The organism is Lysobacter sp. HA18 (assembly GCF_054057595.1).
In genome coordinates this window covers 3,188,379-3,230,596 of sequence record NZ_JBSRZL010000001.1, presented here as the reverse complement: position 1 = coordinate 3,230,596, position 42,218 = coordinate 3,188,379, and the positions used below count along the sequence as shown (strand labels likewise).

The window sequence follows — 42,218 nt, the reverse complement described above, 5'->3', positions numbered from 1 at the left end:
CGCGCTGGGTGACGACGCGTCGTGGAAGGATTTCATCGCGACGATCCGTGCGAAGGGGCGCGGGCGCATCGACCTCGTCGCACGCGTCGACCTGCCCGACGGCCGACCCGCGACCACGTTCGATGCGCGCTTTGCCGCCATCGTGCGCGCGCCGGGCGGCTGAACCGGCGCCCACGCCACCGCCGTTGCGCGACCCCGTCCGCTGTCCCGGCGGGCCGATGAGCCCTAGGATCGGCGCATCCGGGGAGACCACCATGCGCCGACTGCTTCGCTACCTGCCGCTCCTGCTGCTGCTCGTCGTCGGCCTCGCGTCCGCCGGCCCCGCCCAGCGCGCGCTTCCACCGGCGCAGGACGCCTGGGCCGCCGCCATCCGCTGGGGTGATTTCGAGGGCGCGGTGAACCTCATCGACCCTACGTTGCGCGCCACGCAGGCGCCGAGTTCGATCGAAGCCGCGCGCTACCGCCAGGTGCAGATCTCCAGCTACCACGACGCCGGCGCCAGCGTGGACTTCCAGGCAGGCCGTGCGGTGCGCGACGTGCAGATCGGCGTGATCAACCGCAACACGCTCGCTGAGCGCACGGTCCGCTACCGCGAAACCTGGCGCTGGGACCCGCAGGCCAAGGCGTGGTGGATCACCAGCGGCCTGCCGAATCTCTGGACCGGCGACTGAGGCCCTCGCGCCGGCCGGAGCGCTGCCCGCGCATGCGACAATCCGCGCCCGTTTCCGTGGGCCGCACGTCGTGAACTTTCAGGAAGTCCTCGATTTCGCAGGCCGCCACTCGTTCTACGCGATTGCGTTCGTCGTTCTGACGGTCGCCATCATCGCCACCGAGCTCGCGCGGCTGTTCCGTCCGTACAAGGCACTCACCCCCGCGCAGCTGACCGCACTGGTCAACCGCGAGGACGCGCTGGTCGTCGACCTCTCGGCGAGCGGCGATTTCGAGAAGGGCCACATCGCCGGCAGCCGCAATGTGCAGGCCAGTTCGTTCGGCCCCGACCACAAGGTGCTGGGCACCGCGAAGGAGCGTCCGGTGGTCGTTGTCTGCCGTACCGGGCAGGGTTCGGCGGACGTCGCCGGGAAGCTCAAGAAGGGCGGATTCGCGCACGTGCACTGGCTCGACGGCGGCATCGCGGCGTGGCAGCAGGCGGGTCTTCCGCTGGTGAAAGGCCGCGCCTGACCGGGAGGTGCGGCGCATGCGTCGTGCCATAATCCCGCTCCTTTCGCTTTCGAAATTCGTGCCGGAGCACGCGCCATGACCGAAGAGATCCAGAACGACGCCGAGTTCGGCGCCACCGACGCCGCAGAGGCCACCGGTCCGTCCTTCACCGTCGAGAAGATCTACGTCAAGGACGTGTCCTTCGAAGTTCCGGGCGCGCCGGCGGTGTTCAACGACCAGACGCAGCCGCAGCTGCAGATGAACCTCAACCAGCAGGTCACGCGCCTCAACGACGCGGCCTTCGAGGTCGTGCTCGGCATCACCCTGACCTGCCTGGCCGACGACAAGCCGCTCTACCTCGCCGAAGTGAAGCAGGCCGGTGTGTTCGGTCTCGCCGGTTTCGACGCGCAGACGCTCGACGCCATGCTCGGCACGCACTGCCCGAACGCGCTGTATCCGTACGCGCGCCAGCTGATCTCCGACCTCATCCAGGCCGGTGGCTTCCCGCCGTTCCTGCTGCAGCCGCTGAACTTCGAAGGCCTGTACGCCGAGGGTCTCCGCCAGCGCATGACGCAGGGCCTCGAGTCGTCCGAGGCGGTCGGCAACGCCTGATCCGGGATGGCCGGATCCGAAACGGAACACGCTGATCAACCGCACGCGCCCCGGCGCGTCGCGGTGCTCGGCGCAGGCTCCTGGGGCACCGCGCTCGGCGCCCTGATGGCCCGCAACGACGAGGTCGTGACCCTCTGGGGTCGCGACGTCGATGTGCTGCAGGCGATCGATACCACGCACGAGAACCCGCGCTACCTGCCGGGCGTCGTGCTTCCCGACGCGCTGCGCGCGACCACCGACCTCGCCACCGCACTGCGTGACGCCGACCTCGTGCTCGTCGTCGTGCCGTCGCATGCATTCGCCGAAACCCTGCGCGCGCTCGCGCCGCATCGCCCGGCGCATGCGGGCGTGGCATGGGCGACGAAGGGCTTCGAGCCGGGAAGTGGTCGGTTCCTGCACGAGGTCGCGGCCGACGTGCTCGGTTCCGACGTGCCGCTGGCGGTGGTCACCGGCCCGTCGTTCGCGAAAGAAGTCGCGCAAGGTCTGCCGACCGCGCTGACCGTGCATTCGGACGACGCCGACTTCGCGCAGGTCGTCGCCGAAGCGCTGCACGGCCCGGCGTTCCGCGCCTACACCGGCGACGACATGCTCGGTGCCGAACTCGGTGGCGCGATGAAGAACGTGCTCGCGGTGGCCACCGGCGTCGCCGACGGCATGCAGCTCGGGCTCAACGCACGCGCCGGCCTGATCACGCGCGGGCTCAACGAGATGCTGCGCCTCAACCAGGCGCTGGGCGGCAAGGCCGAAACGCTGATGGGCCTCGCCGGCCTCGGCGATCTGGTGCTCACGTGCACCGGCGACCTGTCGCGCAATCGCCGGCTCGGCCTCGCGCTCGGTCGTGGGCAGTCGATCGAGGCCGCTGTGCGCGAGATCGGGCAGGTGGTGGAATCGGTGCAGACCGCCGACGAGGTCATGCGCCAAGCGGAACGTGCGGGCGTTGAGCTGCCGATCTCCAGCGCAGTGCGCGCCGTGCTGCACGGCCAGCTGACGCCCGCCGACGGCCTGCGCCAGTTGCTGTCGCGGGAGCAGAAACCCGAGTACCCGACAGGCTTGTTCGGCTGATCGACGGATTCGTCGTACGCATAAAAAAAGCCCGGCCGAAGCCGGGCTTTTTCGTTCGCGACGTCGCTGCGATCAGAAGCTGGCGCGCACGCCGATCTGGTAGCGCGTGGTCGCCGATTCATTGATCAGGTCGCCGTGCTCGATTTCAGCGGTGATGCCCCACATCGGCGTGATGTGGAACTGCGCGCCGACCGTGCCGGTCCACGTGCCCTGGAAGTCGCCGCCGTCGTAGTAGTTGGCCTTGAGCAGGCCTTCGACGACGTCGTTGAACTGCCCGCGCACGCCGGCCGAGGCGCGACCGCCGTGGGCGTCGGCGTTGTACGGGTACTGGGTGCCCGCGTAGCTTTCGGTCGCGGTCACGACCTCACGCAGCCACGCGGCTTCGGCGATGAAATCGACGCGCTCGCCCATCGGCTGGTGATAGCCGACGCCCAGCTCGTCCTGCCGCAGATCGGTGTCGATGCGCTCGTCGGCGCTGAACTTCTCGGTGTCGGACACCTTCGAAACGCCACCGAACACGTTGATGCCCGAGGTACCGAAGTCATAGGAGCCGTGCAGGTAGGCGCCGTCTGCCGTGGTGTCTTCGTACGGGTGGTTGTCGACGTGAAGCTTGTTGTAGCCACCCTCGACGTAGGTGTACGACAGCGGAGCTGCCGAGGCCGCGAACGGAGCAGCGGCAAGCGCGAGGGCGAGAAGCGGGGTCTTCATGTAAGTCCTTGTTGTTGTTGATCTCTTCCGCAGCGTTGTTGCACTGCAGCAGGAAACATTAACAAAGGTTTCACGCGATTGAAAAGAAAAGCCCGGCCGAAGCCGGGCTTTGCACTCACGAGTCGGGGGAGAGAGGACTCGAGTCGTGAATCAGAACGAGATGCGCGGGCCCACGAACCACTGGGTGTCGCCGCCGTCGGCGAACTTCACGTCGGCGTTGATGCCCCAGGTCGGGTTGAACTTCACCAGCGCGCCGACGCGGCCGTAGAAGTCGCCGTCGAAGTCCTGGTAGTCCTCGTAGCCGGCCATCGCGTAGGCCTCGAAGTTCGGGTTGACCGCGCCGCGGACGCCGGCTTCGACGCTGTAGCCGTTGCCGTCCACGCCCTGGCCGGCGTCGAACTTCTCGTAGGCGACGCGGGTGACGAGGTCGAGCTTCGGGTTGATCTCGCGGTTGTAGCCCAAGCCCAGGCGCCACTGGTCGAGGCTGACGTCGGTGTCGCTGATGTCGACCTTCGAGTAGCCGCCGAACACGCTGAAGTTCGGGTTGATCGCGCCGGAGCCGTTGAGCGCCCAGCCGTCGGCATCGTTGTTGGTGCCGGTGTGGCCGGCGTCGACGCGGGTGTAGCCGCCTTCGACGTAGTTGTACGAAACGCCTTCGGCCGCGGAGGCGGCGAACGGAAGGGCGGCGAGCAGGGTCAGAGCGAGGAGAGTGCGCTTCATGAGGGGTCGATCCTTTGAAATTGTTCTTGTTGGTCGGACGTCCGGCTCGATCGGCCGGTGCGGGGGAGTATCCGGAGCCCGTTCGAACGGATCCTTAATCCTGAACCAGCCGGTTTAGGAACTTCTCAGATAGACGATGGTCGGCCGGCGCATTCCATGCGGTGGCGTATGACGCGGCGCGTCAAATTCCGTCGCAGCCGACCAGACGGTGGTGACCCGCTTGGGTCACGCCGGTCGATCTAGAGGGACGCCGATGCGTATGCCGGCGAGCTGCCAGCACCGCGGGAAAATGTAAAAGCCACGTGAAAAACATGGCTCGGCGGCCGCGGGAAGACCGCGCGACGCTGCTCTATCGGCCAAACCGTGACGCGTTTGGCACGAGATGTGCAAATCGCGTGAAGGCGCCGCAGGACGGCGTCGCGATTCGGCTCGCCGGGTCGTGGATGCGACGGGGCACTCCCGCCGCTTCCGGCCGCGTGGGTCGTCGACCCGGGGAAGCGCGGTTTCCGAGATCCGGCAGCTCCCATTGCCTCGCCGACCGGCCGAAAGCCGGTTCGTTCCGACGAGCGAAACCCGATGACCCTTTCGAATGCACCGCGTCGCCCGGCGCCCATGACCTGCGTCGATGACCGCGGTTGGCTGGCGCGGATGTCGCGCGCGGCAGTGTCGGCCCGTCTGCTGGCGATCACGTTGATCATCGGCACCGCGACGCTTGCGACCATGCCGGACGCGCACGCGCAGCGCGCGTTCGCACGGCGCTTCCCGGTGGGCGGCGCACAGCCGTTCACGGTGAAGGGCGACATCCGCCTCATCGGCAACCACACGCTGACCTGCGACCCGGCCAGTGCGACGACGGGCGCGGCATGCGCAACCGCGCTGACCAGCCCGACTACGGGCCGCAACAATGACTTCGCGGCAGTCGCAGTCAACGTCGATGCCGACGGCGGGAACAACGTCAATTCGAGTTCGGCGACGCTGACGCTGCCCGCAGGCGCAGTTGTGCGGTTCGCCGGCCTGTACTGGGGCGCGGACAACACCGACGCCGTCGCGCGCACCACCGTGCGCCTGCGTGCGCCGGGGCTCGGCTACACCACGCGTACGGCGAGCCTCGTCGACACCGTGGCCGGGACCAACGGCTACCAGTCGTTCGCCGACATCACGTCTGTCGTCGCCGCGCAGGGAAGTGGTGTCTACACCGTCGCCAACGTCGCGCAGACGGTGGGCGGCACCGGTCACTGGGGCGGCTGGACGATCGTCGTCGCCTACGAAGACCCGAACGGCACGCTGCGCAACCTGTCGGTGTTCGACGGCCTGGTGTACGGCAACGGCACACCGGCATTCCAAGACATCAACATCTCCGGTTTCTACACGCCGATCTCGGGCACGGTGAACACCAACCTCGGGCTCGTCGTATACGACGGCGACCGCGGCCAGTCCGACGGTGGCAACTCGCTCGAGTTCGGTGCGACGACCGCGGCGCTCAACGCCGTGTCCGACGCGTCCAACCCGGTCAATGACGTCTGGAACAGCTCGATCTCGTTCGAAGGCACGCCCGTCACCGCGGGCCGCACGCCAGCAGCGACGAACCTACTCGGCATCGACATCGACAACATCAAGCCCGCGACGCCGCTGCCCTACGGCAGTACCACCGCGGTTCTGCGCGTGCGCGCGACGAGTGGCGACGTGAATTACCAGGGCGTGGTGACGCTCGCGACCGACGCGTTCGAGCCCGAAATCGTCACGTCGTTCACCAAGACCGCGACGAACGACAACGGCACGACGTCATTCCATCCGGGCGACGTGGTGACGTACACGATCGGCCTGACGAACCGCGGCAACGATAACTCCACCAACACGCGCATCTCCGATCCGCTGCCGGTGGGTGTCACCTATGTTCCCGGCTCGCTCGAAGTCGTGGGTGGCGCGAACGTCGGCGCCAAGACCGATGCGAGCGGCGACGACGAAGCCGACTACGTCAGCGCGACGCGCACGATCAATTTCCGCGTCGGCTCCACTGCGAACGCATCGACGGGTGGCGTGATCGCGCCCGCCGCGGGCACGCAGGTGCGCTTCAAGGTCACGATCGATCCAGTGTCGAACGGCAGCACGCTGTCGAACGTCGCCAACGTCAATTACGTGAGCAGCACGAGCGGCGCGGCGGGCTCGGGCAGCACCACGCCATCCACGTTCAGCGTCAGCAACCAGGCCGACGTTTCGATCGCGTTCGCGAACGTGCCCGCGACCGCGACGCCGAACAGCGCGATCACCTACGACCTCAACGTCGCGAGTGCCGGCCCCGATCCGGCCAACGGCGCGACCGTCACGTACGACGTGCCGAATGCGCTCACCGGAGTGAGCATCACCTGCGCCGCTTCGGGCGGCGCTGTGTGTCCGTCGACCACCGGCCTCACCGACCTCAGTGCGCTTGCGATCCCGACCTTCCCGAGCGGCGGCGCGGTCGTGTTCACCATCAGCGGCACCACGCCGGCCGGCGGCACGCTCGCCAGCACCGCGACCGTTGGCATGCCCGCGGGCGTCGCGGATCCGACACCGGCCAACAACACGGCGTCGGCATCGACTGTCGTGACGTCACCGGCCGATGTCAGCGTCACGAATGTCGTCGCGACGCCGGGCCCGTACCTCGCCGGCCAGAACGTGACGTACACGATCACGGTCACCAATGCGGGCCCCGGCACGTCTTCGAACGTCTCGCTGTCCGATGCGCTGCCTACGGGCACGACCTTCGTGTCGTTGTCGACTCCGGGCGGCTGGTCGGCAACCACGCCGGCCGTGGGCACCAACGGTTCGATCAACGCGACGATCGCGTCGTTCGCGAGCGGCGCAAGCGCAGTGTTCACGCTGGTTGCGCGCATCGATCCATCGACGTCGAACGGCGTCGCGATCGTCGACACCGCGACCCTATCGTCGACAACGCTCGACCCGGACAGCACCAACAACAGCGCGACCGCGAACTTCGTGGTGTCGGCAGGCGCCGACATCTCGATGACGAAGACACTCGTCACCGTGGGGCCGTACTACGAAGGGCAGGACCTGCAGTACACGCTGGTCGTCGCCAACGCGGGTCCCGCCACCGCGACCAACGTGCAGGTCACCGACACGCCGACCAACCTGACGATCACCAACGTGTCGGGAGCGGGCTGCACTGTGCTTCCGTGCACGATCGCGTCTCTGGCATCGGGCGCGAGCGCGACGATCGACGTCACCGCCGTGGCGGTACCCGGAACGTTCGACAACGCCGCCTCGGTGAGCGCGAACGAAGCGGACCCGACGCCGGGCAACAACAGCGACACCACCGGCAACGGCGGCACCGCGATGGCGGCGATGGACCTCGCGGTCACCAATGTACTCACGAGCGCATCGCCGGCGCACGCCGGCGGCCAGGTCAGCTACACGATCACCGTCACCAACAACGGCCCGTCCACCGTGCCGGGCGCGACGCTTGAAGAAACCATGCCGGCGCAGCTCACCGGCGTGACCTGGTCGTGCGCCGCCGGTTGCGCCACGTCGGGCGGCACCGGCGACATCAACACCGCGATCGATGTGCCGGTCGGCGGCAGCATCACCATCCTGGTGACGGGCACCGCGCCGGTGACCACGCCGTCCATGATCGGCATAGCGACCGCGACGGTGACGCCGTCGTCGTTCGCTATCGACACCGACCTGACGAACAACTCCGCATCCGCACCCGCGGTGACTGTGAGCGCACTCGCGATCGATGCGATCGACGATGCGGGCAGCACCGGTGGAGCATCCGGCGGCATCGCCATCGCCAACGTGCTCGGCAACGACACGTTCGACGGCGCAGCCGCGACCACGGCCAGCGTCACGCTTGACGTGGTCACGCCCGCCTCCAACCCGAACGTCGCACTCGATACGACGACGGGCACGGTCACGGTCGCGGCCGGCACGCCATCCGGTACGTACACGATCACGTACCGCATCTGCGAAACGGCGAACCCGGGCAACTGCGATATCGCGACGGCGACAGTCAACGTCACGTCCGCAACGCTGGTCGCCAATGGCGACGCCGGCACGGCGAACGGTCAGGCGGGCGGCACCGCGGTCGCGAACGTGCTCGGCAACGACACGCTCAACGGCGGCGGCGCGAACGCTTCCAACGTCACGCTGACCCAGGTGTCCACCAGCAACCCGGGCGTCACGCTCGACACCACGACCGGCGCGGTCGGCGTCGCGCCAGGTACGCCCGCCGGCACCTACACGTTGACGTATCGCATCTGCGAAACCATCAACCCGTCGAACTGCATGACGGCGACCGTTACCGTCACCGTCACCGCGGCGGTCATCGACGCCGTGAACGACACCGCCGGCCCGATCGACGGCAGTGCAGGTGCGACCGCGGTGGCGAACGTGCTTGGCAACGACACGGTGGGCGCGACGCCGGCAACGACGTCCAACGTCACCGTGACGCCGACCAGCAACGGCCCGCTCACGCTCAATGCGAACGGCACGGTCGACCTCGCGCCGAACACGGCCGCCGGCACGTACACGCTCACGTACCGGATCTGCGAGCAGCTCAATCCGACCAACTGCGATACCGCGACGTTGACGGTGAGCGTCTCGGCTGCGGCGATCGCGGCCAACGACGATGCACCGCCGGCGATCGTCGGCGCGACTGGCGGCAGCGCCATCACCAACGTGCTCGGAAACGACACGCTCGGCGGCGGCGGCGCGCCGACGCTCGCGAACGTCACGTTGACGCAGCTGTCGTCGACGAACCCCGCTATCACGCTCGACGCCTCGACCGGTGCGGTCAGCGTCGCACCGGGCACGCCGGCCGGCACGTACACAGTCGTCTACAGAATCTGCCAGCAGCTCAATCCGACCAACTGCGACACCGCAACGGTGACCGTCATCGTGTCGGCCGCGGCGATCGATGCGGCGAACGACACCACGGCGCCGATCGACGGCGTCGCGGGTAACCCGTCGGCCATCAACGTGCTCGGCAACGATGCGTTGAACGGCGCAGTCGCCACGACGGCGAACGTCACGCTCACGCAGGTCGCGACGTCGAACGCCGGCGTTACGCTCAATGTAGCCACCGGCAACATCGCCGTTGCGGCCGGCACGCCCGCTGGCACGTATACCGTTACGTATCGCATCTGCGAGCAGCTCAACCCGTCTAACTGCGACACCGCGACGGTCACCGTCAACGTCATCGCGCCGGCACTTGCCGCCAGCAACGACGTCGGAACGACGAAGCAGAACACCGCCACGGTAATTGCGGTGCTCGGCAACGACACGATGGCGGGAACGGCGGTTGCCAACAACACGGTCGCGGTTACCGTCACCACTGCGCCGACCCACGGCACGGCCGTCGTCAATGCGAACGGCACGGTCACGTACACGCCGGCGACGAACTACAGCGGCATCGACAGCTTCATCTACCGCATCTGCGACGTCGTCAACCCGACCGTGTGCGCGGACGCGACAGCGAACCTCATCGTTACGCCGAACCTCATCGATGCGATCGACCAGGCGCTGAACACGCCGCAGACCGGCCCGGTGGTGGTCGACCCGATGCGTACGACGATCAACGGTGGCGGTGCGCCACTGGATCCGACGTCGCTTCAGGTGATCACGCCTCCCACCAACGGCAGCGTGGCGGTCAACCCGAACGGCACGCTGACCTACACGCCGAGCGCGCTTTTCTTCGGCACCGAGACGTTCCGCTATCGCATCTGCGACCGCTCCGCGCCGGCCCCGGTGTGCGACATCGCCACGGTGACGATCACGGTTGCGATGCAGGCGCCGCAGCTGCGCCTGGTCAAGACGGTGCCCTCGCGCAGCGTGCATGTGGGTGACCTCGTCCGCTACACGGTCGTGGTCGAAAACACCGGCATCTCGCCGGCCAACGGCGCGACCGTGATCGACACGCCGCCCGCCGGCTTCACCTACGTCGAGGGTTCGCTGAGTGTCGATGACGCGGACGACCGTTTCGTACTCGCCGGTACGCAGCCGATCCGCATCAGTGGCATCGACGTGCCGGTCGGCGGTCGCGCAACCATCGTCTACGTCCTGCGCGTCGGCGCAGGTGTCGGCCGCGGCACGCACACCAACTCGGTGAGCGCGACCGATTCCACCGGTAGCACCGTGTCCAACACCGCCACCGCCGACGTCGCCGTCGAAGGTGATCCGACGATGGACGACTCGCTGATCCTCGGCACGGTGTTCGTCGATCGCAACCGCGACGGCGTCCAGCAGCCCGACGAGCCGGGACTGCCCGGCGTGCGCATCGCGTCGGTCGAAGGCCTCGTCATCGAAACCGACGTGCACGGCCGTTACCACGTGGCCGGCATCCGGGCATCCAACGCACTGCGCGGTAGCAACTTCGTGCTGAAGGTCGACGCCGCCACGTTGCCGCCCGGTGCCGCGTTCACCACGTCCAACCCCTTGGTCCGCCGCATCACGCCGGGCATTCCGGTGCGATTCGACTTCGGCGTCGCGCTGCCCGACGGCAGCGACGCGTCCGACACCGCCACGCGCTGAGACACGAGCACATGAACCTGAAAATGAAACTGCTCGATCTCGCGCTGATCGGCATCCTGTACACCGGCGCCGTCGCGCCGGCATTCGCGGCGCAGGCGACCGCTACGGCGTCGTCGACGTCCGCGTCCGACCAGGCCGCGCTGGTGCGTGCCGGTCGCTATGCGGTCAACCTGCCCGGCGGCGGCGTGGTGTGGGCGACGGAAGATCCGACGCTCGCGCCTGCAGGGCTCAGCGTCACCGCCGGCGGCACGGCGCCGTTCGACGGCCGTCGTATCACACGCCCCGTGCAGTTCCAGGGCGCGACGAACTACCCGGCGTTCATCGAACGCATGGAGGTCGTGGTCTATCGCGCGGGTGACGAAGACCTGGTGACACCGCTCGCGACAATTGCACTTCCCGCCGGCAGCATGCCGAAGGCGGAATGGGACGGCGCGTTGCCGGCGAACCTCGCGCTGAAGGCCGGCGATTCGCTGCGCTACGTCACGCGTGCGTATGACAAGCGCGGCGTGCTCGACGAAACGTATCCGCAACTGTTGCAGCTGGTCACGCCGGACGACTACGAGCGCGGCGTGCAGGCCACGCGCAACACGGTCGAGCGTGATCGCGGGCAATCCGTGTCGGGCGACGAGGCGCAGTCGCTGCGCCTTCAGGCCGATGCATGGTCATCGAACGGCCTGCGCCTGCACAACATCGCGATCCACGGTTCGCGCGTGCGGCTGTACGGCCGCGACGTGCCGCACGGTGCGCGTGTCGCCGTCAACGGCGAGCCGGTGCAGGTGGCGCAGGACGGCACGTTCGCCGCCGAGTTCCTGGAGCCGGTCGGCACGCATCGCTACGAGATCGCTTCGGGCACAGACGCCACGGTGACGCAGCCGCTGGTCGTCGATGTCACCGGTCGGTATCTGTTCCTGGTCGCACTCGCCGACGTCACGCTGTCGCAGTCCGGTGGCAGCGATCACACCGAGCCACTGGCCGGCGACGAGAAGTTCGACGACGGCTTCATGAAGGACGGCCGCCTCGCGTTCTATCTCAAGGGCAAGGTGAAGGGGAAATACCTCGTCACCGCGCAGGCCGACACCGAAGAACGCGAACTCGATCATCTGTTCGACGGCTTCCTCGACGCACGCCCCACCGACGTGTTCCGTCGCCTCGACCCGGATGCGTATTACCCGGTGTACGGCGACGATTCCACCACGACGCGCGATGTCGACACGCAGGGCAAGCTCTACGTGCGCGTGGACTGGGATCGCAGCCAGGCGCTGTGGGGCAACTTCGCCACCGGTTTCACCGGCACCGAATACGGCCAGTACCAGCGCTCGCTGTACGGCGCTGCGCTGAACTACGTATCGCGCGCGAGCACAGCGCTCGGCGAGCCGCGTACGCTGCTGCGCGCATTCGGCAGCGAAGCGCAGAGCGCGCCCGGCCACACCGAGTTCCTCGGCACCGGCGGCTCGCTGTACTACCTGCGCCACACCGACCTGCTGCCGGGCTCGGACCAGATCGTGCTGGAGGTGCGCGACGTGCGCACCGGTCGCACCGAAGCGCGCGTCACGCTGCAGCGCGGCGCTGACTACGACATCGATGAACTGCAGGGCCGCATTATCCTCGAACGCCCGCTCGCGCAGATCACGCGCGAGAACGTGCATACGCTGACGCGCGACGAACCGCTCGATGGCTACGAGCAGATCCTGCTGGCGGACTACGAATACGTGCCGACCGGTTTCGACGCCGGCCATGCCAGCACCGGCGTGCGCGCGAAGCAGTGGATCGGTGACCATGTCGCGGTCGGCGGCACCTACGTCGACGAGACCCGCGAGGGCGACGACTACCGGCTCGCCGGTGGCGACTTCACCCTGCAGGCCGGGCGCGGCACGTACCTCAAGGTCGAGCAGCACCGCAGCGATTCCACCGCGGCGCCGGTGTTCTATTCGGACAACGGCGGCCTGAGCTTCGCGCTGCGCAACCCGGTGCTCGCCGAGCGTTCGGGAACCGCGACTGCGGTCGAGGCGCGGGCGAACTTCAAGGAACTGGGCTGGAGCTCGCGCGACTGGACCGTCGGTGCGTGGCATCGCGATGTCGATGGCGGCTTTTCGGTCGCGCGTTTCGACACGGCGATGGCGACGACGGAAAGCGGTGTCGAGTTCGCCGGTCAGATCGGCGACCGCTTCGATCTGTTCGGCCGCGCGTCGCATGCCGAGCGCGGCACGTCCACGCTGGACGACGCGCAGATCACCGGCAGCTGGCGCATCAGCGATGCCGATCGCCTAGGCATGGAAGTGCGCCGCGTGCGCGAGCGCGACGCCGGCGTCGACCAGAAGGCCGTGCTCGCGGCACTGGAATACCGACGCCGCGTGAGCTCGTCGCTCGAGTTGTACGGCAACGGGCAGGCCAGCTTTGGCGAGAATGGCGGTTACGCGACCAACAACCGCGCGACCCTCGGCGGCAAGTATCTGTTCGACAACCGCTCGAATGTCGGCGCCGAGATCAGCGACGGCACGCGCGGGCAGGCGGCGCAGCTCAACGGCGAATACCGGCTGAGCGATGAGCATTCGGTCTACGGCGCGTACACCTACAGCACCGATACCACGGCTTCGCGCGTCGCAAGCGAGTTCGACCGCGCGCTCAGCAACGGCTGGACGCTCGGCCAGCGCTGGCGCCTGTCGAACCAGCTCAACGTCTACAACGAGAGCCAGTCGATCCGTTCCAGCAACGGCGACGAGGGCGTGACGCATACGCTCGGCATGGACGTGTATCCAGCGGACGGCTGGCAGCTCGGCTTCACGGTGATGGATGGACACCTCGCAGCCACCACCGGCGACGTCGACCGCCACGCGTACAGCGTCAGCGCCGGCCGCACCGATCCGCGCACGCAGTGGTCGAGCAAGCTCGAATACCGTCGCGATACCGGCGCCGAACAGCGCACGCAGTGGGTCACCACCAATCGCCTGCTGTACCGCGTCAATGAAGACTGGCGCATCGCCGCACGCGTCAACTATTCGGATACGGACGACCGCCTGAACGCCGCCGCCGGCGCACGACTGGCCGAGAGCAACCTCGGTTTCGCATGGCGTCCGCACGACACCACGCGCTATGCATTGTTCGGCAAGTACACCTACCTGCTCGACCAGGCATCGCCGGGCCAGGAAGGCGGCGCGCAGTACGACCAGCGTTCGCAGGTGCTGTCGCTGGAAGGCGTAGTGCAACTCGGTGATCGCTGGAGCCTTGCGCCGAAGCTCGCCAGCCGCTGGGGCGACTATCGCCTCGGTCGCGGCGAAGGCGCGTGGCTGGACAGTCGCGCGGACTTCGGCGCGGTGCAGTTGCGCTACCACCTGCCGAAGAACTGGGACGCGCTCGCCGAACTGCGCCAGCTCGACGTGCAGGACGGCGGCACGCGTCGCGGCGGCCTGATCGGTGTCGACCGGCAGCTCGGCGACAATTTCAAGATCGGCGTCGGCTACAACTTCACCGACTTCAGCGATGACCTCACCGACCTCGACTACGACCACCACGGGTTCTTCCTGAACCTCGCAGGCTTCTACTGATCCCCTGGGAGACCTTGCTCTCCACTCGACGCCGCCGGTTTCCGGCGGCGTTGTTTCTTCTGACGCCAGTGCCGCTTGGACACCCTGCTGACACGCGCCGCCGTGCAATCGCGTTTTCCTTGCGGAGCGCGACGATGGCGAAGGTGCTGGTTCTCTACTACTCGGCGTACGGGCACATCGAGGCGATGGCGAACGCGGTCGCCGAAGGCGCGCGCGAGGCCGGCGCGCAGGTCGACATTCGCCGCGTGCCGGAGCTGGTGCCCGAGGAGGTCGCGCGCAACTCGCACTACAAACTCGACCAGCCTGCGCCGATCGCAACGGTCGACGAGCTGCCGAACTACGACGCGATCATCGTCGGCGTGGGCACGCGCTTCGGGCGCATGGCGTCGCAGATGTCGAACTTCCTGGACCAGTGCGGCGGGCTTTGGGCGCGTGGCGCGCTCAACGGCAAGGTCGGCGCCGCATTCACTTCGACCGCGACGCAGCACGGCGGTCAGGAGACGACGCTGTTCTCCATCATCACGAACCTGCTGCACTTCGGCATGGTAGTCGTCGGCCTGCCGTACAGCTTCCAGGGCCAGATGCGGCTCGACGAGATCACCGGTGGCGCGCCGTATGGCGCGACAACGATTGCTGGCGGCGACGGATCGCGGCAGCCGTCCGCGAGCGAACTCGATGGTGCACGTTTCCAGGGTCGCGAAGTCGCGCAGCTGGCGACGAAGATCTTCGGCTGATCAGGCGAAGATCGCCGGCTTGGCGATCATCAGCCAGAAGATCGCGAGAAACGCGAACAACGCCGGCACGCCGAGCACCACCCACGCGCGGAACGCGCGCCAGTACGCGGGCGGGAGCGGCGTGCCGTCGGCGAGCGCTTCGCGTGCGAGGTCGCGCAGGCGCATCTGCAGCCACACCACCGGCAGCCAGCAGATGATCGCGACGGCATACAGCCCGATCGACCACTTCAGCCAGCCTGCGGAAAACGGAATGCCGATGCGATGTGCGAGCCACGCGCCGGTAAGCGGTTGCAGCACCGCGGTGGTCGCGGTGAACAGCCAGTCGGCGACGACGACCCAGCGCGTCACGCTCGCCACGACGCGCACATCGCGGCCCAGCGTGGTCACCAGCAGGTAGAACGCGGTGCCGACGCCGGTGCCGAACAGGAACGTGGCCGACAGCACGTGCAGCGTCTTGACGAGGAAGTAGTCGTTCACGGGCGACGGTCCAGTGCGTGCAGAAGCAAAAGCGCGGCAGCGATCGGGATGTTCTTCAGCACCGGTCCGAACGGATGCAGCCAGAACGCCGGAAGCGCAATGGTGATGATCAGCGTGTACGCCGCGATGAGTAGCAATGCGGCGATGTAGACCGGCCCGCGTCGTATCGGCAGGAGCATTGCGACGCCGAGCAGTAGATCGATCGTCGCCCCCGAAGACACCGCGACGCTGGCGAGTGTGCCGGTGAGGCCGAGCGGTGCGACGAGTTCGCGGCTGGCATCCAGCGGATACAGGCCGAACGACAGCAGCGCGGTGACGAGGAACACGACCGCGATCGACACTCGCAGCATCGGCAATGCCCAGCGCAGCTGCGCGTCGCGTCGCGTCATCGCGCGCAGCGCAGCGGGCACGAACGTCGACGCGGCACGCGGTGCGCGTCCGAGCAGTGCAGCGAAACCATCGGCCGGCGCGCAGTTGCCATGCTCGAGCATCGCGATGGTTTCGGGTTCGACCAGCGAGCCGGGCACGTGCTGCATCGCATGTGCCGACATGCGCACCAGCGGCATCGGCACTGGAATGACACGCAGCGCGCCCAGCCCGAGCGAGCGACGCAGCGTGTCGAGGTAGCCGCGCAACGTCATGCATTCAGGCCCGACCGCCGCCACGAACCGCGGCGGCACGTCCATTTCAAGCGCGCGCACGATCGCATCGACCACATCATCCAGATGCACCGGCGCGACCTGTTGCATGCCGCCGCCCGGCAGCGACGCGAACGGCAGCGTCGCCAGCATCAGGAACATGCCGGCGCTCGTGCCCTGCGGCGCGAACACCACCGACGGCTGTATGACGGTTGCCTGCAGCGGCAACGCAAGAAGATGTCGATCGGCCGCGCGTTTGGACAGGTGATAACGACTCGCGGCGTCATCGTCCGCACCGAGTGCGGACACCTGCACGACGCGACGAACCCCGGCGTCGACGCAGGCCTCGAACAGCGCACGCGGCGTGGCGTCGTGCAACGCGGCGAACGGTTGCGCTTGGCTTTCGCGCAGGATGCCGACCGCGTTGACGACCGCATCGATGCTGCTCAATCGCGGATTCCACGCAGCCGCATCCGTATCGCGTGCGAAATCCACGGCGACCGCATCGAGCGACGGCCAACGCCGCTTCGCCGCAGCGACGTCGCGCACCGCCGGCACCGGCACGTGGCCGCGCGCGAGCAGCGCACCGACGACAGCACTGCCGATGAATCCGGTCGCTCCCGTAACCAGAATTCGCATGTCCGATCTCCTGCGGTGGTCGCACGCTACACGCGTGATGCGTAGGCGGGAGTCGATACGGGCGCAGCGGCGCGACAGATGCGCTTATGCGCCGCCGCTATAACCCTGCTGGCGCCACGCCTCGAACACCGTCACCGCGATCGCATTCGACAGATTCAGCGAGCGCACGCCCGGCCGCATCGGCAGGCGCAGTCGCTGTTCGGCGGGCAGCGCGTCGAGCACTTCATCCGGGAGCCCGCGCGTTTCCGGGCCGAACAGGAACGCATCGCCTTCGCGATAGGCCGGCGTGTCGAAGCGAACCGTGCCGCGCGTGCTGAAGGCGAACATGCGCAGCGCATCGCCGTGCATCTCGCGCAAGTGCGCCAATGCCGGCGTCGAGATCGCGATGTACCTTCACCGTCGCGTACTCGTGGTAGTCGAGGCCAGCGCGGCGCAGCTGCTTGTCGTCCATGTCGAAACCCAGCGGCTCGATCAGATGCAGCCGGGCGCCCGTATTCGCGCACAGGCGGATCGCGTTGCCGGTGTTCGGCGGAATCTCGGGCTGGTAGAGGACGACGTCGAACATGCGCGCATTATCGCCGTCGCTTCGCGATGCTCACCACGGCAGCGGCTTGCCCTGCCAGTCGAGGAAGGATCCGGACGTCGCGACGTCGAGACGATCGATGACCTGCAGCAGCCCGCGCACCGAATCGGCGGGTGCGACTGGTGCCTGCTCGCCGCCCATGTCGGTCTGCACCCAGCCCGGATGCAGCGACACCACCGCGATGCCGCTTTCGCCCAGCGACGCCGCGAGGAGCCGCGTCACCATGTTCAGCGCCGCCTTGCTGATGCAGTAGGTCGGCGTGCCGAAGCGCGTGGTGTTGGCGATCGAACCGAGCTGCGAGGTCATGTTCGCGACCTTCGCGCCGTCGGCGAGCAGCGGCGCGACCGCCTGCGTCAGAAGGAACGGGCCCATCGCATTGGTGCGGAAGCTGTCCTCGAGGTTCTTCGCGGGCACCTGGCCGAAACGCTCGCCCGAGTGCAGCAGGCCCGCGTTGTTGATCAGCAGGTGCAGGCGTTCGTCGCCGAGCACCAGCGGCAACTCGCGCGCGACTTCGGTTTCGGATTTCGGGTCCATCACGTCGAGCGGGAACACGTGCAGGCGGCCCGGGTGCTCGGCGACGAGTCGATTGAGGTCGTGCGCCTGCGCCGGATGGCGCGCGGTGGCGATCACGTGGTCGCCGCGCGCGAGCAGCTGGCGGACGTATTCCAGCCCGATGCCGCGGTTGGCACCGGTGACCAGGACATTGCGACGGGGCATTGGCGGACTCCGTTCGGGGGAATCGCCCGACTCTATCCGGCAACGCGTTCATGCAGCGGGCAGGACCTTCGGCCGGTCCCGTGCGGGGTGCCGCTCGGCTAGCATCCAGCGGCCGGCCCGATCGCCGGCGTCTGGAGCGTTTCGATGTCCCGTCTTCCCGTTCGCCTTACCGCGCTCGCCCTCGGCATTGCCTTCGCCGTCGGTGCGCCGTCGACCCTGATCGCTGCGCCGGCCGTCGCCGCGTCCACGCGCGCGCCCGCCGCGCTCGACATCCCCTACGAGCGTTTCGTGCTGCCCAATGGCCTGACCGTGCTGGTGCACGAGGACCACAAGGCGCCGGTCGTCGCGGTCGCGGTCTGGTACCACGTGGGGTCGAAGGACGAACCGACCGGCAAGACCGGCTTCGCGCACCTGTTCGAACACCTGATGTTCAACGGCTCGGAAAACCATCCGGGCGAGTTCTTCGAGCCCTTCGAGCAGGCCGGCGCCACCGGCCAGAACGGCACGACCTGGCTCGACCGCACCAACTACTACGAAACCGTGCCCACCACCGCGCTCGACATGGCGCTGTGGATGGAGTCCGACCGCATGGGCCACCTGCTCGGCGCGATCGACAAGAAGACGCTCGACGAACAGCGCGGCGTCGTCCAGAACGAGAAGCGCCAGGGCGAGAACGAGCCGTACGGCCGCGTCGACGAACGCATGCTGCTGCAGACGTTCCCGGCGAACCACCCGTACCACCACGACACCATCGGCTCGATGGCCGACCTCGACGCGGCCTCGCTCGAGGACGTCAAGAACTGGTTCCGCGGTTACTACGGCGCGGCGAACACGGTGCTGGTAATGTCGGGCGACATCGACGTCGCCACCGCGAAGGCGAAAGCCCTGAAGTATTTCGGCGACATCCCGGCTGGCCCGCCGGTCGCGCGCCAGGCCAAGTGGGTCGCCGCGCGCACCGCGTCCACGCGCGACCGGATGGACGACCGCGTCGCGCAGACGCGCATCTATCGCGAATGGAACATCCCGGGTCGCGGCGAGCGCGACCTCACGCTGCTTGACCTCGCGGCCGACGTGCTGGGTGGCAGCAAGACCTCGCGCCTGTACCAGCGCCTCGTCTACAAGGATCACCTCGCCGACGACGTCTCCGTCGGTATCACGCCGTTCGAGCTGGCGAGCCAGTTCGTGCTGCAGGTGGACGTCAAGAAGGGCGTCGACCCGAAGAAGGTGGAAGCCGCGGTTGCGGACGAGTGGGCGAAGTTCCTCGCCAGCGGCCCGACGCAGGAAGAACTCACGCGCCTGCAGGCCGCGAACCGCGCGGGCGTGGTGCGCGCGCTCGAACGCGATGCCGGCAAGGCGACGCAGCTCGCGGAAGGCCAGGTCTACCTCGGCAATCCGGATGCGTGGAAGCAGTCGTTCGAGTGGAACCAGAAGGCCACCCGCGCCGACGTGCTGAAGGCCGCGAAGACCTGGGTCGCGCGTGGCGATTACACGCTCACCGTCGTGCCGACCACAGGCACGCCGAAGGACGAAACCGTTGCTGGCCTGCCGGCGGGCCAGCGCCCGGCCGACATTCCGGGCAAGCCGACCGCCGCGTTCACCGTCGCCAAGACCGACGTCGATCGCAAGACCGGCGTGCCGGCGGTCGACCACTATCCCGACCTCACCTTCCCGTCGGTGCAGCGCGGCCACCTGAAGAACGGCATCGAAGTCGTGCTGGCCGAGCGCCACAGCGTGCCGGTGGTCAACGTCAGCCTGCAGTTCGACGCCGGCTACGCCAGCGACGTCGGCCGCAAGCTCGGCACCGCCGCGTTCACCGCCGCGATGCTCGACGAAGGCACGGCGAAGCTCGACTCGGTAGAGATCGCCAAGCAGCGCGAGCGGCTCGGCATGGGCCTGTCGACCGGTTGCGGCCTCGACAGCTGCAGCGTCACCGGCAACATGCTGAGCGATGAGCTCGCGCCGTCGCTCGACCTGCTCGCCGACGTGGTGCGCAACCCCGCGTTCCGCGCGGCCGACATGGAGCGCGTGCGCGCGCAGTGGATCGCCGGCATCGCGCAGGAGAAGACGCAGCCCACCGGCATCGCGCTGCGCACGTTGCCGCCGCTGCTGTACGGCGATGGCCATCCGTATGCCATTCCGTTCTCGGGCACCGGCACCGAAGCCAGCATCGCCTCGCTGACCGCGAACGACCTCACCGCATGGCGTGCGGCGTGGCTGCGTCCCGACAACGTGCGCATCATCGTCGCCGGCGACACCACGCTGCCGGCGATCACGCAGCAGCTCGACAAGGTGTTCGCGGAATGGACGCCGCCGTCGGTCGCGAAGGGCACGAAGTCGGTGCCGCAGGTGACCGCGCAGACCAAGCCGCGCGTGTTCCTGATCGACAAGCCGGGTGCGCAGCAGTCGCTGATCCTCGCCGGCCTGCTCGCGCCGTCGACGACCGTTGCCAACAACCTGCCGATCCAGACGATGAACTCCGCGTTCGGCGGCACGTTCACCTCGCGCCTCAACATGAACCTGCGCGAGGACAAGCACTGGGCCTACGGCGCGTATTCCTTCATGTACGACGCGCTCGGCCAGCGTCCTTACATGCTGTATGCGCCGGTGCAGACCGACAAGACGAAGGAATCGGCGGCGGAGATCCTGCGCGAAGTGCGCGACGTCGTCGGCCCGCGTCCGCTCAGCGATACCGAGATCACCAAGATCAAGGTCAACGACGTGCGCAGCCTGCCGGGCAGCTACGAAACCACCGGCGCCGTGCTCGGCGCGCTGGCGGACAACGTGCTGTACGGGCGTCCGGATGATTACGTCGCCACGCTGCGCGAGCGCATCGAAGCGCAGAAGGATGCCGACGTGCAGTCCGCGGCGACACAGCTCCTGCATCCCGACGCGCTGACCTGGGTGATCGTCGGCGACCTGTCGAAGATCGAGCAGGGCGTGCGCGAGTTGAACCTCGGCGACGTGCAGGTGGTCGACGCCGACGGCAAGCCCGTCACCAAGTAAGCCCGCAGGGGTTTCGCGGTTCAGACGCGCGGGGCGACAATCCCGCGCGTCGTCGTTCATGGAGCCTGCCCGTGCCGCATCCGATCCGTCTCGCCGCCGTCGTATCGCTGGTCCTCGCCGCCACCGCCTGCACCTGGGTGCCGATGCAGCAGGGCGCCGCCGCCGTCGAGGTGCGCGCGATGGGCGCGTCCACCACGGGCTGCACCAAGCTCGGCGAAATCGAAGGCAACGTCACTGATCGCGTCGCCCTGTACGAGCGCAACCCGCTGCGCGTGCAGGAGGAACTCGAGACGATGGCACGCAACGAGGCCGTCGGCCTCAACGCCAATACGGTCGTGGCTCTGGAAGCCCCGCACGACGGTCGCCAGCGCTTCGGCGCCTGGCGCTGCACGCATTAGTTCGGACGGACGGTATCCAAGCGGCCGCAGAACGCGGCTGAACAGCGACAGGCGTCCCCGTACGCTGGCGTGCGCGGTACCCGGCCGCGCGTTAAGCTTGCGTGTTCCACGCCTTTGCGAGTCGTCCCCATGCTGTTTCAACACGTCGCCATCGCCGGCCTAGCGCACATCGATGCGCCGCGCCGCCTCACGACGGACGAAATCAACGCGCGGCTGCAGCCGACGCTGGATCGCTTGGGCATCAAGACCGACGTCATCAAGGACATCGCCGGTGTCGACGCACGTCGTCTGTGGGACGGCCCGATGCTCGCCTCCGATGCGGCCACGCTCGCCGCGGTGAAGGCGCTGGCCGATGCCGGCGTCGATCCCTCTCGCATGGGACTCCTAGTCAATACGTCGGTGAGCCGCGATTATCTGGAGCCCTCCACGGCGTCGATCGTGTCGGGCAACCTCGGCATGCCTGATACCTGCCAGAACTTCGACGTCGCCAATGCCTGCCTCGCCTTCATCAACGGCATGGACATCGCGGCGCGCATGATCGAGCGCGGCGAGATCGACTACGCGCTGGTCGTCGATGGTGAAACCGCGGACCTCGCCTACGAGAAGACGATCGAGCGCCTCACGCGCGACGACGTCACCGAGGAAGCGTTCCGCAACGAACTCGCCACGCTGACGCTGGGTTCGGGCGCTGCAGCCATGGTGCTCGCGCGCGCGGAACTCGCGCCGGGCGCACCGCGCTACAAGGGCGGCGTGACGCGTGCGGCGACGGAATGGAACAAGCTCTGCCGCGGCAACCTCGATGGCATGGTTACCGACACGCGCCAACTGCTGATCGAAGGCGTCAAGCTGGCGCAGAAGACGTTCCAGGTCGCGCGCCAGAAGCTTGGCTGGGTGGCAGAGGAACTCGACGAATTCGTCGTGCACCAAGTCAGCAAGGTGCACACCGCGGCGTTCACCAAGGCGATGGGCATCGATCCGAAGAAGGTGCTCACCATCTTCGGCGAGCACGGCAACATCGGGCCCGCGTCGGTGCCGATCGTGCTGAGCAAGCTGCGCGAGATGGGCCGCCTGAAGAAGGGCACGCGCATCGCGCTGCTCGGTATCGGTTCGGGCCTGAACTGCTCGATGGCCGAAGTCGTCTGGTGACGCGCACGCTCGCCACGTTCTGATCCGCCGCGGCCGCCTCGTGCGGCCGTGTGCATTGCGAGACGCGACACGCGATGGATCCCGCGCACCTTCCCGATTACCCGTTCACGCCGCAGCGTTTCGAGGTGCGGCCCGGCATTTCGATGTCGTACGTCGACGAAGGCCCGCGCGATGGCGAGGTCGTGGTGATGCTCCACGGCAATCCGTCGTGGAGTTACTACTGGCGCCATCTCGTGCTCGGCCTGCGCGACCGCTATCGCTGCATCGTGCCCGACCACATCGGCATGGGCCTGTCGGACAAGCCGGACGACGGTGGCGACACGTTGCCGCCGCGCACGCCGATCGCGGGCAAGTACGAGTACACGCTGCAGTCGCGCGTCGACGATCTGACCGTGCTGCTCGCGCATCTCGGCATCACCGGCCCCGTAACGCTCGCGGTGCACGACTGGGGCGGCATGATCGGCTTCGGCTGGGCGATCTCGCACATGCCGCAGGTCAAGCGCCTGGTCATCCTCAACACCGCGGCGTTCCCGTTGCCGTCGGCCAAGCCGATGCCGTGGCGGTTGTCGTTCGGCCGCGATTCGACGATCGGCGCGTGGCTGATCCGACGCTTCAACCTGTTCGCACGCGGCGCGTCGCGCTTCGGTGTGTCGCGACCGATGCCGCGCGCAGTGCGCAATGCATTCGACGCGCCGTACCACGGTTGGACGAACGCGATCTCGACGATCCGTTTCATGCAGGACATCCCGCTACACGAGGGCGACCGCGCCTGGCCGTTGCTCGCCGAGGTCGGTGCGCGCCTGCCGCAGTTCGCCGATCGTCCCGCCTTCATCGGCTGGGGCCTGCGCGACTTCGTGTTCGACAAGCACTTCCTCGACGGCTTCCGCCGCGCATTGCCGCATGCCGAAGTGCATGCGTTCGACGATGCGAATCACTACGTGCTGCAGGACAAGCACGAGGTGCTGGTGCCGGCGATTCGCGATTTCCTGGAACGCAATCCGGCCTGACACCAGGCGACCGTTCGTCGCCTTCGGATTTGTCCGATGCCCCGCGCGCCCGCGGCCCGTCTAGTCTCGCGCCATCGCCCAAGGGGAGAGGACGCGATGAGCACGGAACGCAGTCAGCGGTCGCAGTGGATGGCAGGCGCCGCCTTGGCGCTATCGGTCGCCTTGCCGGCGGCCGCGCAACAGAACATGGGGCCGTCGCGCCTGCCGCGCATCGCGATGTCGGCGGCGACATCCGAGGCCATCGCAGCGCGCCCCGGCCTTGCGCCGAAAGCACCGGTACCTGCAGTCATCCTGCGCCCGGACAGCACGGCAGCGTTGCCGACGTCGTTGCACGTCACGCGCCAGTACACGCTGGCGGCGCTGCGCGCGCAGCCGGTCATCGCGCTGGGCGCGGAACGCGTCAACTTCAAGCCGCTGCTCGCGAATCCGCGCGCGCCGTTCAACATCGCGCAACGCTTGCAGCGCACGCCGCAGCTGGCCGAGGTCACGCTTGACGACACCCGTGTACTCGAAGTCGACCAAGGGCTCGTCGTGCACAGCGTGGTCGGCTACCGCATCCATCCCGGTACCTGCACGGATCGCACACGTCGCGCGCAACTCGCCGAGACCGGCGTCCAGTGCTTCACGCGCCTCGACGCAGCTGCGCGCGCCGAGGCGTTCGCGAATCCACGTGACGCGCACTACGTGGCGGACCCCTCGCGTCGTGCGCAGGCGATCCATCTCGCCGAAGCGAAGGCCGGAGAAGTGCGCGCCAAGATCGCGCATGACGTCGCGACGTTGCGCGGCTCGCTCGCCGATCCGACGAAACGCTCCGCGATCGATGCACGCTTCGGTGCGGGCGTGGCGGCGCATCTCGCATCGCTCGACGATGCCCAGCTCGAGGAGGACGTCGTCAACGCAGGCGAAACACGCGTCGAGCAGGTGATGTTCGTGCCTGCGGACGGCCATGTCGATCCGACGCGTTATGCGGACATGGGCCGCGTCGTCGACTTCGGCGCCGCGCGCGATACGAAGGGCGGCTCCGGCGGCGTGTTGCCGCACCCGGGCGTGCAGGGGCTGGACAGTCTCACCAAGCTTGCCCAGCACGCCGCGAGCGAGCCTGCCGACGCCAATGTCGATCCGCATGTCTTCCTCACCGGTTTCACGCTGGGTCGCGCCTACGAATGGCGCCAGCGCATCGAGACCACGATCAGCTGGTGCTTTATCGGCTGCGACGAGACGTATTTCGCCGAGCTCTACGCGGGATTCGACTACGGCTTCGGCCTGCGCTTCCCGCTCGTCGTCGGCGGCCATTACCACTATGCAGGCGCCGGCTCGTACGGCCTGTTTACCCCGGACGTGCATTCGATCAATGGCGGCCCCGCCGACTACACCGCGAGCGGCCTGCCGGGCCCAAAGGTGTTCGAAGGCAAGGAACTCGTCGCGCAGATCGGCGCGTACGCCGGCGCGAACTACGACGTCCCGCTGTTCGGCAGTGGCGGCATCGAATTCAAGATCGGCAAGGACTTCACGGACGGCCTGCCGGGGCCGTTCACGCATGGCCAGTTCATGCCGCCGATGCCCGGCGTCGATCTCGCCGGCGACCCGATCGTCTTCGACGACTTCGACCTGATCGGCGGGCGTGCGAACTTCGGCGTCGCAGGCGGGCAGGTGTTCCCCGCGGTCCAGGTGGCGCTGCATTCGGACAAGCTCGCGCTCACGCTGCACGACAACATCGCCAACACCGACATGGCGCTGCCGGCGGGCAGCGGCCCGCTGAAGCTGAAGGTCGACCCCGACAGCCACGCGAGCGACTTCACGATCGGCGACCCGGTCTACAACCTCGGCTTCCTGATCACGCCTGGCCTCGACGCGCGCCTCTTCATCGACGTCGAAGTCTGGTCGGATCACTGGGACTGGCCGATCTGGTTCCCCGAACTCGCGATCGAACTGCCGCCGGGTGGCATCGATTTCTCGTGCCATGCGGACACCACCTGCACCCGCGACTATCACTACGGTCCGAAGATCGCGAGCCAGACCGCGGGCCCGAGCAATCCCGCGCTCGTCAAGGTCGTGGCGTGGACCAAGGACTTCGACGGGCGCTGGTTGCCGCGCTGCCCGGACGACGCCTGCAAAACCGGCGTGACCAACGCGCGGCTCAAGGCGTACTACATCTGCGAGCACGCGTTGGACGATCACCCGACCACGCAGTTCGAAGCGCTCGCGCCGATTCTCGCGGCAGCCGAGTCGACCGCGCAGGCGCAGGTGAACGAAGCGCAGGCACGCGCCAAGGCGGCATCCATGAAGCCGCGCCTGCCGATCAAGCTGCCGACGGTGATCAAGCCCGTGCCGCATCCCTGATCGGTTCGCTGTCGCCCGGCAGCACGGCCGGGCGACAATGCGAGGGTGACCGCGCCCTGCAACATCGCCGCAGCTCTCCCTGACATGGCGGCTCGTGAGCCCGACCGCATCGCGATGCGCTGCCCGGGCACCCGTGGCCTCGATGGGCTTGCGACCTATGACGTCGCGCTGACGTACGCGCAACTCGACGCGCGAAGCGATGCCATCGCGGCCGGCCTGGCCAATCGCGGCATCGTCCGCGGCACGCGCACCGTGGTGATGGTGAAGCCGTCGCCCGAGTTCTTCCTGCTGATGTTCGCGCTGTTCAAGGCCGGTGCGGTTCCGGTGCTGGTCGATCCCGGCATCGACAAGGGCGCCTTGCGGCAATGCCTCGACGAAGCCCAACCCGACGCCTTCGTCGGCATTCCGCTCGCGCATATCGCACGCGTGCTGCTCGGGTGGTCAAAGAGCGCGCGCATGCGCATCACGACCGGACGTCGCGCGTTTCTCGCCGACGACACACTTGCGCATGTCGAAGCGGACGGTGCGAACGCGGGTCCGCAGCTCGCGGATACGCAACCCGAGGACGTCGCCGCGATCCTGTTCACCAGCGGCTCCACGGGCGTGCCGAAGGGCGTGGTGTATCGACATCGCCATCTCGTTGCGCAGATCGAACTGATGCGCGAAGCGCTCGGCATACGCGAAGGCGAGGTCGACTTCCCGACGTTCCCTCCGTTCGCATTGTTCGGTCCTGCGCTCGGGCTAACGTCGATCATCCCGGACATGGACGCGACGCGGCCGGCGAGCGCCGATCCGCGCAAGCTGCATGCCGCCATCGAGCGCTTCGGCGCGCAGCAGTTGTTCGGATCGCCGGCCTTGATGCGCGTGCTTGCCGACTATGGCAAACCGCTGCGGGCGATTCGTCGCGTTACCTCAGCGGGCGCGCCAGTCCCGGCGGACGTCGTGGCGCGCATGCGCGAGCTGCTGCCCGACGACGCGCGTTTCTACACGCCGTACGGCGCAACCGAATGCCTGCCCGTCGCGGTGATCGAAAGTCGCGAACTGCAGGACACACGCACCGCAACGGAAAGCGGTGCCGGAACGTGTGTGGGTCGTGCCGTGCCACCGAACGACGTGCGCATCATCCGCATCGACGATGCGCCGATCGAAACATGGGCGGACGATTTGGTTGTCGACACCGGCACCATCGGCGAGATCACCGTCGCCGGCCCGACCGCCACCGATACTTATTTCCGTCGCGACGCATCGACGCGCATCGCGAAGATCCATGAAACGCCCGCCGACGGCACGTCGCGCGTCGTGCATCGCATGGGCGATGTCGGCTATCTCGATGCGGACGGCCGCCTGTGGTTCTGCGGGCGCAAGACGCAGCGCGTGGAAAGCGCGAGCGGCCCGCTCTACACCGAGCAGGTCGAGCCGGTGTTCAACACGCATCCGCAGGTCCGTCGCACCGCGCTGGTCGGGCTCGGCGCGTTCGGTTCACAGACTCCCGTTCTGTGCGTCGAACTCAAGGAAGGCATTTCGACATCCGGTTGGCCGCGCATCGAAGCTGAGCTGCGCGAGATCGGTCGCGGCCACGTGCATACCGCGAATGTGCAGATGTTCCTGCGGCACGACGGGTTTCCCGTCGACATCCGCCACAACGCAAAGATCGGGCGCGAGAAGCTCGCAGCATGGGCGTCGACGCAATTGAAAACTCCACGCACGCAGCCGGCGGCATCCTGACCATGTCGGCAGCGCAACTTCCTCGAGATCGCGAACCATGAAGATCCTCGTCACCGGGGGTGGCGGTTTCCTCGGCCAGGCGTTGTGTCGCGGCCTGCGCGCGCGCGGGCACGAGGTCGTCAGCTTCAATCGCGGTCATTACGCGGAGCTCGACGCGATCGGCGTGACGCAGCTGCGCGGCGATCTCGCCAGCCGCGATGCAGTGATCGATGCAGCGCGCGGTTGCGACGCGATCTTCCATAACGCGGCGAAGGCCGGCGCGTGGGGGCCGTACAGCGAGTACTACGAGGCCAACGTCGCGGGCACCGAGCACGTGATCGATGCCTGCCGCGCGCACCGCATCGGCAAGCTCGTCTACACCTCGACACCGAGCGTCACCCACCGCGCGACGCATCCCGTGGCCGGCCTGGCTGCCGAGGAAGTGCCCTACGGCGAACACCTGAAATCGCCGTATGCGCGCACCAAGAAGTTCGCTGAGGAGATGGTGCTCGCGTCGAATGGGCCATCGCTCGCAGTCGTCGCATTGCGGCCACGCCTGATCTGGGGCCCCGGCGACAACCAGCTGCTGCCGCGCATTGCCGAACGTGCACGCGCGGGTCGGCTGAAGCTGGTTGGCGATGGCAGCAATCTCGTCGACACCACCTACATCGACAACGCCGCGGATGCACACCTCGCCGCGTTCGATCACCTCGCACCCGGCAGTGCATGCGCTGGTCGCGCCTACTTCGTGAGCAACGGCGAGCCGCGCAGCATGGGCGACACGCTGATCGCGCTGCTCCACGCGGTCGGCGCACCGCCTCCGCGTGGCTCCATCCCGTTCCGCGCCGCGTATGCGATCGGCGCCGCCTGCGAAGGCGTGTGGACCGTGCTGCCGCTGCGCGGCGAGCCGCCGATGACGCGCTTTCTCGCCGAACAGCTCGTCACCACGCACTGGTATTCGATGGCGCCGGCACTGCGCGATTTCGGCTGGACGCCGCGGGTGACCTTCGACGAAGGCCTGGCGCGACTGCGCGCGGCGAGCAGGTCGTCGCCCGTCCAGTAAGCCTTCGTGAAGGCGCCGTGGCCGCCCGCCTACAATGCGCGGATGGATGAACGCCGCACGCCGCTGGATACGCTCAAGCCGCTCGCCGGTCGCGCGCTCGAGGCCGCGCTCAACCGCGCGCTCGCGCTCGATCCCGACACCCGCGACAGCCTGCGCCCGCTCGATGGCCGCCGCCTGGTCGTGCGGCTGGCGACGCCGCAGGTCGCGCTGCAAATCACGGTTGATGGCGAGCGCCTGCGCGTCGGTCCTGTCGACGATGGAGCAGAACCCGATCTGTCGGTGCGCGCGACCATTGGTGGCCTGATCGCGCAACTACCTTTCATGCGTCGCGACGACGCACCGGCCGTGGGTGCGATGCGCATCGAGGGCGACGCGGATCTCGCGCGTCGCCTGCAGCGGCTCGCCGAACGCTTCGATCCCGACTGGCAGCAGCCGTTCGTTGCCGCGTTCGGCGACATCGTCGGCGTGCAGGTCGCGAACGTATTCGCAAGCACATTGCGTAGCGCGAAAACCGCGGCGGAAGTGCTCGCGACCAACGCGGCGGATTACGTGCAGCACGAAACGCAGGACGTCGTCGGTCGCGACGAACTCGGTGCGTTCTACGACGACATCGACACGCTGCGTGACGATGTCGAGCGCGTCGCCGTGCGCGTCGCCCGCATGCAGCCGCGAGGCAACGCGTGACGCCGGTGATCCGCGCTTGGCGCATCGGCCGCGTGCTGCTGCGCTATCGGCTCGATTCACTGCTCGATGGCACGCAGGCCGAGCGCTGGTTGCGTGTTGCGCGCCCGTTCGTGCCGCGTGCATCGGCCGACATCGCCGAACTGCCGCGTGGTGCACGACTGCGCCTCGCACTGCAGGAGCTCGGACCAATCTTCGTGAAGTTCGGGCAGATCCTGTCCACGCGTCGCGATCTCGTGCCCGCCGACATCGCCGACGAGCTCGCGCTGTTGCAGGATCGCGTCAAGCCGTTCGATGGCGAGGCCGCGCGCGGCATCGTCGAGCAGTCGCTCGGCAGTCCCGTCGGCGAACTGTTCGGAAGCTTCGACACCACGCCGCTCGCGTCGGCGTCGATCGCGCAGGTGCATGCGGCGACGCTGCCGGTCAGCGGTCGCGAAGTGGTGGTCAAGGTGCTGCGCCCCGGCATTCGCCGCCAGATCGTGCAGGACATCTCGCTGCTGCGCGCGCTTGCCGGGGTGGTCGACCGCACGCATCCCGCGGCCGACAAGATCCGCCCGCAGGCGGTGGTCGACGAGATCGAGCACACGCTTGACGCCGAACTCGACCTGCAACGCGAAGGCGGCAATGCGAGCGTGCTGAGGCGCTTCTGGGAAGGCAGCGACGATCTCTACGTGCCGGAGGTGATCTGGTCGCACAGCGCCGATCGCGTGCTGACGCTGGAGCGCGTGCGCGGCATTCCGTCGGACGATATCGCTGCGCTGGATGCCGCCGGCATCGATCGTCGTGCACTCGCCGCCAAGGGCGTGCGCGTGTTCTACACGCAGGTGTTTCGCGACAACTTCTTCCACGCCGATGCGCACGCCGGCAACATCTGGGTCGACGAGGATCCGGCGCGTCGCGCGAATCCGCGCTTCATCGCGCTGGATTTCGGGATCATGGGCCAGCTCTCGGACGAGGATCAGTACTGGCTCGCCGAGAACTTCATGGCGATCTTCCATCGCGACTATCGGCGCATCGCCGAGTTGCATGTCGACGCCGGCTGGATGCCCGCACACACGCGCATCGACGAGCTCGAAGCCGCGGCACGCGCGGTGTGCGAACCGTACTTCACGCGGCCGCTATCGGAAGTGCCGCTCGCCGAAGTGCTGGTCAAGCTGTTCCGCACCGCGCAGAAGTACGAGCTCACGCTGCAGCCGCAATTGATCCTGCTGCAGAAGACGCTGCTCAACATCGAAGGCGTCGGCCGCCTGCTCGATCCGCAGATCGACATCTGGGGCGTGGCGCAACCCGTGCTCGAACGCATCCTGCGCCAGCGCTACAGCCCCAAGCGTCTCGCGAACGAATTCCGCAAGCGTTTGCCGGAACTCGTGACGCACGCGCCGGAGATGCCGCGTCTGCTGCACACCTGGCTCAAGCAACAGGTCGAAGGCCGGCACGAGTTGCAGCTGCGTTCCGCGGAGCTGACGTCGCTGGTCGACGAAGTGCGTCGCATGCAGCGGCGCACCGTCGCGGCCATCCTCGGCACCGGCCTGATGATCGTCGCCGCGCTGCTGTACGCGCTGGAAGCGGGCGGGCCAAAGCTGTGGTCGGTTCCGGCCGCGGCGTGGATCGCGGGCGCCGCCGGTCTCTGGGCGCTGCGCGCGGGCTGGCCGCGGCGCTGAAACGACGACGCCGGCATTGCGCCGGCGTCGTGATCGATTCGATTTCATCGTGACGTCCACCACCGGCGCGCCACGATCGATCTACTTCGCTGCAGCGGTTCCGCCTGCAGACGTCTTCGCGAAATCGCCTGCCAGATAGACGCTGAGCTTCGCCGGGTCGATGTGCTTGCGCAGCGCCGCGTTGACGTCGGCGACCGTCAATGCGGAGAGACGCGCGTCGTACTGTGCCTGATAGTCCATGGTGCGTCCGAGGTAGAGGTTGTGCTCGAGCGTCGCGGCCACGGTGCCGTCGGACGCGCGCGACTGCTTGCGTTGCGTCAGCAGGCCCGGCACCGCATCGCGCAGTTCCACTTCAGTCACCCCGTCCTTCACCAGTCGCGCGAGTTCTTCGCGCATCGCGGTCTCCACCTTCGCCGCGTTCTGCGGCGCGGCGATCGCCTGGATCATCAGCGCACCCGCGTCGTCACGACCGGTCGGGCTCGAATCAGCGGTGATGCTGCTGCCTGCGCCATAGCTCAGGCCTTCCTTTTCACGGATGCGGCTGCCGAGGCGCGACGCCATGGTGCCGCCGAAGATGTAGTTGCCGATCGCCAGCGCCGGATAGTCCGCGTCCCCTTCGTTCAACGACGTGTTGAGCTGCGCGATGACGACCGCGTTCGACTTGTCCGGCGTCTCGATCGATCGACGCTCGGGCGCGACATCGGTGAACGCGGTATGGATGCCCTGGTACGGCGTCGGCGATTTCCACTTCGCGAACAGCGATTCGATCTGCGCGCGCATCGCCTTCGCATCGAAATCGCCGACGACCGTGATCTCGCCGGTCGATGTTCCGTAGAAGCGCTGGTGGAAGCCACGCACGTCGTCGAGCTTGAGCGCCTTGAGCTGCGCGAGCGACGCATCGATCGAATCGTGGTGCAGCGGGTGACCGACCGGCCACGGATCGAAGTGCGTCGCCAACGCGTCGCCGGCGAGCGGACCGGGCTCCGTCATGTTCGCCTGCGTGCCGGTGATCGCCTGCAAGCGCAGCTGTTCGAACTCGGCGTCGTTGAACGCGGGCTCGCGCAGCAGGCTGGCCGCGAGTGCCAGCGCGTCGCCCACCGTGTCGCGCTTGGAGTCCAGCACGATGCTTGCGCTCTGCAGGCCACCGCTCACGCCGCCGCGCGTGTTCAGCGCTTCGAAGCGCTGCGCGATCTGCTCGCGGGTCAGCGACTTACTGCCGCGCATGAGCATCGCGCCCGCCATCGACGCGGCCGGATCCGGGCTCTGCTTCAACGCATCGACGTCACCGAAGCGGAACGTCGCGTGGACTACGACGGTGTCGCCGCGCGTGTCCTTCGGCAGCAGCGCCACTTTCAGTCCGTCACCGACAGTGAACGTCTCCGTGCGCGCCTGGATGTTCTGCGGCGTCGGGTCGAACGATTCGCCCGCGGCGACGGCAGCACGGCCGGTGAAGCCCTTGAGCGCGGCGGACGCATCGGGCGAGGTCGGGATCTCCGCGCGGTCGGGTGCGTCGCTCGGGACGAAGCGGCCGAGCGTGTGGTTGGTGGGCTTGAGGTAGGCGCGCGCGACGCGATTGACGTCGTCGACGGTCACCGCTGCGACGCGGTCGCGATCTAGGAAGAACAGGCGCCAGTCGCCATCGGCCACTGCGCCGGTCAGACCCATCGCAACGGCGTTGACGTCCGACAGGTTCTTCTCGAATGCGTTCGCGAAACGCTGCTTGGACTGCGCGACTTCGTCGGCAGTGATCGGATGCGCCGCGATGTCTCGCTCGACCACGCGCAGCAGTTCGCTTTCGACCTTCGATGCGTCGGCATCCTTCGGTGCGGCGACGTAGAACGTCGCAAGGCCCGCATCACGCAGGCCGTCCGCACCGGCGCCGGTGCCGGCCGCCAGCTTCGTCTCGACCAGCGCCTTGTGCAGGCGGCCCGTCGGCGTGTCGCCGAGGACGTCGAGCAAGACCTGCAGCGGCGCATTGTCCGGATGGGTCGCGCCGGGGACGTGATACGCGAGCATCGCCAGGCGCACGTCGCCGCGACGACGCACCGTGACCTCGCGCTCGCCGTCCTGCGTCGGCTCGACCGTGTAGAACACCGGCATCGGCTTCGCCGGTTTCGCCACCGGTGCGAACGCCTTCGCGACCTTCGCCAGCGTCTGCGCAGGGTCGATGCGGCCGGCGACGACCAGCGTCGCGTTATCCGGGCGATACCACGTGCGATAGAAAGCCTGCAGCCGATCGATCGGCACGTTCTCGACATCGCTGCGCGCGCCGATCGTGGTGTGGCCGTAGTTGTGCCACTGGTACGCCGTCGCGCGCAGGCGCTCGTTCAGCGCACTGCCCGGCGTGTTGTCGTTGCGTTCCATCTCGTTGCGCACGACCGTCATCTCGGAATCGAGATCCTTCTTCGCGACGTTCGAATGCAGCATGCGGTCGGCTTCCAGGCCGAGCATCCAGTCCAGCGTCGCGTCGTCGGCCGGGAACGAGCCGAAGTAGTTCGTGCGGTCCAATGAGGTCGTGGCGTTGTACGACACGCCGCGCTTCTTCATCTCGGCTGGGATGTCCGTATGCGTCGGCGTGCCCTTGAACATCATGTGTTCGAGCAGGTGCGCCATGCCGGTCTCGCCGTAACCCTCATACGCCGAGCCCACGCCATAGGTGATGTTGACGGTCACGGTCGGGCGGCTTGCGTCGGGAAACAGCAGCACGCGCAGGCCGTTGCCCAGGCGGTATTCGCAGATGCCTTCGACGCAGGGGCCGGCAGTGACGCCCTTCGGCGTCGCGGGTGCAGCCGCCGGTGCGGCGAACGCGGGCGACAGGGCGAACGCGCAGGCGAGCGCGAGGATTCGGATTCGATTCCGTGACATGACATTCCTGTGGTTTGGGGTCGGCCTCCCGAGGCCCGACGCGCACATTCTGCCGCACCCGGCTTTGCGGCCGTCGGGCATTGCATGAACGGTTCGGCGATTCGTTGCTTCGCGTCGCGTGTGGCGGCCAGCTCAGGCCGGCTGCGTCACGGCTTCGCCCGTCGACGCCGGGCAATAGCGCTTTACGTATTCGAGATGCGAGGGCAACTGCTTCACCGTGTTCTCGATGCGCGAGCGGATCGCGGCGAGGAACTGGCCGAGTTCGACATCGCCCATGAGATCGGCCGACGGGTGATGGCTCGCGGGGTGAATGCCCTGGCCGAGCATCACCTGGATCCACGAGTTCTCGGCGAACAGCTCGTTCGGCACGCGGAACACGCGTCCGGTCTCGCGGAACAGGTCGATGCGATGTTGCAGCGATGCGGGAACCGACATCTCGCGGCACTCGCGCCAGAACGCATCGCTGCGGTTGTTGACGTGGTAATGCAGGATGATGAAGTCGCGGATGTGTTCGAGCTCGTTGCGCGTCTGGGCGTTGTACTCGGCGATGTCATGCGGGCTGATGCCGCCGTTCGGGAACATCTGCAGCAGGCGCACTATGCCGCGCTGGATCAGGTGGATGCTCGTCGATTCGATCGGCTCGAGGAAGCCGCCGGCCAAGCCCATCGCCACGCAATTGCCGACCCAGGTCGCGTCGCGCTGGCAGGGGTTGAAGCGGATCACTCGCGGCTCGGTCAGCACTTCGCCGCGCACGTTCGACAGCAGCGTGGTGATCGCTTCGTCGTCGGCGAGATGACGGCTGCTGTAGACGATGCCGTTGCCGACGCGATGCTGCAGCGGAATGCGCCATTGCCAGCCGGACTCACGTGCGATCGAGCGCGTAAGCGGCGGTGCTTCGCCGACGTGCGTGGTCTGCAGCGCGACCGCGCGATCGCAATGCAGCCATTCCGACCAGTCTTCGAGTCCGACGCCGAGTGTTTGCCCGATCAGCAACGCGCGAAAGCCGGTGCAGTCGATGAACAGGTCACCTTCGATGCGCTCGCCGGATTCGAGTCGCAGGGCATCGATGCGTTGCGCATCGCGATCCGCCTCGACCTCCGCGATCTTGCCTTCGATGCGCTTGACACCGAAGCCTTCGCTGAAACGTCGCAGAAAGCGCGCGTACAGACCGGCGTCCATATGGAATGCGTAGTTCATGCCGCCGCGTGGCAGGTGTGCGAAGCGGTCTTCCTGCGATGCGCGCAGTTCGAGGCAGTAGTCGCCGTAGTCGCTGGCGAGCCCGCGTTCGCGGCCCTTGTGCCAGAAATGCTGGAAGCCAGCGGTCCAGTGATCCTGACCGGTCGTGCCGAACGAATGGATGTAGTCCTCGCCGACGTTGCGCCAGTTCTCGAACGAGATGCCGAGCTTGAACGTGGCCTGCGTGGCGGCCATGAATTCGCGTTCGTCGATTTCGAGCAGGCGATGGAAGGTCACCAATGTCGGGATGGTCGCTTCGCCGACACCGACGGTGCCGATTTCGTCGGATTCGATGAGGCGGATGTCGAGTTCGCGGCCCAACGTCTTGCCGAGGGCGGCAGCGACCATCCAGCCCGCGGTGCCACCGCCTGCGATGACGACGCGACGGACGGGGCGGTTGGCGGATGCAGTGTCCATGTCGACCTCAGCGGTTCAGGCGTTTGAGCAGGCGTGCGCGCAGTTCGCGCGCGGCGTTCGCATCGAGCGGCGCGAGTACGCGTCGCGCGTTCGGCGGAATGTGGTCGGCAGTGCTCGCGTCAGGCGCGAAGACGTAATGCTCGAAGATGTCGCGCCACGCATCGCGTTCGTGCGGCGGCAGGTCGCGGACGCTCATCAGCGCGAGCATCAATGCGTTCATGGGCGAGTCCATCCACGCCGGCGACTGTCGCCACCAGTAGTTGACCAGCACGTTGAACGCATCGAGCGCTTCGATGTGATGCCACCAGAGGCCCGGGATGAACACCGCATCGCCGGGTTCGAGTTCGACGACGACCGCGTACTGCAGTGCTTCGGCGAACCGTGGATAACGATCAAGATCAGGCGCAGCGAAGTCGACCAGGCTGATCGCCTGGCCTGCGGGGTTGAAGTCGATCGGGCCGACGTAAAGGTTCGCGAGCTGGTCCGGCGGAAACAGCGTGAAACGGCGTCGACCTGCCGCGACGCAAGCGAGGTTGTCCGGTACGTCCTGATGCGCGGCGATGCGCGTTCGGTTGCCGATCCAGATGCTGGCCAGCGGCTCGCGCGCGCCGAGGTCGACGTCGTTGTCCGCACGGAACTTCGGCAGTGCAGTGTCGATCGTGGTCGAGCCGACATAGAGCGCGGGCGGTGACGGATCGTCGAGATGGCGCCGCATCGCATCGAGCATCGCTTTGAGCGGCGCGCGTTCGCGATGGAAATTGAAGCCGCTGAGATCGTCGTTGTAGAAGAAGCGGCCGCCGATCGATGACGGGCCGACCATGACGTCCACGACGGTGCCGGGATCCTGCGCGTGCAGATAGTCGATCGCCGCATTCGCGCCCAGACGCGCGGCCTGTACCAGCGGCCAGTTCCGCACGAGCCCACGCAGCACGACCGGCTGCGTGGACGTGAGCACATCGTCGGGCAGCGCGCGGGGGTTCGCGCCTGTCACCGTGCGGACGGATTCAGCCGCGACGGCCATGACGCGCGTTCATGCGATCGATCAGCGGGCGCAACTGCGACAGCGAGGCGACGGCCATGTAGATCGCGGCAAGGTGACCGGAGGCGTTCAAAGCACCGAGCGCGTTCGCACCGAGTTTCGACAGCCGCTCCTCGTGGATCGTGTAGTAACCGGCGAGACGATTCTGCGAGCCGTCGGCCAGCTGCACGTCGAGCACGAAGGCTTCGAGCAGGTCGTGCGCGAGCAGCGCGTCGACGAATGCGCGTGTCGCCTGCAGGCCCTCATGCAGCGCGAGCAGCGTCGAACTCATGCGTTCCAGATAGTCAGTGGTGCCGCCATGCTCGCGGAACACCGCTTCGCCGGTAGCGCCAACGCGCGGATGCTCGAGGTCGATATGGATCACCGGCTCGCCGTCTGCATTGCCGATGAGGAAAGGTTGGCGCGCAATGCTGAGCGGCACGTACGACGCATCCCAACGCTCGCCGTCGAGGAACAGGTTCCCGCCGTCGTGCAGGCCGAGCAGCGCGATCGGCTGGAACGTCGTGCCGTCCGGCGTCTTCGCGAACACGATGGGGTAGTGCGCCTGCACGTCGCGGAACTCGGCGGGGAACGTCAGCGCGAGCATCACGTCGTCGCCCAGCGTAGCCGCATGGCGCGTGTCGATGCGCAGGTCGGCGTGGTCGACGTTGTTGAGCAGCGCGTGTCGGGGCATGTCAGATCCGGGGCAGCCCGTGGCGGGCGATGTGGTCGAGCAGGTCGCGATGCATGGGCAGCGCCGCCAGCATGCGCCGCGTGCGTTGCTGTGTGTCGCCCGCGATGGCCGCGGCGCGGTCGATGTCGGCGAAACGCGTAGGGCCGGACGGCGGCTGCGGCACGAAACCCATGCCGTAGAGGATGTACTGCCAGCTCGCCGACGGGAACACCTCGTCGACGCGGTCGAGGTCGTAGCGCGACGGCGGATGGTGGCTCCAGATCGCGAGCAACTCGGCGAGGCTGTCGGGAATCGAAGCCGCATCACGATGCGCGCGCCAGTAGTCGCCCTCGCGCCGGCTAAGCACGTAGTGCAGCTTCAGGAAGTCGACCACGCGCAGCCAGCGATGGGCGAAGGCCGCGTTGAAGCGCGGCGCGAGGAGATCCATGTCATCGCGCGTGGCGGGCAGGCGCTCGGCGAGCATGGCCGCCGATAGTTCGACCAGCGCGATCGCCGAGGCTTCGAGTGGTTCGATGAAACCGGCCGACAGCCCGATCGCGACGCAATTGCGCGTCCACGGACGCTCGCGCCAGCCAGGTTCGAACGAGAGTTGCCGGGGCTGCGGCATGTCGACACCGGGTGCAGTGCGCGCGACATATGCATGCAGCGATTCGGCCGCAGTCGCATCGTCGACATGTGCGCTCGAATACACATAACCGATGCCCCGACGCGTCGGCAGGCCGATGTCCCAGATCCAACCGTCGCGCTGCGCTGTGGAGATCGTCTGCGAGGCGATGGGTGCATTCGGCTCGGCATACGGCAGCTGCACGGCGAGCGCGCGGTCGTTGAACAGCACATCGCGAAGCGGCGTTGCCGGTACGACGAGCTTCTGGCCGAGCAGCATGGACTGGAAGCCGCTGCAGTCGACGAACAGGTCGCCTTCGAGCCGGCCCTGCGCCCGTAGCTGCAACGCGGCGATGTCGCCGTCCTCGTGCATGTCGACATCGACCACGTGGTCGGCGACATGTCGCACGCCGAGCCGCTCGACGCAGTGCCGGCGCAGGAACACCGCGAACTTGCCGGCATCGAGGTGATACGCGTAGTTCGCGACGGCTGCGTATTCAGGCGTCGCCGCCTGCTTCGGTGCGCGTCCGTGCAGGCACAGGTGTGGTTGTGCACAGGTCCATTCGGCGAACGGAACATGCGGTGCGAGCGCGCGCCACGCGGTCGCCATGTCGACGTCGCCATGGCCCTCCGGCAGCGAGAACGGGTGGAAGTAGCGATCGCCGTCGCCGCCATGCACCCAGCCGTCGAAGCGCGAGCCCTGTTTGAATGAGGCATCGCATTCGCGGATGAAGTCGGCTTCCGACACGCCGATGCGGTGCAGCGTGTCGCGGATGGTCGGCCACGTGCCTTCGCCGACGCCGATGATCGGCACGTCGGGTGATTCGACCACGCTGATGCGCAGCCCGTCGGGCCGATCGGCGCCATGTTCGGCCGCGAGCACGCCGGCGGTCAGCCACCCTGCGGTGCCGCCGCCCACGATCACGATGTGCCGAACTGCTCGATCCACGCGCGCTCCCCTTGCCGCGAGACTACCGCTGACGAAAAAGCCGCTGCAATCGCAGCGGCTTCTCCGTTCCGACCGCCGTCCGAGGTCAGAACTTGTAGCGGAAGCCCAGCATGTAGCGCGGCCCGCCCTGTGTCAGGAACTCGACCTGGTTTTCGTGCCGGCTGTGCTGGCGATAGGTCTCGTTGGTGAGGTTGATGCCTTCGAACGACAGCGACATGTTGTCGTTGATGTTGTACGTGACATTCAGATCGAGCTGCCCATACGGCTCCACGTAGACCGGATTCGGCCCATTGCCGTCGAAACGGCTGGTGAGGAACTGGTCACGCCAGTTGTAAGCCGCGCGCACGGACCATTGCTGGTTTTCGAAGAAGCCGACTAGGTTCGCCGAGTCGCTCAGGCCCTCGAGCGCGAACTGCTGGCCGATCACGTAGTTGTCGTACGTGAGGTCCGAATCCACGATCGTGTAGTTGGCCGACATGCCGAACCCGCTCTCGCCGAACATGTGCTGGATGTTGATCTCCCAGCCGTCGAGCGAGGCGTTGCGCTGGTTGGCGGGCACCGTGATGCGGAAATTCGCAATCGGATCGCCGGGCTGGCCGACGATCGTGCCCGTGCGTTCACCGGTGGCGCTGGAAACGCCCGTACGGGTCACGCCCGGCTGCCCGTTGAAGTTGTCGAAGATGTAGTTTCGGATGCAGACCACATCGCTCGCCGGGCAGCCGCCGGCGCCGAGCGCCGCGTTCCAGTACGCGCCGCCCACCGGCGTGTGCAGATCGAATGGCGTGTCGACGACCTGCGTCGTGCCGACGTAGTTCTGGATGTTCTTGCGGAAGTAGCCGACCGAAAGATAGCTCGACGGGCCGTAGTACCACTCGAACGAAAGGTCGAAATTCTTCGACAGCAGCGGCTTGAGCGCGGGGTTGCCCTGGTCGCCGGTACCGCCGTCGACGCGCACGAGATCGTTGAGCGTCTGGCCGCCCTGGATCTGCGCCCACAGCGGGCGACCGATCGTTTCGCCGAAGCTTCCGCGCACCTTGATCGCGTCGGTCACATCCAGGCTCAGGTCCACATTCGGCAGCACGTAGCTGTACTTGCCGACCAGCGTGGTGAACACGGAGCCGCCGCTGAGCACAGTGAACTCGTTGGCCGAGCCCCACGAGATACCGGTGCGTTCGGGCACGCGGGCCGACGACTCCACGCGCGTGCTTTCGTAGCGCGCGCCGATCGCCACGTTGAGCGGCATCGAGAAGTCCCAGGTATCGCTCCACTCGACGTAGGCGCTCTTCGACTTCTCGGTGGTGCGGCGGTCGGTGCTGAAATTGTTCGATGCGCGGTAGTCCGAGGCCGGGTGGCCGGCGGCGACCCACGCCTTCTCGGCGAGGTCGCGCACAGTGTCGAAGTCCCAGACGAAGAACGCGTCGGTGAAGTTCGGATCGTTCGCGCCGGAGAACTGGTCGAAGTAGTTGCCCATGTGGTCGAGCTGCCAGACGCTGTCCGGGTAGTCGCCGGCGTTGGTGGCGCCGCCCCAGGTGTCCAGCTGCACGTTGGCGAACGCCGAGCGGTTCTTCACCTCGGTCGTGCCGACGCCGAAGTTGAGCTTGGAATAGTTCTCGAACGAGAAATCACCCGACAGCTGGAACTGCTCGACTTCCATGCGCTGCAGCGAATTGCGGAACGACGAGCCGGTCACCAGCATCTGCGACGGATCGATCGACGCCATGCCCGCCGGCAGCTGGATGTTGAGGATCGGGAATTCGCCGGAGAAATCGGCCGTCGTCGTGCCGCGCGGAAGAAGCCCGCGGTGCCGAGCACGCCGCTGCTGCCGTACGGGCTGTCGGCACCCGCGGTCGACGTCGAGTCATGCGCATCGAGCGCGAGATTGAGGCGATCGGTTGCCTTCCATTTCAGGTTGAAGCCGATCGACTTGTCTTCGCTCTTCGTCGCGTTGTGCGCGCCGCCCATGGCGTAGTCGCTGTTGGCGGGGTTGATGATTTCGGAATAGATGTTCGGTGCGGCGATCGGGCCGTCGGTCCATGAACTCGACGAGGGGCCGAAGTTGAACCACACCGACATCTCGTTGCGGCGGCGCTCGTACTTGTTCTGCGAGTACGTGTAGTCGAGCGTCGCAGTGAGGTCGTCGGTCGGCGCCCACTGCATGACGAGCTGGCCGTTGATGCGCTCGCGCTGCACGCCGTTGACGTTGTAGTTGAGGTTCTGCGGCACCGAGTAGATGTCGGTGGGGCCCGGACGATTGACGATGCGCTCCGAACCCGGCTGGCCTTCCTGCGGGATCGTGCCCCAGTTGTTCTCGTCGCCGTGGAAGGTCTTCCAGCCGTTGCCCACCGCGACCTGGCTGAAGCCGAAATCACGCTTCTGGTAGCTCGCGCTGAGGCCGATGCCGAAGCGTCCATCGGCGAACGTGCTGCTGTAGATGCCCGAGAGTTCCGGGGTGACCTTGTCGAGGTCAAAGCTGTCCGGCACGTTGCTGGCCGACGTGTCGGCCACCGCCTTGATGCCGAAGCTCGCGCGCGTGGCGCCCTTGTTGTCGAACGGGCGCGCGGTCTTGATGTTGATCGTGGCGCCGATGCCGCCCACCGGCGTGCTGGCGCGGCTGGTCTTGTAGACCTCGAGCGCGCTGACAGCTTCGGAGGCGAGATTGGCGAAGTCGAACGCACGCGTGTTGGGCGCAGTCGCGTCCTCGATGTTCGAGCCCGGCATCTGGCGGCCGTTGAGCAGCACCAGGTTGTAGTCGGGGCCGACGCCGCGCACGGTGACGCGCGAACCCTCGCTGCCGTCCTTGCGGTCGATCGACACACCCGTGATGCGCTGCAGCGATTCGGCCAGGTTCGTATCCGGGAACTTGCCGATGTCCTCGGCGACGATGCCGTCGACCACGCCCTGCGCATCGCGCTTGAGGTTCATCGACGAGGTCAGGCTGCCGCGGATGCCTTTGACCACCACGGTGTCGAGCTCGCGCGCGCTGGCGTCCTGGTCGGCCGGAGAGGTGGCGTTCGCGCCGGTGCCGGACGTCGCGTCCTGCGCGAACGCGGGGCCGGCGAGTGCGAACAGCACGGCGGCGGCGAGCAGGCTCTGTTGTGGTCGGTACTGCGCGGACTTCTTCATGAAACCCCCTGAAGCGCACTGCAAATGGATGGGCCCGACGACCGGCCGTGGTGCGTCGGATTGCACGCGGACATGACAGCGTTGTCAAACGGAAGGCGACAGCCGGTCACATGGAGCGAAAAACACTGGAAAACGCGGGAAAACCGTGTTGCGGTGCAGCGCTCAGTGCATGTTGCACTGCACCGCATGGTC

Annotated in this window: 27 protein-coding genes and 2 pseudogenes (1 of these 29 only partly in view); 16 read left to right on the top strand and 13 right to left on the bottom strand. The window is 67.3% G+C overall.

Annotated elements, in window-relative coordinates; all coding sequences use genetic code 11:
* Positions 1 to 254 precede the first annotated feature (254 nt).
* The 4 genes from ACVWWW_RS15535 (at position 255) to ACVWWW_RS15520 (ending at position 2,832) form a co-directional block, all read left to right on the top strand.
* On the top strand, positions 255 to 671 hold the full coding sequence (locus ACVWWW_RS15535; RefSeq protein ID WP_027081610.1) for a hypothetical protein: 417 nt from the start codon (positions 255 to 257) through the stop codon (positions 669 to 671).
* A gap of 70 nt (positions 672 to 741) precedes the next feature.
* Entirely contained in the window at positions 742 to 1,179 is a 438-nt protein-coding gene (locus ACVWWW_RS15530; RefSeq protein WP_027081611.1) for a rhodanese-like domain-containing protein, read from the top strand.
* A 75-nt stretch (positions 1,180 to 1,254) separates the two neighbouring features.
* On the top strand, positions 1,255 to 1,770 hold the full coding sequence (secB, locus tag ACVWWW_RS15525) for a protein-export chaperone SecB (RefSeq protein WP_027081612.1): 516 nt from the start codon (positions 1,255 to 1,257) through the stop codon (positions 1,768 to 1,770).
* Positions 1,771 to 1,776: 6 nt separating this feature from the next.
* The gene (locus ACVWWW_RS15520; protein WP_051234571.1) at positions 1,777 to 2,832 is read left to right on the top strand and encodes an NAD(P)H-dependent glycerol-3-phosphate dehydrogenase; all 1,056 of its coding nucleotides are present in this window, start codon (positions 1,777 to 1,779) and stop codon (positions 2,830 to 2,832) included.
* Positions 2,833 to 2,904: 72 nt separating this feature from the next.
* Here the strand turns inward: ACVWWW_RS15520 and ACVWWW_RS15515 are convergent, their stop codons facing one another.
* The gene (locus ACVWWW_RS15515; protein ID WP_027081614.1) at positions 2,905 to 3,540 is read right to left on the bottom strand and encodes an outer membrane beta-barrel protein; all 636 of its coding nucleotides are present in this window, start codon (positions 3,538 to 3,540) and stop codon (positions 2,905 to 2,907) included.
* Positions 3,541 to 3,690: 150 nt separating this feature from the next.
* Entirely contained in the window at positions 3,691 to 4,260 is a 570-nt protein-coding gene (locus ACVWWW_RS15510; protein ID WP_027081615.1) for an OmpO family porin, read from the bottom strand.
* Positions 4,261 to 4,836: 576 nt separating this feature from the next.
* On the opposite strand from ACVWWW_RS15510, the gene ACVWWW_RS15505 reads away from it, so the two are divergent.
* From ACVWWW_RS15505 to wrbA, 3 genes are all read left to right on the top strand, one after another.
* Positions 4,837 to 10,788 carry an Ig-like domain-containing protein gene (locus tag ACVWWW_RS15505; RefSeq protein WP_081671894.1) on the top strand — a complete coding sequence of 1,984 codons (5,952 nt, stop codon included), beginning with the start codon at positions 4,837 to 4,839 and terminating at the stop codon, positions 10,786 to 10,788.
* 11 nt (positions 10,789 to 10,799) lie between these two features.
* On the top strand, positions 10,800 to 14,330 hold the full coding sequence (locus ACVWWW_RS15500) for a hypothetical protein (RefSeq protein WP_051234575.1): 3,531 nt from the start codon (positions 10,800 to 10,802) through the stop codon (positions 14,328 to 14,330).
* Between the two features lie 134 nt (positions 14,331 to 14,464).
* Positions 14,465 to 15,064, top strand: a complete 600-nt coding sequence (gene wrbA / locus ACVWWW_RS15495) for an NAD(P)H:quinone oxidoreductase (protein ID WP_027081616.1) — start codon at positions 14,465 to 14,467, stop codon at positions 15,062 to 15,064.
* Here wrbA and ACVWWW_RS15490 read toward each other — a convergent pair whose 3' ends face one another.
* The 4 genes and pseudogenes from ACVWWW_RS15490 to ACVWWW_RS15475 all read right to left on the bottom strand — a co-directional run bounded on the left by ACVWWW_RS15490 (position 15,065) and on the right by ACVWWW_RS15475 (position 18,118).
* Positions 15,065 to 15,541, bottom strand: a complete 477-nt coding sequence (locus ACVWWW_RS15490; RefSeq protein ID WP_027081617.1) for a DUF2269 domain-containing protein — start codon at positions 15,539 to 15,541, stop codon at positions 15,065 to 15,067.
* Positions 15,538 to 16,818: an SDR family oxidoreductase gene (locus tag ACVWWW_RS15485; RefSeq protein ID WP_027081618.1), complete on the bottom strand. Its 1,281-nt coding sequence runs from the start codon at positions 16,816 to 16,818 to the stop codon at positions 15,538 to 15,540. The genes ACVWWW_RS15490 and ACVWWW_RS15485 overlap by 4 nt, the downstream gene beginning before the upstream one ends.
* Positions 16,819 to 16,902: 84 nt before the next feature.
* Positions 16,903 to 17,383, bottom strand: a pseudogene (locus tag ACVWWW_RS15480) (tRNA (cytidine(34)-2'-O)-methyltransferase).
* A 30-nt stretch (positions 17,384 to 17,413) separates the two neighbouring features.
* A complete protein-coding gene (locus ACVWWW_RS15475; protein WP_027081620.1) occupies positions 17,414 to 18,118 on the bottom strand; it encodes an SDR family oxidoreductase in 705 nt (234 codons plus the stop codon).
* 144 nt (positions 18,119 to 18,262) lie between these two features.
* Here ACVWWW_RS15475 and ACVWWW_RS15470 point away from each other — a divergent pair, with 144 nt between their 5' ends.
* The 9 genes from ACVWWW_RS15470 to ubiB all read left to right on the top strand — a co-directional run bounded on the left by ACVWWW_RS15470 (position 18,263) and on the right by ubiB (position 31,121).
* Positions 18,263 to 21,121 carry a M16 family metallopeptidase gene (locus ACVWWW_RS15470; RefSeq protein WP_027081621.1) on the top strand — a complete coding sequence of 953 codons (2,859 nt, stop codon included), beginning with the start codon at positions 18,263 to 18,265 and terminating at the stop codon, positions 21,119 to 21,121.
* Positions 21,122 to 21,204: 83 nt separating this feature from the next.
* The gene (locus ACVWWW_RS15465; protein WP_027081622.1) at positions 21,205 to 21,519 is read left to right on the top strand and encodes a DUF4156 domain-containing protein; all 315 of its coding nucleotides are present in this window, start codon (positions 21,205 to 21,207) and stop codon (positions 21,517 to 21,519) included.
* A gap of 129 nt (positions 21,520 to 21,648) precedes the next feature.
* Positions 21,649 to 22,665, top strand: a complete 1,017-nt coding sequence (locus ACVWWW_RS15460) for a 3-oxoacyl-ACP synthase III (RefSeq protein ID WP_027081623.1) — start codon at positions 21,649 to 21,651, stop codon at positions 22,663 to 22,665.
* A 74-nt stretch (positions 22,666 to 22,739) separates the two neighbouring features.
* Positions 22,740 to 23,672 (top strand): alpha/beta fold hydrolase, encoded by a 933-nt coding sequence (locus tag ACVWWW_RS15455; protein WP_027081624.1) that lies wholly within the window; start codon positions 22,740 to 22,742, stop codon positions 23,670 to 23,672.
* Positions 23,673 to 23,768: 96 nt separating this feature from the next.
* On the top strand, positions 23,769 to 26,012 hold the full coding sequence (locus ACVWWW_RS15450; RefSeq protein WP_051234577.1) for a hypothetical protein: 2,244 nt from the start codon (positions 23,769 to 23,771) through the stop codon (positions 26,010 to 26,012).
* Positions 26,013 to 26,057: 45 nt separating this feature from the next.
* A complete protein-coding gene (oleC, locus tag ACVWWW_RS15445; protein ID WP_027081626.1) occupies positions 26,058 to 27,737 on the top strand; it encodes an olefin beta-lactone synthetase in 1,680 nt (559 codons plus the stop codon).
* Between the two features lie 37 nt (positions 27,738 to 27,774).
* Positions 27,775 to 28,779, top strand: coding sequence for a 2-alkyl-3-oxoalkanoate reductase (oleD, locus tag ACVWWW_RS15440; RefSeq protein WP_027081627.1), 1,005 nt, complete (start codon positions 27,775 to 27,777; stop codon positions 28,777 to 28,779).
* A 42-nt stretch (positions 28,780 to 28,821) separates the two neighbouring features.
* Positions 28,822 to 29,463: an SCP2 sterol-binding domain-containing protein gene (locus ACVWWW_RS15435; protein ID WP_027081628.1), complete on the top strand. Its 642-nt coding sequence runs from the start codon at positions 28,822 to 28,824 to the stop codon at positions 29,461 to 29,463.
* Positions 29,460 to 31,121, top strand: coding sequence for a ubiquinone biosynthesis regulatory protein kinase UbiB (ubiB, locus tag ACVWWW_RS15430; RefSeq protein WP_027081629.1), 1,662 nt, complete (start codon positions 29,460 to 29,462; stop codon positions 31,119 to 31,121). The genes ACVWWW_RS15435 and ubiB overlap by 4 nt, the downstream gene beginning before the upstream one ends.
* 81 nt (positions 31,122 to 31,202) lie before the next feature.
* Here the strand turns inward: ubiB and ACVWWW_RS15425 are convergent, their stop codons facing one another.
* From ACVWWW_RS15425 to ACVWWW_RS15395, 7 genes and pseudogenes are all read right to left on the bottom strand, one after another.
* A complete protein-coding gene (locus ACVWWW_RS15425) occupies positions 31,203 to 33,986 on the bottom strand; it encodes a M16 family metallopeptidase (protein WP_027081630.1) in 2,784 nt (927 codons plus the stop codon).
* A 132-nt stretch (positions 33,987 to 34,118) separates the two neighbouring features.
* Complete coding sequence (locus tag ACVWWW_RS15420) at positions 34,119 to 35,639, bottom strand: tryptophan halogenase family protein (RefSeq protein ID WP_027081631.1); 1,521 nt, start codon at positions 35,637 to 35,639, stop codon at positions 34,119 to 34,121.
* 7 nt (positions 35,640 to 35,646) lie between these two features.
* Positions 35,647 to 36,660 carry a cupin-like domain-containing protein gene (locus ACVWWW_RS15415; protein ID WP_051234579.1) on the bottom strand — a complete coding sequence of 338 codons (1,014 nt, stop codon included), beginning with the start codon at positions 36,658 to 36,660 and terminating at the stop codon, positions 35,647 to 35,649.
* On the bottom strand, positions 36,644 to 37,351 hold the full coding sequence (locus ACVWWW_RS15410) for a SapC family protein (RefSeq protein WP_027081633.1): 708 nt from the start codon (positions 37,349 to 37,351) through the stop codon (positions 36,644 to 36,646). Before ACVWWW_RS15410 ends, ACVWWW_RS15415 begins: the two co-directional genes overlap by 17 nt.
* A gap of 1 nt (position 37,352) precedes the next feature.
* The gene (locus ACVWWW_RS15405) at positions 37,353 to 38,903 is read right to left on the bottom strand and encodes a tryptophan halogenase family protein (protein ID WP_027081634.1); all 1,551 of its coding nucleotides are present in this window, start codon (positions 38,901 to 38,903) and stop codon (positions 37,353 to 37,355) included.
* 85 nt (positions 38,904 to 38,988) lie between these two features.
* Positions 38,989 to 42,026: pseudogene (locus ACVWWW_RS15400) on the bottom strand (TonB-dependent receptor).
* A gap of 162 nt (positions 42,027 to 42,188) precedes the next feature.
* Positions 42,189 to 42,218, bottom strand: the final stretch of a protein-coding gene (locus ACVWWW_RS15395) for a glycoside hydrolase family 3 protein (RefSeq protein ID WP_051234581.1). The gene runs 2,499 nt beyond the window's last position; the window shows 30 of its 2,529 coding nt (coding positions 2,500-2,529); the start codon falls outside the window, past its right edge; the stop codon is at positions 42,189 to 42,191.

Excerpts from the sequence above, each read along its gene's own strand:
- ACVWWW_RS15535 (WP_027081610.1), top strand. The coding sequence starts at position 255 with ATGCGCCGACTGCTTCGCTACCTGCCGCTCCTGCTGCTGCTCGTCGTC.
- secB (WP_027081612.1), top strand. The coding sequence starts at position 1,255 with ATGACCGAAGAGATCCAGAACGACGCCGAGTTCGGCGCCACCGACGCC.
- ACVWWW_RS15520 (WP_051234571.1), top strand. The coding sequence starts at position 1,777 with ATGGCCGGATCCGAAACGGAACACGCTGATCAACCGCACGCGCCCCGG.
- ACVWWW_RS15515 (WP_027081614.1), bottom strand. The coding sequence starts at position 3,540 with ATGAAGACCCCGCTTCTCGCCCTCGCGCTTGCCGCTGCTCCGTTCGCG.
- ACVWWW_RS15510 (WP_027081615.1), bottom strand. The coding sequence starts at position 4,260 with ATGAAGCGCACTCTCCTCGCTCTGACCCTGCTCGCCGCCCTTCCGTTC.
- ACVWWW_RS15505 (WP_081671894.1), top strand. The coding sequence starts at position 4,837 with ATGACCCTTTCGAATGCACCGCGTCGCCCGGCGCCCATGACCTGCGTC.
- ACVWWW_RS15500 (WP_051234575.1), top strand. The coding sequence starts at position 10,800 with ATGAACCTGAAAATGAAACTGCTCGATCTCGCGCTGATCGGCATCCTG.
- wrbA (WP_027081616.1), top strand. The coding sequence starts at position 14,465 with ATGGCGAAGGTGCTGGTTCTCTACTACTCGGCGTACGGGCACATCGAG.
- ACVWWW_RS15485 (WP_027081618.1), bottom strand. The coding sequence starts at position 16,818 with ATGCGAATTCTGGTTACGGGAGCGACCGGATTCATCGGCAGTGCTGTC.
- ACVWWW_RS15475 (WP_027081620.1), bottom strand. The coding sequence starts at position 18,118 with ATGCCCCGTCGCAATGTCCTGGTCACCGGTGCCAACCGCGGCATCGGG.
- ACVWWW_RS15470 (WP_027081621.1), top strand. The coding sequence starts at position 18,263 with ATGTCCCGTCTTCCCGTTCGCCTTACCGCGCTCGCCCTCGGCATTGCC.
- ACVWWW_RS15460 (WP_027081623.1), top strand. The coding sequence starts at position 21,649 with ATGCTGTTTCAACACGTCGCCATCGCCGGCCTAGCGCACATCGATGCG.
- ACVWWW_RS15455 (WP_027081624.1), top strand. The coding sequence starts at position 22,740 with ATGGATCCCGCGCACCTTCCCGATTACCCGTTCACGCCGCAGCGTTTC.
- ACVWWW_RS15450 (WP_051234577.1), top strand. The coding sequence starts at position 23,769 with ATGAGCACGGAACGCAGTCAGCGGTCGCAGTGGATGGCAGGCGCCGCC.
- oleD (WP_027081627.1), top strand. The coding sequence starts at position 27,775 with ATGAAGATCCTCGTCACCGGGGGTGGCGGTTTCCTCGGCCAGGCGTTG.
- ACVWWW_RS15435 (WP_027081628.1), top strand. The coding sequence starts at position 28,822 with ATGGATGAACGCCGCACGCCGCTGGATACGCTCAAGCCGCTCGCCGGT.
- ACVWWW_RS15425 (WP_027081630.1), bottom strand. The coding sequence starts at position 33,986 with ATGTCACGGAATCGAATCCGAATCCTCGCGCTCGCCTGCGCGTTCGCC.
- ACVWWW_RS15420 (WP_027081631.1), bottom strand. The coding sequence starts at position 35,639 with ATGGACACTGCATCCGCCAACCGCCCCGTCCGTCGCGTCGTCATCGCA.
- ACVWWW_RS15415 (WP_051234579.1), bottom strand. The coding sequence starts at position 36,660 with ATGGCCGTCGCGGCTGAATCCGTCCGCACGGTGACAGGCGCGAACCCC.
- ACVWWW_RS15410 (WP_027081633.1), bottom strand. The coding sequence starts at position 37,351 with ATGCCCCGACACGCGCTGCTCAACAACGTCGACCACGCCGACCTGCGC.